Annotated in this window: 48 protein-coding genes and 2 tRNA genes (2 of these 50 only partly in view); 30 read left to right on the top strand and 20 right to left on the bottom strand. The window is 63.9% G+C overall.

The features are described 5' to 3' along the window. Positions 1–81, top strand: the final stretch of a protein-coding gene (locus FJ957_RS06930; protein WP_140829944.1) for a cytochrome P450. Its footprint begins 4,146 nt before the window's first position; only the last 81 of its 4,227 coding nucleotides appear in the window; the start codon falls outside the window, past its left edge; it ends in the stop codon at positions 79–81. A gap of 102 nt (positions 82–183) precedes the next feature. Here FJ957_RS06930 and FJ957_RS06925 read toward each other — a convergent pair whose 3' ends face one another. Further along, positions 184–867: a Crp/Fnr family transcriptional regulator gene (locus FJ957_RS06925; RefSeq protein ID WP_140829940.1), complete on the bottom strand. Its 684-nt coding sequence runs from the start codon at positions 865–867 to the stop codon at positions 184–186. 592 nt (positions 868–1,459) lie between these two features. Between FJ957_RS06925 and FJ957_RS06920 the strand changes: the two genes are divergently transcribed. From FJ957_RS06920 to FJ957_RS06910, 4 genes are all read left to right on the top strand, one after another. Continuing rightward, complete coding sequence (locus FJ957_RS06920) at positions 1,460–5,137, top strand: S8 family serine peptidase (protein ID WP_140829937.1); 3,678 nt, start codon at positions 1,460–1,462, stop codon at positions 5,135–5,137. Beyond that, a complete protein-coding gene (locus FJ957_RS06915) occupies positions 5,130–6,647 on the top strand; it encodes an MBL fold metallo-hydrolase (RefSeq protein WP_181180519.1) in 1,518 nt (505 codons plus the stop codon). Before FJ957_RS06920 ends, FJ957_RS06915 begins: the two co-directional genes overlap by 8 nt. Before the next feature lie 99 nt (positions 6,648–6,746). Continuing rightward, positions 6,747–6,917, top strand: a complete 171-nt coding sequence (locus tag FJ957_RS31755; RefSeq protein ID WP_167449170.1) for a hypothetical protein — start codon at positions 6,747–6,749, stop codon at positions 6,915–6,917. 112 nt (positions 6,918–7,029) lie between these two features. After that, positions 7,030–7,104: transfer RNA gene (locus FJ957_RS06910), tRNA-Val, on the top strand. 68 nt (positions 7,105–7,172) lie between these two features. Here FJ957_RS06910 and FJ957_RS06905 read toward each other — a convergent pair. Next, a complete protein-coding gene (locus tag FJ957_RS06905; protein ID WP_140829933.1) occupies positions 7,173–7,853 on the bottom strand; it encodes a phosphoglycolate phosphatase in 681 nt (226 codons plus the stop codon). 151 nt (positions 7,854–8,004) lie between these two features. Between FJ957_RS06905 and rpiA the strand changes: the two genes are divergently transcribed. From rpiA to FJ957_RS06885, 4 genes are all read left to right on the top strand, one after another. Next, positions 8,005–8,700, top strand: a complete 696-nt coding sequence (rpiA, locus tag FJ957_RS06900) for a ribose-5-phosphate isomerase RpiA (protein ID WP_140829931.1) — start codon at positions 8,005–8,007, stop codon at positions 8,698–8,700. A 21-nt stretch (positions 8,701–8,721) separates the two neighbouring features. After that, entirely contained in the window at positions 8,722–9,339 is a 618-nt protein-coding gene (locus tag FJ957_RS06895; protein ID WP_140829928.1) for a DUF2059 domain-containing protein, read from the top strand. A gap of 115 nt (positions 9,340–9,454) precedes the next feature. Next, positions 9,455–10,843, top strand: coding sequence for a glutathione-disulfide reductase (gene gor / locus FJ957_RS06890; protein WP_140829926.1), 1,389 nt, complete (start codon positions 9,455–9,457; stop codon positions 10,841–10,843). 26 nt (positions 10,844–10,869) lie between these two features. Further along, positions 10,870–11,229 carry a serine hydrolase gene (locus tag FJ957_RS06885; RefSeq protein ID WP_140829924.1) on the top strand — a complete coding sequence of 120 codons (360 nt, stop codon included), beginning with the start codon at positions 10,870–10,872 and terminating at the stop codon, positions 11,227–11,229. A 44-nt stretch (positions 11,230–11,273) separates the two neighbouring features. Here FJ957_RS06885 and mgtE read toward each other — a convergent pair whose 3' ends face one another. The 5 genes from mgtE to FJ957_RS06855 all read right to left on the bottom strand — a co-directional run bounded on the left by mgtE (position 11,274) and on the right by FJ957_RS06855 (position 18,643). Further along, on the bottom strand, positions 11,274–12,638 hold the full coding sequence (mgtE, locus tag FJ957_RS06880; RefSeq protein WP_140829922.1) for a magnesium transporter: 1,365 nt from the start codon (positions 12,636–12,638) through the stop codon (positions 11,274–11,276). A 279-nt stretch (positions 12,639–12,917) separates the two neighbouring features. Beyond that, positions 12,918–14,810: an ABC transporter ATP-binding protein/permease gene (locus FJ957_RS06875; RefSeq protein WP_181180518.1), complete on the bottom strand. Its 1,893-nt coding sequence runs from the start codon at positions 14,808–14,810 to the stop codon at positions 12,918–12,920. A 357-nt stretch (positions 14,811–15,167) separates the two neighbouring features. Continuing rightward, positions 15,168–15,665, bottom strand: a complete 498-nt coding sequence (locus FJ957_RS06870) for a DUF6252 family protein (protein ID WP_140829917.1) — start codon at positions 15,663–15,665, stop codon at positions 15,168–15,170. A 436-nt stretch (positions 15,666–16,101) separates the two neighbouring features. After that, positions 16,102–16,782, bottom strand: coding sequence for a DsbA family protein (locus FJ957_RS06860; protein ID WP_140829914.1), 681 nt, complete (start codon positions 16,780–16,782; stop codon positions 16,102–16,104). 40 nt (positions 16,783–16,822) lie between these two features. Further along, on the bottom strand, positions 16,823–18,643 hold the full coding sequence (locus FJ957_RS06855; protein ID WP_140829911.1) for an extracellular solute-binding protein: 1,821 nt from the start codon (positions 18,641–18,643) through the stop codon (positions 16,823–16,825). A 295-nt stretch (positions 18,644–18,938) separates the two neighbouring features. Here FJ957_RS06855 and FJ957_RS06850 point away from each other — a divergent pair, with 295 nt between their 5' ends. Then, entirely contained in the window at positions 18,939–19,559 is a 621-nt protein-coding gene (locus FJ957_RS06850) for an invasion associated locus B family protein (protein WP_095765425.1), read from the top strand. A 97-nt stretch (positions 19,560–19,656) separates the two neighbouring features. Here FJ957_RS06850 and hspQ read toward each other — a convergent pair whose 3' ends face one another. Beyond that, positions 19,657–19,980: a heat shock protein HspQ gene (gene hspQ, locus FJ957_RS06845; RefSeq protein ID WP_181177656.1), complete on the bottom strand. Its 324-nt coding sequence runs from the start codon at positions 19,978–19,980 to the stop codon at positions 19,657–19,659. Between the two features lie 211 nt (positions 19,981–20,191). Here hspQ and FJ957_RS06840 point away from each other — a divergent pair, with 211 nt between their 5' ends. Beyond that, positions 20,192–21,154, top strand: coding sequence for an AEC family transporter (locus FJ957_RS06840; RefSeq protein ID WP_140829907.1), 963 nt, complete (start codon positions 20,192–20,194; stop codon positions 21,152–21,154). Here FJ957_RS06840 and FJ957_RS06835 read toward each other — a convergent pair. After that, the gene (locus tag FJ957_RS06835) at positions 21,131–22,342 is read right to left on the bottom strand and encodes a UbiH/UbiF family hydroxylase (protein WP_140829905.1); all 1,212 of its coding nucleotides are present in this window, start codon (positions 22,340–22,342) and stop codon (positions 21,131–21,133) included. The genes FJ957_RS06840 and FJ957_RS06835 overlap by 24 nt on opposite strands. Before the next feature lie 101 nt (positions 22,343–22,443). Between FJ957_RS06835 and FJ957_RS06830 the strand changes: the two genes are divergently transcribed. The 8 genes from FJ957_RS06830 to FJ957_RS06795 all read left to right on the top strand — a co-directional run bounded on the left by FJ957_RS06830 (position 22,444) and on the right by FJ957_RS06795 (position 30,888). Next, a complete protein-coding gene (locus FJ957_RS06830; protein ID WP_140829903.1) occupies positions 22,444–23,334 on the top strand; it encodes a DUF2182 domain-containing protein in 891 nt (296 codons plus the stop codon). Positions 23,335–23,347: 13 nt separating this feature from the next. Then, positions 23,348–23,962: a DUF1326 domain-containing protein gene (locus FJ957_RS06825; protein WP_140829900.1), complete on the top strand. Its 615-nt coding sequence runs from the start codon at positions 23,348–23,350 to the stop codon at positions 23,960–23,962. Beyond that, positions 23,959–24,777 (top strand): phosphatidylcholine synthase, encoded by an 819-nt coding sequence (gene pcsA / locus FJ957_RS06820; protein WP_181177657.1) that lies wholly within the window; start codon positions 23,959–23,961, stop codon positions 24,775–24,777. Before FJ957_RS06825 ends, pcsA begins: the two co-directional genes overlap by 4 nt. 135 nt (positions 24,778–24,912) lie before the next feature. Continuing rightward, a complete protein-coding gene (locus tag FJ957_RS06815; protein WP_140829898.1) occupies positions 24,913–25,890 on the top strand; it encodes a quinone oxidoreductase in 978 nt (325 codons plus the stop codon). A gap of 254 nt (positions 25,891–26,144) precedes the next feature. Then, positions 26,145–27,722, top strand: a complete 1,578-nt coding sequence (locus tag FJ957_RS06810) for an ABC transporter ATP-binding protein (protein WP_181180517.1) — start codon at positions 26,145–26,147, stop codon at positions 27,720–27,722. Continuing rightward, entirely contained in the window at positions 27,719–28,849 is a 1,131-nt protein-coding gene (locus FJ957_RS06805; RefSeq protein ID WP_140829893.1) for an ABC transporter permease, read from the top strand. Before FJ957_RS06810 ends, FJ957_RS06805 begins: the two co-directional genes overlap by 4 nt. Continuing rightward, the gene (locus FJ957_RS06800; RefSeq protein ID WP_140829891.1) at positions 28,849–29,769 is read left to right on the top strand and encodes an ABC transporter permease; all 921 of its coding nucleotides are present in this window, start codon (positions 28,849–28,851) and stop codon (positions 29,767–29,769) included. Before FJ957_RS06805 ends, FJ957_RS06800 begins: the two co-directional genes overlap by 1 nt. A gap of 51 nt (positions 29,770–29,820) precedes the next feature. Continuing rightward, positions 29,821–30,888 (top strand): BMP family ABC transporter substrate-binding protein, encoded by a 1,068-nt coding sequence (locus tag FJ957_RS06795; protein ID WP_140829889.1) that lies wholly within the window; start codon positions 29,821–29,823, stop codon positions 30,886–30,888. 80 nt (positions 30,889–30,968) lie between these two features. Here FJ957_RS06795 and rimO read toward each other — a convergent pair whose 3' ends face one another. From rimO to FJ957_RS06780, 3 genes are all read right to left on the bottom strand, one after another. Continuing rightward, on the bottom strand, positions 30,969–32,282 hold the full coding sequence (gene rimO / locus FJ957_RS06790) for a 30S ribosomal protein S12 methylthiotransferase RimO (protein WP_140829886.1): 1,314 nt from the start codon (positions 32,280–32,282) through the stop codon (positions 30,969–30,971). A 179-nt stretch (positions 32,283–32,461) separates the two neighbouring features. After that, the gene (locus tag FJ957_RS06785; RefSeq protein ID WP_140829884.1) at positions 32,462–33,148 is read right to left on the bottom strand and encodes a TerC family protein; all 687 of its coding nucleotides are present in this window, start codon (positions 33,146–33,148) and stop codon (positions 32,462–32,464) included. 165 nt (positions 33,149–33,313) lie between these two features. Beyond that, positions 33,314–33,721, bottom strand: coding sequence for a DUF930 domain-containing protein (locus tag FJ957_RS06780; protein WP_181180516.1), 408 nt, complete (start codon positions 33,719–33,721; stop codon positions 33,314–33,316). Positions 33,722–34,238: 517 nt separating this feature from the next. Between FJ957_RS06780 and FJ957_RS06775 the strand changes: the two genes are divergently transcribed. Then, the gene (locus tag FJ957_RS06775) at positions 34,239–41,147 is read left to right on the top strand and encodes a hypothetical protein (protein ID WP_140829881.1); all 6,909 of its coding nucleotides are present in this window, start codon (positions 34,239–34,241) and stop codon (positions 41,145–41,147) included. Between the two features lie 93 nt (positions 41,148–41,240). Here FJ957_RS06775 and FJ957_RS06770 read toward each other — a convergent pair. Beyond that, a tRNA-Ser gene (locus tag FJ957_RS06770) sits at positions 41,241–41,330 on the bottom strand. A gap of 220 nt (positions 41,331–41,550) precedes the next feature. On the opposite strand from FJ957_RS06770, the gene FJ957_RS32060 reads away from it, so the two are divergent. From FJ957_RS32060 to FJ957_RS06735, 8 genes are all read left to right on the top strand, one after another. Continuing rightward, complete coding sequence (locus FJ957_RS32060; RefSeq protein WP_210243236.1) at positions 41,551–41,646, top strand: putative RiPP precursor; 96 nt, start codon at positions 41,551–41,553, stop codon at positions 41,644–41,646. Positions 41,647–41,908: 262 nt separating this feature from the next. Beyond that, complete coding sequence (locus FJ957_RS06765) at positions 41,909–43,171, top strand: septal ring lytic transglycosylase RlpA family protein (protein WP_140829879.1); 1,263 nt, start codon at positions 41,909–41,911, stop codon at positions 43,169–43,171. A 122-nt stretch (positions 43,172–43,293) separates the two neighbouring features. Further along, a complete protein-coding gene (locus tag FJ957_RS06760) occupies positions 43,294–44,472 on the top strand; it encodes a D-alanyl-D-alanine carboxypeptidase family protein (RefSeq protein ID WP_140829876.1) in 1,179 nt (392 codons plus the stop codon). 72 nt (positions 44,473–44,544) lie between these two features. Continuing rightward, the gene (tmk, locus tag FJ957_RS06755; protein ID WP_140829874.1) at positions 44,545–45,219 is read left to right on the top strand and encodes a dTMP kinase; all 675 of its coding nucleotides are present in this window, start codon (positions 44,545–44,547) and stop codon (positions 45,217–45,219) included. Beyond that, positions 45,216–46,271, top strand: a complete 1,056-nt coding sequence (locus tag FJ957_RS06750) for a DNA polymerase III subunit delta' (RefSeq protein WP_140829871.1) — start codon at positions 45,216–45,218, stop codon at positions 46,269–46,271. Before tmk ends, FJ957_RS06750 begins: the two co-directional genes overlap by 4 nt. A gap of 90 nt (positions 46,272–46,361) precedes the next feature. Further along, positions 46,362–47,909, top strand: a complete 1,548-nt coding sequence (gene metG, locus FJ957_RS06745) for a methionine--tRNA ligase (protein ID WP_140829867.1) — start codon at positions 46,362–46,364, stop codon at positions 47,907–47,909. Continuing rightward, positions 47,909–48,703, top strand: a complete 795-nt coding sequence (locus FJ957_RS06740) for a TatD family hydrolase (protein WP_140829864.1) — start codon at positions 47,909–47,911, stop codon at positions 48,701–48,703. The genes metG and FJ957_RS06740 overlap by 1 nt, the downstream gene beginning before the upstream one ends. A 3-nt stretch (positions 48,704–48,706) precedes the next feature. Continuing rightward, on the top strand, positions 48,707–49,528 hold the full coding sequence (locus FJ957_RS06735; protein WP_140829862.1) for an MBL fold metallo-hydrolase: 822 nt from the start codon (positions 48,707–48,709) through the stop codon (positions 49,526–49,528). Between the two features lie 836 nt (positions 49,529–50,364). Here FJ957_RS06735 and FJ957_RS06730 read toward each other — a convergent pair. The 4 genes from FJ957_RS06730 to FJ957_RS06715 form a co-directional block, all read right to left on the bottom strand. Then, on the bottom strand, positions 50,365–51,240 hold the full coding sequence (locus FJ957_RS06730) for an aldose 1-epimerase family protein (protein ID WP_140829860.1): 876 nt from the start codon (positions 51,238–51,240) through the stop codon (positions 50,365–50,367). A gap of 182 nt (positions 51,241–51,422) precedes the next feature. Next, entirely contained in the window at positions 51,423–52,139 is a 717-nt protein-coding gene (locus FJ957_RS06725; RefSeq protein ID WP_140672970.1) for a Bax inhibitor-1/YccA family protein, read from the bottom strand. A gap of 34 nt (positions 52,140–52,173) precedes the next feature. Then, complete coding sequence (locus FJ957_RS06720; RefSeq protein WP_140829858.1) at positions 52,174–52,947, bottom strand: anti-sigma factor; 774 nt, start codon at positions 52,945–52,947, stop codon at positions 52,174–52,176. Next, positions 52,944–53,465 carry a sigma-70 family RNA polymerase sigma factor gene (locus FJ957_RS06715; protein WP_246685780.1) on the bottom strand — a complete coding sequence of 174 codons (522 nt, stop codon included), beginning with the start codon at positions 53,463–53,465 and terminating at the stop codon, positions 52,944–52,946. The genes FJ957_RS06720 and FJ957_RS06715 overlap by 4 nt, the downstream gene beginning before the upstream one ends. A 146-nt stretch (positions 53,466–53,611) precedes the next feature. Between FJ957_RS06715 and FJ957_RS06710 the strand changes: the two genes are divergently transcribed. Together FJ957_RS06710 and mazG are read left to right on the top strand one after the other, a co-directional pair. Continuing rightward, complete coding sequence (locus FJ957_RS06710) at positions 53,612–54,796, top strand: amino acid aminotransferase (protein ID WP_140829854.1); 1,185 nt, start codon at positions 53,612–53,614, stop codon at positions 54,794–54,796. Between the two features lie 70 nt (positions 54,797–54,866). Beyond that, positions 54,867–55,703: a nucleoside triphosphate pyrophosphohydrolase gene (gene mazG / locus FJ957_RS06705; RefSeq protein ID WP_140829852.1), complete on the top strand. Its 837-nt coding sequence runs from the start codon at positions 54,867–54,869 to the stop codon at positions 55,701–55,703. Here mazG and hflX read toward each other — a convergent pair. The 3 genes from hflX to FJ957_RS06690 all read right to left on the bottom strand — a co-directional run. Further along, positions 55,700–57,085, bottom strand: a complete 1,386-nt coding sequence (gene hflX, locus FJ957_RS06700; protein ID WP_140829850.1) for a GTPase HflX — start codon at positions 57,083–57,085, stop codon at positions 55,700–55,702. The two genes, mazG and hflX, sit on opposite strands and share 4 nt — an antisense overlap. Beyond that, complete coding sequence (gene hfq, locus FJ957_RS06695) at positions 57,086–57,331, bottom strand: RNA chaperone Hfq (RefSeq protein WP_006202172.1); 246 nt, start codon at positions 57,329–57,331, stop codon at positions 57,086–57,088. A 143-nt stretch (positions 57,332–57,474) separates the two neighbouring features. Further along, on the bottom strand, positions 57,475–57,671 hold the 3' portion of the coding sequence (locus FJ957_RS06690; RefSeq protein ID WP_140829848.1) for a D-amino-acid transaminase. It continues 667 nt past the right edge of the window; the window shows 197 of its 864 coding nt (coding positions 668–864); the start codon falls outside the window, past its right edge; it ends in the stop codon at positions 57,475–57,477.

The following is a 57,671-nucleotide window of genomic DNA, read 5'->3' as shown; positions in this document are numbered from 1 at the left end:
CAGTTCGTCACGACAAAGGGCGGCGGCTATTTCTTCATGCCGAGCCGGTCGGCTCTGCGCTATCTGGTTTCGCGGCTCTGACCGGTGCGCTGAAAGCTGTTCGTCGTTCTCGGATGCGACGAACCGACGGAGCCATGGCGAAGTCGCCGAGCGGGCTACGGCGAAACCGCCGAGCCTGATTGCTCAGTCGTCGTCCTGCGAATCGGCGATGTGGTTCAGCGCGGCGGCGTTGGTGATGCGCAAGCCACCGCGCCTGATGGCGATCATCTGCCGGCTGCGCCAGTCGTTCAGCGTCTTGTTGACGGATTCGCGCGTCGCGCCGAGGAATTCGCCGAGCTCGGACTGCGAAATCGGAATCCAGCCGGCCGAGTCCGCCATGACGCCGCTCAAGAACACCAGCCGCTTTGCCAGCCTGGCCTCGATGCCGAAAAAGGCCTGGTCGCCCAGCTCGCCGCTGACCCAGCGCAGCCGCGTGCACAGCAATTCGATCATCGCGCGGGCCAGAGGCGGGTTTTTTTCAATGCGGTCAAAGAGTTGTGTCCGGTTAAGTGAAACCAGCTCACAGGCCGTGAGGCAGATGGCGGTCGCCGTGCGCGGGCGCCCGTCCAGCGCTCCGATCTCTCCGACGAGGCTGCGCGACAGTTCGATATTGGCCACCAGCTTCTGCCCGCCGGGCGAATAGATCGAAATCTCGACGGTACCGCTCATCACGCCATAGATGCGGTCGGACGCATCCTCCTGGACGAACAAATGCTGGCCGGCCGCATAGCGCTCCAGCTTGCAGCCGCCGAACAGCAGGTCGAACTGGCGCGGGTCGATGCGCGCCAGGCGCGGCAGGTTCCTGTCGTCCGCGCCGTTTGTAGCCATGATACGATTCCGCCTCTCGTTAGACGGAAATTGTAGGATAAGTGCGTGCTCGATCAAAGCGTCGTCTCCTTCTGTGGTAGCTTGCCGAATTCTCGGGGTGACGGACGGAAGATCAAAGTCACGCCTGATACGCCGAAATCGGATAAGCCGGCAAACTCTAAGGAGACCGGGCGCACTGGCGGTTGCGGGCCGATCCTTGGAAACGCCGTCCGCGCGCTTGGGTGGGAGGTGCCCATGCGCGCAGACAGCAAACCTGAAAATGGCTAGGTGATCGAAATTTCTCCTCGAGAACCGCATCCAGATCGCAGTCCGGCAGCAGCGGCGGACACCGCAGTCAGCTAGGGCCGTCGATGCCGCCGTTGCAACATCTGAGCGCAAGCCCTGTCCGACGTATGTGAAGGTGCTCACAGATATGCGCGCCGGGCGGACCGATGGTTATTCTGGAAATGCATGGTTCACGCCTCGATCAATCTTTGCCTTGCAGCCGGCATGATTGCCTAGTCGGCAAATAGATCAGTCGAAGCGTGGCTGGAACCTTGGCTTGACTGTAGCGGACGGTCGGCGCCATGGTCCATCTTGAGGGAGGGACGCCGTGGCAGCCGCGAAGGGACTCCTTGTAAAGGTTCGTGGCGACGGCGCGGGGCTCTCGGTGCGAGGCGGGCCGCCGCGGATTGGCGGGATCGAAGCCGAGCCGATCCTTACTCTCCCGCCTGGCGCTGCAAGCACCGGTACGGCCGCGGCCGCGGACCGCGGCGCCACCTGGCTCCGCTTGGCCACGGATGCCGCCGAAGCAGACAATCCCTGGGACCACGCTCACGATCTTGTCGCCCGGACTCCGGCGCTGGCCGCCGCAGGGAGCGAGGTGCTCGCGGTCGAGCCCGATATCATGCAGCAATGGGACTACAAGGACAGCGCCGGCGATCGCGGGATGGCGGCAAGCGCAGCTCCGACATGTACTTTCGACGACCAGGATCCGCAGGGCGGACAGGCGGTGGTCGCGGGCCGCGTCGCCTGGAATGCCGCGCCGGACTTCAGCCAGTTCAAGGCCGCGCGCGAAAGCGTCGGCGCCAAGCAGGCCAACATCACCATCGCCCATCTCGATACCGGTTTCGATCCTGGTCACGAAACCCTTCCAGCAGGACTTCTTACAGCGCAGCAGCGCAATTTCGTCGACGACGGGACCGGCCCGAACAACGCGACCGACCACGCTCCGGCCGGCACGCTGACCAGCAATCGCGGTCATGGAACAGGCACGCTCAGCCTGCTGGCCGGCAACAAGCTCGACGGCACGTCGCCGCATTGGCCGGGCTTCACCGATTTCGTCGGCGGCGCGCCACTGGCGAAAATCCTGCCGGTGCGCATCGCCGACTGGGTGGTGCGGCTGACCACCGGCACCATGGTGCAAGGCATCGACTATGCGCGCCAGCAGGGCGCGCAGGTATTGTCGATGAGCATGGGCGGCCTCGCCTCGCAGGCTCTGGTCGACGCCGTCAACCTTGCCTACGACCACGGCGTGGTCATGGTCACGGCGGCCGGCAACAATTTCACCATCACGCCGAGGAGCATCGTTTATCCCGCGCGCTACAACCGGGTGCTTGCGGCCTGCGGCGTGATGAGCGACGGGCGCGCCTATGCCGGGCTCGCCCTCGGCACTATGCAAGGCAATTACGGGCCGCCTTCGAAGATGGGCACGGCGCTGGGAGCCTACACGCCGAACGTGCCCTGGGCTGAAATCGATTGCCGCAAGGTGGTCGACATGGACGGCAACGGCACCTCGGCCGCCACCCCCCAGGTCGCTGCCGCGGCCGCTCTGTGGCTGGCCGAACATTGGGACGTGGTGAAGAATTATCCCCAGCCGTGGATGCGGATCGAGGCTGTCCGCAAGGCGTTGTTCGCGAAGGCCTTGAAATCGACGGCCAAGATGAATGCGTCGGAGACGAAGGAGAAGATCGGGCAAGGCGTTTTGCGGGCCTTCGATGCGCTGGGCTTCCCGCCGCCGGCGGCGAACAGCCTGACGAAGCTCGCTCGAGCCACCTACACATGGAGCTGGCTGGATCTTTTGACCGGCGGAAATTCGTTGGCAGCGCTCCCGCCTGCGACGCTTCGGCAGGGAACGATGTTTGCGCTTGAACTGACGCAGATGGCGCAAGTCACGGCGGCAGTCGAACAGGCGATCGCCGATCCGGATGGCGATCCGGGCAGTATTTCGGCCGCGGCGCGCAACCGCTATCTCGAAGCGGCGCTCGACCAGGGCAACCCGTCGAAGCCGCTGAAGGCGTTTCTGGAAGGTTTGCTCGGAAGGCCGGGCGCCAGCGCGGCGGTTCCGGCGCCGGTCATGGGCCCCGCGCCGGGTATCAAGCGCAAGCCACGGCCGATGCCGCCGCCGCAACGGCGCCTGCGCATTTACGCGCTAGATCCGTCGGTGGCGAAACGGCTGGATTCGGTTTCGGTCTACCAGTCGACGCTTTCGGTGCAGTGGGACGACGAGCCGGCGACCGACAGGCCGTTACTGCCGGGTCCGATCGGCGAATATCTTGAGGTGGTCGATGTCGACCCCGCGTCCGACCGCGTCCACGATCCGGTAGACCTCAACGACAAGGTGCTTCTGGCGCAGGATGGCCTGCCGCCTTCGGAGGGCAATCCGAAATTCCACCAGCAGATGGTCTACGCCGTCGCCATGACCACGATCGGCCATTTCGAGCGCGCGCTTGGCCGGCGGGCGTTGTGGGCGCCGCATTATGCCGAGGCGCCCGGCCGGACCGGCGACATGACGGTGAAGGCACACTACGTGCCGCGCCTGCGCATCTATCCGCATGCGTTGCGCGCCGAGAATGCCTATTACAGCCCGGAAAAGAAGGCGCTGCTGTTCGGCTATTTCCCGGCGACCAGCAATGAGGGCGACGTCACCACGCCCGGAACGACTGTGTTTTCGTGCCTGTCCAGCGATATCGTCGCGCATGAGATGTCGCACGCATTGCTCGACGGGCTGCACCGCCGCTTCCAGGAGGCATCCAACCCGGACGTGCCGGCCTTCCACGAGGCTTTCGCCGACATCGTCGCGCTGTTCCAGCATTTCACGCTGAAGGAGTTGGTCAGCTTCGAGATCGGCAAGGCGAGGGGCGAATTGTCGGTTGCCTCGCTGCTTTCCGGTATCGCCAAGCAGTTCGGCGAAGGCAGCGGCCGGGCCGGGCCGTTGCGCGAATATGGCGGTGCCGGCATGGCCGATCTCGACTACGACAAGACCTTCGAGGCGCATGACCGGGGCTCGATCCTGGTCTTCGCCGTCTACCAGGCCTTCCTGGCGATCACCGATCGGCGGACCGACGATCTGATCCAGCTTGCCACCGGCGGCTCCGGCATCCTGCCGGCGGGAACCTTGCATCCGAGCCTGGTCGAGCGCCTGACCGACGAGGTCGCCAAGACCGCCAGGCAGATGTTGACCATGTGCATCCGCGCGCTCGACTATTGCCCCTCCGTCGACATCACCTTCGGCGAATACCTGCGCGCGCTGATCACCGCCGACCGCGACGCCTATCCGGACGATCGGCTGCACTACCGCCTGGCCTTCCTGGAATCATTCCGCAAATGGAAGCTTTTGCCGCGCGACGTGCGCACCATCTCGGAAGAGACGCTCGCCTGGAGCGCGCCGGAAGATCCGTCGCCGGCCTGGCTGAAGGGTCTGCTCAGCAAGATCGACCTCGGCTGGAACCAGAAATTGAAGCGGGCCGAGATCTTCGCGCTCAATGACAAGAACCGCTACACGCTGTGGAAGGCGATGCACAAGACCTTCGCCTCCAACCCGGACCTCTACAAGCAGTTCGGCCTGCTGCCGGATCTGCCGCGCTACAACGAGGACGGGACGGTCATGCACGCGCCGAAGAAAGGCGAGACGACCTTCGACATCTACAGCGTACGCCCGACGCGCCGCGTCGAGCCGGACGGCTCGTTCCGCGTCGAGGTCGTGGCGGTCATCCAGCAGCGGATTCCAGTTGCGCTCGACGGCACGGCGATGCCGCAAGGCATGGCCAAGGGCGACGACTTCTTCTGGTTCCGGGGCGGCGCCACCATCATCATCGACCCGCGCGAGGGGTTCGAGGAGATCCGCTACTCGATCATCAAGAACACCGGCAGCGCGGATCGGCAGAAGCGTCAGGCCGGGACGATGGCGGTCAATTACCTGTCGCCGCTCAGAGCGCTCTATTTCGGCGGCGAGGTGTCGGAGCCCTTTGCCCTGCTGCATGCCAGCGATGGAGACGACGACCATGTCTAGAAAGCCGGCGACGAGGACAAGGCCGGCAAGAACGGCTACCGTACCGGCGTCGGGCGTCACCGTCCGGCATTACTGCCAGGGCATCGGCGATTGCCATCTGCTTACCTTCAAAAAGGCGGACAAAAAGCCGTTCCGCATGCTCATCGATTGCGGCATCCATGTTTCGATCGCGGGCGGTCCGGCGCTGGTCGGCGACATCGTCGCCGATATCAGGAAAGAGACCGGCGGCAAGATCGACGTTCTCGTCGTCACGCACGAACACTGGGACCATGTCTCCGGCTTCCTGACGGCGAAGGACCTTTTCAAGGATTTCGTCGTCGCCGATGTCTGGATGGCATGGACCGAAAATCCCGCCGACGCCGAGGCCACGGAACTCGACAAGTTCAAGGGCCAGGCGCTGGCGGCACTGCAAGGCGTGGGCCAGAAGCTCGACGGAATGCAGGGGCTGAGCGCCTACATGGCCGGCGTGCGCGACGGTCTGCAATCCGTGCTTGGCTTCCAGTTCGGCGCTGTCGGGGAGCGGGTGCGCTCGGCTCGCGACGCTGCGGCCAGGCTTTCGCAAAAACCGTCGCCGACCTATTTCGAGCCCGGCGGGCTGCCGGTATCGATCGACGGGTTGCCCAACCTTCGCGTCTATGTGTTGGGCCCGCCGCGCGACAAGGCGGCCCTGCGTCTGGAGGAGAAGGCGAGCGAGATGTTCCCGCTGACCAGCGGCGGCCCGTTTGCGCGGGCGCTGGCCAGCGGCCTCAAGATGAACGAGGCGGCCGACGCTAATTATCTCGACGAGCTCAGTCCGTTCGAACGCAATGTCGGCACGCCGCTTTCCGCGGCGCTCAACGGCGACAAGGGCAGCGACCCGACCGTCGATGTCGCCACCTTCGTCCGCAAGCATTATTCCGGGCCGGTTGCGGCCGCTGCATCCATGGAAGACCGCGACCAGTCCTGGCGGCGCATCGACGCCGACTGGATGGGGATCGCCGCCGACCTTGCCCTGCAGCTCGACCGCGGCGTCAACAACACCAGCCTGGTGCTGGCCTTCGAGTTCATCGACAGCGGCCGGGTTCTCCTGTTCCCCGGCGACGCCCAGATCGGCAACTGGCTGAGCTGGAAGGATCTGAAATGGCCAGTGGGGCAGGGCACAGTCACATCGGCCGATCTTCTGGCGCGCACCGTCTATCTCAAAGTCGCCCATCACGGCAGTCAGAACGCCACGCCGGAGAAACAGGGTTTTGACCTGCTGACGAGCAGCGACCTGTCGGCTTTCATCCCCACCAACAAGACCGATGCCTTGAACGTGCATTGGGGCGAGATGCCCTACGACGGCATCCTGACGGCGCTCGAGACAAAGACGAAGGGCCGCGTCATTCGTGCCGATGATCCATGGCTGGCGGACAAGAACGGGAAGCCGGCTTTTGCCGCGCCATCCGGTTCGATCCAGGCAGTACGCAGCGCGCCGCGCGATGCGGCACGCGGACCAGGCGGACTGTGGGTCGAAGTGGATCTGGCCTGAGAGTTCGCCACCGAGCCGGTTGCGAAAAATCGAAAACCGCTCTATGGAGCGCGCGGCTGAATGAGGGCGGCTACTCGACACATTGCACAAGGTCGCCCCATGCCCGATGCATTCTCACGCGTCATCGCCTTCCTTGCCGTGGTCACGGCCCTTTTGTTTGCCGGGTTGCATTTCCACCAAGGCCACATCATCGCCACGCTCTATTTCATGACCGGCGCCGTTCTGGTGACGGCGGTGACGCGGATGAATGTGCGCAGAGGGCTGATTTAGAGCCTTGACCGGTTCGGCTCGGCAGTCGTTCGAAGATCGTCGGCACATCGCCTTGACTTCGAGAGCTTGCCTACCTTATATCGCGGCTCGCTTCGGCCTTCGGGCAAAGAGCGGGCGATTAGCTCAGCGGGAGAGCACACCCTTCACACGGGTGGGGTCGCAGGTTCAATCCCTGCATCGCCCACCATCCAACAGCTTGATAATGTTGGATGAATGGCCCGACGAATTCTTCGACAATTGCACTGGGGAGCCGGCTCAGCGCGCCGCCGCGATCAGCCGCTCGGCCAGGTCCGGCGTCAGCGTGTCGAAATGCGAGATCACCAGGGTCGGCTCGAATTCGCGCACATGGCGGTCGGTGTAGCCGAAATCGACCGCGACCACCGGAATGCCGGCAGCCTTGGCGGTATCGATGTCGGTTTGCGAATCGCCGATCATCAAGGCGTTCTCCGCATCGCCGCCGGCCAGCCGGATCGTTTCGGTGAGATGGCGCGGGTCGGGCTTGCGGAAGGCGAATGTGTCCTGGCCGCAGATCGCGGCAAAATAGCTCGACATGCCAAGCGCGCCGATCAGCGTTGCGGAGTTCGCTTCGTATTTGTTGGTGCAGACCGCCATCAGGTAGCCGGCGGCCTGAAAACGATCGAGGGCGGCGACGACGCCGGGATAGGGGCGGGATTTGCCGGGAATGTTCAGCGTGTAATGGTCGAGGAACAGTTTCAGCAGCCGGTCGTGCTCTTCCGCCACCAGCGCCTTGTTCTGCGCGGCATGCGCGCGTTCGATCATGACGCGCCCGCCATGGCCGACGAAACGCCGGAAACCGGCTTCGTCGACAGCTGCGAGGTCGCTTGCCGCCAGGCTGTGGTTGAGGCTGTCGAGCAGGTCGGGCGCCGTATCGACCAGTGTTCCGTCGAGATCGAACACGATGATCGGGCGGGTCATGGGCGGGTCCTGCGGCAATTGCGTTGCTGGCAGCCGATACAGGTTGGGCCGGGTTCAAGCAAGAAGCCTCGATCGGTCCACAGCGCGGCCCTTTGACGGGACAGGCAAAAATGCTAGGAGGCGCGCGAAATCGGCGAAATCGGGGCTCCCCATGGATGCAAGGCAGTTGAAGGTCGAAGCCGCGCGGGCCGCGCTCGCCCATATCGGCGGCGGCATGCGGCTCGGCATTGGCACCGGCACCACGGCGGAAGAATTCGTGCGGCTGCTGGCCGAGAAGGTTGCGACCGGCCTCAAGGTCATCGGCGTGCCGACATCCGAGCGCACCGCTGCGCTCTGCCGCGAACTCGGCGTGCCGCTGTCTACACTGGAAGAAACGCCGGAGCTCGACCTCACCATCGACGGCGCCGACGAGGTCGATCCGGACCTGACCCTGATCAAGGGCGGCGGCGGCGCACTGCTGCGCGAGAAAATCGTCGCGGCGGCGTCCGACCGCATGATCGTCATCGCCGACAAGTCCAAGATGGTCGGGACGCTGGGCCGGTTCCCGCTGCCGATCGAAGTCAACAAATTCGGCCTGCGCGCCACCGAGATCGCGGTTCGAGCCGCCGCGGCAGAGCTCGGTCTTTCCGGCCCGGTTACATTGAGGATGACGGGGGGCCAGCCATTTGTTACAGACGGCGGCCACTTTATCCTCGATGCATCTTTTGGCCGCATTCCGGATACAAGAGCGCTGTCGAATGCTCTCTTCGCCATTCCAGGCGTTGTCGAGCACGGTCTATTCATCGGGCTGGCGTCAACGGCCATCATCGCCGGCGGCGACGGTATCGAAACCGTCCATGCAGCCTGAAACCAGGGAGTTCTATCGACCATGATGTTGCCTAAACGAGTTCGCCGTTTTTCGATGCTTCTGGCGGCCTCGGCCGCCCTTGCGCTGTCTTCGCCGGTGTTTGCGCAGGATGTCAGCGAATCGCATCTGAAGGCGGCGCGCGCGGCCGTCGCGGCGATCCATGCCACAGACACGTTCGACAACATCCTGCCACAGGCGGCCGGCGCGCTCGAGGCGCAGCTCATCCAGAAGAACCCCGACATGCAGGAGCTGATCGGCAAGACCGTGGCCGAGAAAGCGCTCAGCCTCGCCTCGCGGCGCGCCGATCTCGAAAAAGAAGCAGCACTTGCCTATGCCAAGGTGTTCTCCGAGCAGGAGCTCAACGACATCGCCGCCTTCTACAGCTCGGAAGCCGGCAAGAAGCTGCTGGACAGCGGTCCCGCGGTGACGCGCGACCTCGTGAAGGCTGCCGAGATATGGCAGAACGGCGTCGCCCGCGACCTCGCCCAGCAGGTCGGCGAGACGATCGCCGCCGCCGCCAAGGCCGCGGCGCCGGCAGCACCGGCTCCGGACGCCACCGCGCCCGCCGATGGTTCCGCTCCGGCGGACAATTCGGCTCCCGCCGACAATTCGGCCCCGGCGGACGATTCGCAGAACTGATCCAGTCAATCCGCCGACGGCGGCTGGACCACAAAGCCCGGGTTTGCCCGGGCTTTTCTTTTGCCGCTTTGCAGCCTACCTGTGACCCGTCTTTCTCATCCGCAGGAGCCATGCGATGGCTGGTTATGACTATGATCTGTTCGTCATCGGCGGCGGCTCCGGCGGGGTGAGGGCAGCCCGGGTGGCGGCGGCTCTCGGCAAGCGCGTCGCGGTCGCGGAGGAATACCGCTTCGGCGGCACCTGCGTCATCCGCGGCTGCGTGCCGAAGAAGCTCTATGTCTATGCTTCGCAATTTCCCGAGCATTTCGCCGACGCCGCCGGCTATGGCTGGACGGTGCCCGAGGCAAGCTTCGACTGGCAGACGCTGGTCGCCAACAAGGACAAGGAGATCGCGCGGCTCGAGGCGATCTACAAGAGGAATGTCGAGGGCTCCGGCGGCGAGACCTTTCATTCACGTGCAGTGGTCGTCGACCAGCACAGCATCTATCTGGTTGCCGAGGACCGCACGGTCAGCGCCGACCAGATCCTGATCGCGACTGGTGGGCGGCCTGCGCCGCATCCGGCGCTGTCAGGCCACGAATACTGCATCTTCTCCAACGAGGCCTTCGATCTCAAGGAGCTGCCAAAGGCGATCATGATCGAGGGCGGCGGCTACATCGCCGTCGAATTCGCCAATATCTTCCATGGCCTTGGCGTCGACACCACGCTGGTCTATCGCGGCCAGGAAATACTCAGCCGCTTCGACATGGATTTGCGCCGCTCGCTGCACGAGACCATGGAGAAGAAGGGCATCAAGATCCTCTGCCCCGCCATTTCGGAATGGGTGCGCAAGACCCCGGAGGGCCGGCTCGACGTGCTGCTGTCTTCCGGCCAAACCCTGACGGTCGACCAGGTCATGCTGGCGATCGGGCGTATCCCCAATACCGAGAATATGGGCCTGGAGGGCGTCGGTATCGAACTCAGCAAGACGGGCGCGATCGTGGTCGACCAATATTCGCGCACCAATGTCGACAACATCTGGGCGATCGGCGATGTAACCCATCGGGTGCAACTGACGCCGGTCGCGATCCACGAGGCGATGTGTTTCGTCGAGACGGCCTTCAAGGACAACCCGACCGCGCCGGATCACGACACCATACCGACGGCGGTGTTCTCGCAGCCGGAGATCGGCACCGTCGGCCTCTCGGAAGACGACGCGATCAAGCGCTATCCGGATGTCGAGATCTACCGCGCATCGTTCCGTCCGATGCGGCATACGCTGTCCGGCCGCGACGAGAAGATGCTGATGAAGCTGGTGGTCGACGGCGCGTCCAGGAAGGTGGTCGGCGCGCATATTCTCGGGCCCGACGCCGGCGAGATGGCGCAGCTTCTCGGCATTCCGCTGAAGGCGGGCCTGACCAAGGACGATTTCGACCGCACCATGGCCGTGCATCCGACCGCGGCCGAGGAACTGGTGACGATGTACAAGCCGACCTATCGCGTGAAGAACGGCGAACGCGTCTGACATTTCAGGATTTCAAGAAGCCTCCGATGTCCGCCACCGCCGCGCCGCTGGACCGCAATTTCGCCCGGCGCGACGATCAGGTCGCGGATGGCGCGATCGAGGAGCGCCGTATCGTCGGCGCGGTCGTTGTCGTCGCCCGGCGCGGCAAGATTCTTTATGGCCGCACAGCCGGGGTCGCCAACCGCGAGGCGAACGAACCGATGCGACAGGCGCGATCCTCCGCCTGGCCTCGGCGATATCCTGAAGCTGCTCGAAGCGCTGCGGCGCGGAGACGGGACGGTCATCCGCCCCGAGACGGCGGCGGCAATGACCAGGGATGTGATGGCATGATGGGCGCTTTTCCGGACGCGCTGCGCGACGCGATCTACGGCTGGCAAGCCGGATGACGGAGATAACCCGCCGCCGGCGATACCGGCGGCGGTAGAGTCTTCTACAGCAGCGTGCCGCGCAGGATCACCAGCGCCACCGAGAAGTAGATCACCAGCCCGGTGACGTCGACCAGCGTGGCGACGAACGGTGCCGAAGCGCTCGCCGGGTCGAAGCCGACGCGCTTCAGCGCGAAGGGCAGCATCGATCCCGACAGCGAGCCGAAGGTGACGATGCCGACCAGCGCCGCGCCCACCGTCGCCGCGATCAGCATCCAGTGCGGACCGTAGTCGTAGAAGCCGAAATACTGCCAGAGCGCGATGCGGCAGATGCCGACAATGCCGAGGATCGAGCCGAGCACCACCCCGGTCGGCAGCTCGCGCAGCGCCACCCGCCACCAGTCGCGCAGCCCGATCTCGCGCAGCGCCAGCGCGCGGATGACGAGCGACGTCGCCTGCGAGCCGGAGTTGCCGCCGGAGCTCATGATAAGCGGGATGAACAGCGTCAGCACGATCGCCTTTTCCAGCTCGCTCTCGTAGCTCTGCATGGCGTTGGCCGTCAGCATCTCGCTGAGGAACAGCGCGCAGAGCCAGCCGGCCCGCTTTTGTATCATGGCGAGGAAGCTCATCTTCATATAGGGCTCGTCCAGCGCCTCCATGCCGCCGAAACGATGCACGTCCTCGGTCGTCTCCTCGATCATCGTGTCGATGATGTCGTCGACGGTGACGATGCCGAGGATCCTGCCATGGTCGACCACCGGCAAGGCGAGCAGGTCGTATTTCGAGATCGTCTGCGCCAGGTTCTCGCGATCGGTGAGCGGCGTCACCGTCACCGGCACGCGATCGGGCGCTACCGACAGGATCGGATCCTCCGGGTTGCCGGTGATCAGCCGGCGCAGTCCGGTCGAACGCAGCAGGAGCTGCGTCTCCGGATCGACGATGTAGATGGCGTAGATGGTTTCGCGGGTGCGCTCGACCTTGCGGATGTAGTCGAGCGTGCGCCCAACGGTCCAGTCCGAAGGCACGCTGACGAATTCCGTCGTCATGATCGAGGCAGCACTGCCTTCCGGATAGCCAAGGATGGATAGCAGCGTCGCGCGCAGCGGCGTGGCCAAGGCGCCGAGCAGCTCCGAGCGGGCCGGCTCATCCAACTCGCGCAAAATGTCGGCCGCGCGGTCGACCGACATGGCGGTCAAAAGCTTGCTTGCCTTGGGACGGGGCAGGGCTTCGGCGAGCTCGGGCGCTGCTTCGAGCTCCGGCTGGTCGAAAATCTCGACCAGCCGCTCAAACGGCACGGCGCAAAGCAGCTCGATGGCCGTCTCGCGAGGTTCGTGGTTGAGGGCTTCGACGACGTCGGCGACGTGATCGTTGGCAAGAACACGGGCGACGGCGGTTGCTTCGTCGTCCAATACGGGGGCGAATTCGTTCATGGCTCACTCCTTGCCGTCCGGCAGGACGTGAGCCATCAGGTCACGTCAGGGCGGACGGCGGTTGCGTTCGACTGCGACTGTCGCCAGGCATGGCGGATTGACCTTTCTGCTCGCCGGGTTCGAGTTTGAATTTGGCGAGCGGGCGCAACATAGGAGCGCTTTTTGCCGAGTCAATTGTCAAAAGCTCGGAAATCGGGTGAGGGGAGGTCGGATCGCGAGACTGTGATCGGCAGCCGCAGCAGCCAAGCCATGGAAGCAGTTAAAAGCTTGGCCTGACTGCTATTTCTGCTTCAGCCGGCGGAACCGCAGCCATTTGTCCTCTGCCGGCCGCGGCGGCTGGGCGAGGATGGTGGTGAGCTCGCGCGGCAGGCTGGGCGCGAGCGGCTTCTTGGTGGCGACGCCGTCCGCGATCGCGACCACGCTGTGGTAGAAATCCTCGCCCGTAAGCGAGCGCGGTGGCACTGCCTCATGCATGACGCTGATGACGGTGACGTTCGCGCAATTGTCCTTGATCGCCTGGTGGAAGGCGATCTTGCCTTCGGGATCGAGCGCGCCGGTCGCTTCGTCGAGGAACAGAAGTCCGGGCTGCTGCAGGATGATGCGCGCGACCACGAGCTTCTGCTTCTGGCCGCCAGAAAGCACCTGGTCCCAGATCTTGCCCTCGCGGCTCTGGTCTGCCAGGTGCCCGATGAAGTCGCCGAGGCCGGCCTTGTGCAGGGCCGCCGCGACCTGCGTGTCGCTATGGTCGTTCTCGGAACCCGGCAGGCATACAAGCTGCTTCAGCGAGACCTGCTGCAGCTTCACCTCCTGCGCGGCGTAGAAACTCGTCACGCCCTCCGGGAAGACGATGGTGCCGCGGCCGTACGGCCACAGGCCGTTGATCGCCTTGATCAGCGAAGTCTTGCCGCAGCCGGACTCGCCCTTGAGGAAGGTCCATTCGCCACGGCGGAAGCGCAGATTGGCGGCACTGAGAAAGGGCGTCGCGTCCTCGCCCTGATGCGCCAGTTCGAGCTTCTGGATGGTCAGGCCGAACACCGGGTTCTGGGTGGCATAGCCGAAGTCGGAGCGGCCGGTCTGCTGATAGAATTCGCGCGGGTGCTGGACGTTCTCGATGGCGTTGGCGAGTTCGGTCACACGCTGGCTGTTGGCTCTGAGCGTCGCGATCGCCGGCATCACATGGATGAACCACGAGCACTGGCTGATCAACTGGGCGACCATTTCGGAGCCGGTGATGTAGCCCTTGTAGTCGAGGCGGTTGTGGATGAACGACACAAGGCCTGGCGAATAGGCAACAATACGGGCGCCGACGAAATTGTAGATCAGCTCGAACGACGTGTAGCTGGTGTTGACGACATTGAGCCGTCCCCATGTCTTGTCGATGTCTACATAGAGCCTGTCATGCATCGACTTTTGCACGCCCTCGCCATGCGAGGCGGCGACGTGGAAGCTGCGGCGCAGGAATGTCGTCAGTTCGCTGCGGTAGCTGCCCTCGGCCTGCTGCATGCGCACATTGAGCCGCTCGAGCAGCCGCCCGAGCTTGACCGCGATCCAGGTGTTCAGCGGCACGTAGATGGCGACGGCAAGGAAAGCCAGCACCGCGGTGCCGTAGCTGCCCAGGAGTTCCAGACCCTTGACCTCGACCGAGGACCCAATCAGGTTTTCACCAATGAAATAGAGCGAAGTCGCGACGCCCAGCACGCCCATGGCAAGCCCGATAGCGCCGCCGGTCATGTCCTTGATCGATTCCTGGATGCGCTGGTCGATGTTGTCCGGAGCGACGATGCCGCCCGCCACCGAACCGTGCTGAGCATGGAAATGGGTGTGGTTGCCGTCGAGCAGGGCCTGGTTGAACTGGTTGTTCAGCCAGCCCCGCCATTTGCGGTGCAAGGTCGTTGAAACGAGATTGCGCACGCCGGTGAAGCAGGCATCCTTCAGCACAACCAGCAGCACCAATATGCCGGCATTGGTCAGGATGGTCTGCAACGGGTGAGTGTTGGCGGCGTCGTGGAGGAAGGCGATCGAATTGCCCAATTCGCCCAACGCCACGGCAAACCAGACGCCGGCCTTGCTGGACAACGCCGTCAGCAGCGCGATGACGATGGTGAGGGTCCAGGCTTCCTTCCAACGGTCGGAGAACCAGTAGGCCCGCATCAGCCCCCAGAATGTACGCATCGACGATACCGGCGTCAGGGACGAGGTCTTTGCCTCGCTGGATGTTTGCTCCGGTACTGTACGTTGCGGTCTACCGACCCAAGTCACGATCCCGCCCAAACCTTTCTTAGTTTTGTTACACAGGGTAACACCAATTGATCATTTTCCATTAATTTTCTGCCGAGGAATGTGAGCAGGGTTACCCGCCGTGGCGCGATGGCAACAGAGAGGCCGTACCGGGCGGTCGCCAGTCACGCCGATTTCGTCTTTTATTCCAGCGCGTTAAAGACGATTGCGCCAGCCGGCGGCAACCTTCCCTTGGGGAAGCGGAAAACACGGGTTTGTGAATGGAAAAGAGGTATCCGCGGGCCGGGATGGCTACTGGGCGGTGACCGGAATGCCCGAAAACTTACCGTCAATGAGATCTTCGGGCTTGCCCGATTCGTCTTTTCCCGACGCGCTGAAACGACCGGAAACGGTCTTCGCGGCGGGATCGTATTTGTCGACGACGATCTCGCCGCTGGCGAAGCGGACATGGCCGACCATGGCGCCGGAATCGAGAACGTTGAAGCTGGCGCTGTTCGCGGATGACCCGGTCTTGAGCGGATAGGTGCCGGCAAAGTCGTTCGGATCTTTCAAAACCAGCATCGAATTGAAGGTCATGGTCGGCGAGCCCTGTTCTGTTCCCGACAGGTTCAAAACCGGCTTGCCGCCCATCTGCATCGTCTGGGCCAAGGTAAAGGACGCCGTCCAGGGTTTGCCTTCGAAGGTCGCCGACATAACGGCTTCCTCGGCCGATACGCGCTGCAACGACAATGGGAGCCCCAGGGCAAAAGGCAAGGAGAGCAGCAACAATGCGCCACGCCTGACTGCCATTTATGTCGTCCTCAAATCAGCCAAACCCCTCTCAGTCCTAACCCAGCGCCGTGTCCGAGGCGATTCACCAGATCGTGTTCGGCCAGGACGGGCATGATTTGACAACACGGCTCCTCGGGTCGAACCTTGTCGGTGTGGGCTTGCTGGGGGGTATGACATGCCTGCACGGGTATTTGCTGTCGGCAGCGCATGCCGGCAACCAGAGCATTCCGGCAAGCGCCGAGGGCCAGATCGAGTTCAACACGCCGTCCGGCAATATCGGCTGCATTTTATACGCCGAAGGGCGGCACCAGCACCTACCAGCCGCGGGATGGCGGGCCGGAGCTTTCCTGCTCGCGCGTCGAGCCGAGCTACGTGAGCGTAATCCTGGGCCGAAGGGGCCGGCGACACTGATCAAGAATCCCAGCCTTCCGTCCCGATTGTGCGGAAGGAGCCTTCAGTTCGCGGTTTCCAGCTCGCCTCGCGCCTTGGCCTGGGCCACCTGGCGGATCGCGTCGGCAAGCGTGTCGGCATCCTGCGCGCCCATCACCGCGTATTTGCCTTCGAGCAGGAAGCAGGGCACGCCGGTGATACCCATGCGCGAAGCGGTGGCGATCTCGTTGCGGACTGCCTCGACATCGGCGTCGGTCGGCAGCAGCGTTTCGACCACCGACGCATCCATGCCGGCCTCGCCGGCGGCGTTTGCCAGCACGGCGTGGTCGCCGATGTTCACGCCTTCCTCGAAATTCAGCTGGAAGAGGCGGCGCACCAGTCGGTTCTGCACATCTTCACCCGCGGCTCCCGCCCAGCGGATGACGCGATGAGCGTCAAGCGTATTGGCCGCGACCTTGATGGCGCCAAATGCAAAATGGATGCCCTCGGCCTCGCCGAGCGGCTCGATGCGCGCGTGGATCTGTTGGACGCGTTCCTCGCTGCCGAACTTGCCGAGCATATATTGACGGCGATCCATGCCCGCCGGCGGGATGGTCGGATCGAGCTGGAACGGCCGCCAGCTGACATGCACGTCGACGTCGCTTGCAGCAGCAATGGCCTTGTCCAGCCGCTTCTGGCCGATGAAGCACCAGGGGCAGACAACATCGGACACGACATCGACAGTGATGGAGTTCTCGGCACTCATGCTCGTCTCCTTTTCGGTTCCGATCGTCGCTGGGCTTGCGTCAGTTGGACTTTCGCCACCAGGTCGGCAGCTGATAGCCGAATATGGGGGTCTTTTGCGGATGTTCCAGATAACTCCAGTAAGCGAGCCATTGCTGCGTGTTGTATTGCATCGGCACCAGGTAATTGCCCGAGATCAGCAGCCGGTCGAGCACACGCACCGCGGCGACATAGTCTTCCTTGGTGCGGGCGTTCAGCATGGCGTCGATCGCGGCGTCGATCGCCGGGTCGGCGACGCCGGCGAGATTGAACGATCCTTCTGTCTTCGCGGCGATCGATCCCCAACGGCCGAGCTGCTCGCTGCCGGGCGACAGCGAATTGCTGAAGCCGCTCGTCCCGATCAGAACCTCGAAGTCGAAACGCTGCTTGCGCGACTGGATCTGGTCGCCATCGAGGCTGCGGATGCCGACGTCGATACCGATCTTCTCCAACGTGCGCTGGTAGATAGCGGCCAGCCGCTCTTCGTCCTGCGATGAGGTCAGGATCTCGAAGCCGAACGGGTTTCCCAGCGGGTCGAGCATCTTGCCGCCCTGCACGCGGAAGCCGGCGCTCTTCAACAATTCGAAGGCCGCTTTGAGCACCTTGCGATCCTGGCCCGAACCATCCGTCACGGGCGGGCGCCAGGTGCCGTCCATCACATCGGGCGGCACGCGGCCGGGGAAGGGGGCAAGCAGCGCCTTTTCGCGATCGTCGGCCGGGTGGCCAAGCGCGGACAGGTCCGAATTCTGCCAATAGCTCATGGTGCGGTTGAACTTGCCGCCGAACAGATTCTTGTTCGCCCACTCGAAGTCATAGAGCGTGCCCAGCGCGCGGCGCACGACCGGGTTGGCGAACTTCGGCAGCCTGGTGTTGAACAGGAAGCCGGTCACCACTGGGGGAATGCCGGTGGTGAAATACTCTTCCTTCACATCGCCTCGCCGGAAGGCTGGAAAGTCGATGTCGCGCTCGCGCTTGACCGGATCGGCCTCGTCATCGAGGGCGCAAATGCCTTTCTTGAATGCTTCCGTCTTGGCGTTGGCGTTGAGAAAATACTCGATGGTGATCTGGTCGAAATTGTCGAAGCCGCGTTTCGACGGAATGTCCTTGCCCCAATAGTCCGGGTTGCGCTTGAAGACGATCCGCTGCCCCGGCAGCACCTTGTCGACGGTGTAGGGTCCGCTGCCGATCAATGGCTTCAGCGTGGTTCTGTCGAACGTGTCCTTGTCGAAGGCGTGCTTAGGGACGATCGGCGTCAGCGCGACGATCAGCGGGAATTCGCGGTTGGCCTTGTCGTTGAAGGTGAATTTCACACTGTGGTCGCCGGTCTTTTCCAGCTTGGCGATCATGCTCATGCGGTCGCTGTAAGGCGGGCGGCCCTTGTCGGTGAAGACGTCATAAGTGAACAGCACGTCCTCCGGAGTCACCGGCTGCCCGTCCGACCATTTTGCGTCGGGGTTGAGATGGAACTCGATGCTCTTTCGTTCAGGATCCATGTCGGCGCTGTCGGCAAGCAGCCCGTAGAGACTGAAGGGCTCGTCGTAGCTGCGCTGCATCAGCGGCTCGAAGACGAGATTGCCGTAAACGATATCGATCATGCCGCGCGCGGTGGTGCGCAGGCTTTTCAGGATGAAGGGGTTGAGGTTGTCGAAGGAGCCGACGACGCAGTAGGTGACGCTTCCGCCTTTCGGCGCGTCTGGATCGACGTAGTCGAAATGCTGGTAGTCGGGCGGCAGCGCCGGCTCGCCCTGCATGGCAATGCCGTGCTTCGGCTCCGACTGTGCCGGAAGGAGCGCGAGAGCCAGAAACGAGGTCGCGGCGATCAGCCGAACGAGAACGCGGTCCATGACCGTCTCCTTGCCGGGCGGCTTTGTGATTCGCTATGCACCCTAGAGCATTTCCTTACCCGATTGAATCGGCGCCCGATTGGGAATCGGGTTCAGCCGCTCCGGCACCGATCGATGCTCGCCCCCGAGAGAGGAAACCGCGAAGAAATCGCGGAAACCGGGCTGGATTCGATGCCGCCGGCAGTGTAACACGCGCTCCGAAGTCATCCTGTTGCCTCATTTGGGCAACAGGTAGCTGGACCACACGGCACGAAGAAGCCGGTCCCCGGGATCATTTGAGAGGAAAGTGCACCATATGACGATCAACGCGTACCGCCTTTCGGTGCTGGCCGCAGGCGTGGTCGGCGTTCTGGGCGCCGGGCTTTTCACCGCCTCGGCCCAACAGCAGCCGCAGATCCCGCAGGGCTGGTTCAAGGCCTGCACCAAGCAGGAAGACGTCGACATCTGCAATGTGCAGAACATCGTCACCGCCGGCAACGGCCAGCTCGTCACCGGCGTCAGCCTGATCGAGCTCAAGGGCAAGGTGAACCGCAAGGTCTTCCAGGTCACGGTTCCGACCGGCCGCCTCGTTCCTCCGGGCATTGCGCTCCAGATCGATGCCGGCAAGGCGCAGAAGCTCGACTATGTGATCTGCTTCCCGGATCGCTGCGTGGCGGAAGTGCCGCTGAGCGACCAGCTCGTCGCTTCCTTCAAGAAGGGGCAGGGGATCACGCTCACGTCGATCAACTTCCAGAACCAGCCGAACCCGATCAAGATCGCGCTCACCGGCTTCAGCGGCGCCTATGACGGCCCGCCGCTGCAGCAGTCGGACATCGAGGACCGGCAGAAGAAGCTGCAGGACTTCGTCGCCAAGAACAATCAGGATTTCGCCAAGAAGCTCAAGGACGAGCAGGACAAGGCCAAGACCGCGAACTGATCCCGGAAGCGTATTTCTCGGAAAACAAAAAAGCGGGGCAAATGCCTCGCTTTTTTGTTGTCGCCGCGCCGCGCGCGATGGGCAACATTCGTTGGCCTCAGTGCCTCGACTGGCGCTTTGGCTCGTAGCGGCCATCCGGCAGTTTGTCGAACATTTCGCCGATCTGCGGATGCCGAACCGGCTCGCCCGACCGGTCCTCGAGCAGGTTCTGCTCGGACACATAGGCGATGTATTCGGTCTCCGAATTTTCCGCCAGAAGATGGTAGAAAGGCTGGTCCTTGCGCGGACGCACATCGGCGGGAATGGCCTCGTACCATTCCTCGGTGTTGGCGAATTCGGGATCGACGTCGAAGATCACGCCGCGGAACGGAAACAGCCTATGGCGAACCACTTGTCCGATCGAGAATTTGGCCGTTTTCATCACGTTCACCACTTAGGTTCCGAGGCGCCTGTCGTGGCTGCGCGCAAGGCGCCTAAGACCTTGAATTTACACGTCACCCGGCCAAAAATCGACCCCGACTTTCGGCTTGGTGCTATTTGGCGCAGACGCTGCGGCAATTCAATAGCCGAACTCCTTGACCTTAGCCGAAGCGACGGGTTAGCCCGCATGGGAGTTTCCCGCCCGAGCGAAAATGTCTGACGTTATCGGTCTCGTTCTTCCATTCTTCGGCATGATCTTTGTCGGCTTCCTGGTGGCGCGCATCACCAGGCAGCCGCTGGAGGCGCTCGGCTGGATGAACATTTTCATCGTCTATGTCGCGCTGCCGGCCTTGTTCTTCCAGCTGCTCGCCAAGACGCCGTTCGAGCAGTTGACGGAGTGGAGCTTCATCCTCGGTTCGCTGATCGCCACCTACGCGATCTTCACGCTGATGTTCGCCTGGTCGGTCTTCGTTTCCCGCGGCGGTATCGCGCCGGCGACGATCACCGCCCTTGCAGCTGCTTACGGCAACATCGGCTATATGGGACCGGGCCTTGCTTTGCTGGCGTTCGGCGAGCAGGCGGCGGTGCCGGTGGCGCTGATCTTCTGCTTCGAGAACATCGTGCATTTCACCGTCGCGCCGATGATGATGGCGTTGTCGGGCAAGGAGAAAGCGCCGCCGCTCCAACTGGCGTTTGGCGTCGTGAAGAAGATCGCGCTGCATCCCTTCATCATCGCGACGGCCCTTGGCGTCGCCGCCGCCTATGTGGAATTCCGGCCGCCGCTGCCTGTCGATCGCTTCCTCGACTATCTTGCCCGCGCGGCCGCGCCTTGCGCCTTGTTTGCGATGGGGGTGACGCTGGCGCTCAGGCCGCTCAACCGCGTGCCGCACGAACTGGCATTGATCGCCGGGCTGAAGCTGGTCGTCCACCCGCTGCTTTGCTATGTCGTGCTGAGCTGGATCGGCAATTTTTCGCCCACCTGGGTCTTTTCCGCCATGCTGCTGGCGGCGCTGCCGACGGCGACCAACGTCTTCGTGATCGCGCAGCAATACGATGTGTGGGTGCAGCGGGCTTCCGCCAGCGTGCTGATCACGACATGTTTTTCGGTGGTGACGGTGACCGCGTTGCTCTATGCGATCCGGCACGGAATCCTACCGGCCGGCCTCTTTCCTTAAGCCGCCGGCAATCGCCCGAAAACCACTGCCGGGCCGCAGTCCCTCGCGCATGAAGAACGCGCGCAGCGGCGCGGAGCCGCCCAGCGCGTTAAGGCCGGCGCTGCGCGCCAGCTGCGCCGGCAGCATGTCGGACAGAAGCGACATGTTGAGCAGGTTCACCGCACCGCTGCGCGCCCATATGTCGGGTCGACGTCTTGTGTCATAGGCGGCGAGGGGCCCGCGTGCACCGGGATCTCCGCTGTTTTCACACGCGATTCCAATCAGATCGTCGATATCCCTGATGCCGAGGTTGAGGCCCTGGGCGCCGATCGGCGGAAACACATGCGCCGCCTCGCCGACCAGCGCCACGCGGTTTTGCGCGAAGCGGCCGGGCGAGGCCGCCGACAAGGGATAGACTTGGCGACCCGGCTCGACCGAGACGCGGCCGAGCATCGATTGCATCTGCTCCTCGACACGCTCCGACAGGCTTGCATCGTCGAGCGCGGCAAGCTCCTGCGCCGTTTCCGGCTTCACCACCCAGACAAGGCTGGAGCGCCTGCCGGGCAGCGGCACCTGCGTGAATGGCCCCGTTTCGGTGTGGAATTCCGTCGAGACGAAGCCATGCTCGCTGCGGTGGCCGAAATTGAGCACGAGCGCCGATTGCGGATAGGGCCGCGCGAAGGCGCGAATGCCGGCGGCTTCCCGTGCCGGGGACAGGCGACCGTCGGCGGCGACCGCCAGGGACGCGGAGACTTCGCTGCCGTCGGCCAGCCGGGCGCGGGCCTGATCGGCGCCGAGGCGCCATGACTCGACAATGGATTTCAGCCATTCGATGCCGCGATGGGCTGACACTGCCTTGGCGAGGATCGGGGTCAGAACCATGTTCGGCAAATTGAGCCCGAACTGTTCCTCGCCGATCTCGCTGGCGCGAAAGGTCACGGTCGGGCTTCGGATCAACCGGCGGGTTGCGTCGACGATGCGCATCACCTTGAGCGGCGCGGCCTGCGGCCTCAGTTCGGTAAGGATGCCCAGCCGGTCGAGAACCTTCAGCGCTGGATTCATCAGGGCGGTGGTGCGGCCGTCGGTGGTGTTGGCCTCGGGGCCGACCAGCATCACGTCAAAACCGGCGTCGGCAAAGCCGAGCGCCGCGATCAAGCCGGCCGGACCGCTGCCGGCAACCAGGATGCGGGCTTTGTCGTTGTGCTCCACGCCAAGCTTCCACAATGCGAGGCGACCCGTCGGGCCTTTATGCGGATATAGGGCAGATCAGCCGGCTTGATCAACGCGGCGATTCAGCCCATTCGAATGCCATGAGTGGTGAGCAGCACGATTTCAGCCATCTCGACCGGGCGGGCCGCGCGACGGCGGGCGTGGCGCGCAGCCCGCGCCGCGTTGTCATGCTGACGATCGGTATGGGCGTCGCTCTTGCCTGGCTCCTGCTCGGCGCGATGGCGATACGCGGCGCTGAAAGCAGCCCCGCCGGCGTCCCCGGCGACATGCTGCTGAAGAATCTGCCGAGCCTGCCGTTGCCGGGTGTTCTGGACCGGTTCTTCGCTCTTTGCCTCGCGCCCGCGCCGCTTGCCGGCCCGTCCGGTCTGCAGGCGCCGGCGCTGGTGCTGATGTGGTTTCTGATGGCCGTGGCAACGATGCTGCCTTCGGCGGCGCCGCTGATCCGCACCTATTGCGAAATCGCCGACACGGCGAGGATCAAGGGCGAACCCGCCGTTCATCCGCTGTTGCTTGTCGCCGGATACCTTACCACGTGGCTTGGCGCATCCGTGGGCTTCACGCTGTTGACGCTTGCGATCTACACCTTTGCCGGTTCCGGCCGGATGCTCGATCCCGCCATCGGCATTGCCGGCGCCGCCGCGCTGCTCGTCGTCGGCCTCTATCAGTTCAGCGGCTTGAAACAGGCATGCCTGGAAAAGTGCCGTAACCCGTTCTCAATCCTGTTCGCCAACTGGAGCGCGAAACCAGCCCGCATCTTCCGTTTGGGGCTGAAGCAGGGCGTCTGGTGCCTCGGTTGCTGCTGGGCGCTGATGCTGGTGATGTTCGCCGTCGGCGCGATCAACGTCTTCTGGATGGCGTTGATCGGCCTGTTCACCCTGATCGAAAAACAGACTACCGGCAGGGTGGTCAGCCGGGTTGCCGGTGCGATACTGCTTGTGTGGGCGGCTGCCCTGCTATTAGTTTCGGCGTGACGGGGAGATTTCGATGAGCGATCAAAGCTGGGCAATGAAAGGGGAGTTGGTACTCTCCTGCAATTGCACGGTTTTCTGCCCCTGCGTGCTGTCGCTCGGCAGCCATCCGCCGACCGAGGGCTATTGCCAGACCTGGGCCGGCTTCCGCATCGACGCGGGCCATTTCGGCGACGTCGACCTGTCGAGCCTCAATCTCGGGCTGGTGATGGAAATCCCGGGCTATATGAGCCGCGGCAATTGGAGCGCCGGGCTGTTCATCGACAAGCGCGCCTCGGTCTATGCGGTGAAGGCATTGACGAAGATATTCACCGGCAAGGCCGGCGGCACGACATCGCTGCTTTCGATCCTCGTCGGGAGATTCCTCGGCGTCGAGCAGGTACCGATCACCTACGAGACGCGCGACAAGACGCGCGTCTTCCAGATACCGAAGATCATAGACGGTGCGGTGACGCCAATTCCCGGCAAGGATCGCGAGAAGGATACGGTGATCACCAATTCGGAATATTGGATCGCGCCGGAAATCATCGTGGCGAAGTCCGACAAGAGCAAGATGCGGGCCTTCGGCCGCAACTGGAATTTCGCCGGCCGCTCGGCCGAAATCTGCAAGCTGGACTGGCGGGGACCGTGAGCAAGAACACAGCGGCCAGGAAGGCAGCCAAGAAGATCGCGGAGCGGCTTCCGCTGCCGAAGAAGAAGGTGACGTGGCCGCAGGCGCGCGCGTTCTCCGTTCATCTGCTCACGGCGTCAGGATCGTTCCTTGCCTTCCTGTCGCTGGTGGCGGCGAGCGAGGAACGCTGGACGGCGATGTTCTGGTGGCTGGGGCTGGCGCTTTTCGTCGACGGTATCGACGGCCCGATCGCCAGGAAGCTCGAGGTCAAGGAGATCCTGCCGACTTGGTCGGGCGAACTTCTCGACAACATCATCGACTATGTCACTTACGTGCTCATACCGGCCTTCGCGCTCTATCAGCGCGGCTTCATGGGCGAGAACCTGTCCTTCCTGTCCGCGGCCATCATCGTGGTCTCCAGCGCGATCTACTATGCGGACACCGGCATGAAGACGAAGGAGAACTTCTTCAAAGGGTTCCCCGTCGTCTGGAACATGGTGGTGTTCACGCTCTTCGTCATAGAGCCCGGGCAATGGGTGTCTTTCGCCGTGGTGGTGGTCGCCGGCATCCTGACCTTCCTGCCGATCAGCTTCATCCATCCGGTGCGCGTCGTGCGGCTGAGGCCGGTCAATCTCGGCATGACGCTTCTATGGTGCGCCTTCGGCGCGCTGGCGCTGGCGCAGGCAGCACTTGCCGCCTTCTATGACAAGATCGGCGTGCTGGGAGAGCAGGTCAGCAGCTTCACCAAGATCGGCATCACGATCACCGGCCTCTATCTCGCCTGCATCGGAGGCGTCATGCAGATGTTTCCCAATCTGGGCACCAAGAAGTCCTGATCCTGGATCAGGATAATTTTTGGTCGAATGATCATCCTGGCGCAGCTGTCTATCGGCGCATGACGCTTCGAAAACCGGTTCTCCCTTTCGGGATCATGTTTCAGATTGTGTACGTATCCTTCAGAGAGTTGAGCGATGTCCAAGGCAATCCGCATCCACGCCAATGGCGGCCCCGAAGTCCTGGCCTATGAAGACGCCGATCCGGGCCAGCCGGGAGAAGGCCAGATCCTGATCCGGCACACGGCGATCGGCCTCAACTTCATCGACGTCTACCACCGCTCCGGACTTTACCCGCCACCCGGCGGCTTTCCACTGATCCCGGGCGGCGAAGCGGCAGGGGTCGTGCTGGCGCTCGGCACCGGCGTCGACTGGCTGAAGCCCGGCGACCGCATCGCCTATGCCGTCAATGTCGGCGCCTATTGCGAGAAGCGGGTGATCGCCGCCGACCGTGTGGTCAAGGTGCCGGACGGCATCAGCGACGAGCAGGCTGCGGCCATGATGCTGAAGGGCATGACGGCCGAATACCTCTTGCGCCGCACCTTTCCGGTCAAGGCCGGCGACACGATCCTCTATCACGCGGCCGCCGGCGGCGTCGGCCTCATCCTCGGGCAGTGGGCAAAGCACCTCGGCGCGACCGTGATCGGCACCGCGAGTTCCGCCGACAAGATCGAACTTGCGCGGGCGCATGGCTTCGACCACGTGATCAACTACAAGGAGCAGGATTTCGTCGCCGGCGTCGCGGCGCTTACGGGCGGGAAGAAATGCGACGTCGTCTACGATTCCGTCGGCGCCGACACCTTTCCGGCATCGCTCGATTGCCTGCGGCCGCTCGGCATGTTCGTAAGTTTCGGTCAGTCGTCCGGGCCGATCCCGCCTTTCTCGATGTCGCTCCTGGCGCAGAAGGGCTCGATCTACGCAACCCGGCCGACCCTGTTCGTCTACAACGCCGGGCGCGAGGAACTGGTGAAATCGGCCGAAGCGCTTTTCGACGTGGTCAAGAGCGGCGCCGTCGAGATCAAGATCAACCAGCGCTATGCGCTGAAGGATGCGGCAAAGGCGCAAGCGGATCTCGAGGCCCGCAAGACGACGGGAACGACCGTCCTCATTCCCTAGAGGGTTTCACCGCTTCACACTTTTCGGCGCCATGTTGTAGCCGGCTGCCTTGTTTTTCGGCGACTTGCCGCCCCCGAAGGCAGGGCCTTGCCCGAAAAGCGTTGTTGATTTGCTGTCGTTCTCTGCGGGTCTATCTTAGCCCTTGAGTTTCCGCTGAAATTCTTGAAGCTCTTTCAAGTTGGGTGCTGCTTTCCGATGGGAGCCGGCCGCGCATACCATGCTTTCGGGAACACAGAACATATCCGGGAAACTGGATGGGAGGCACTGTGAGTGCAAATCATGACAGGGCGAACCTGCTTGAGGTTCGTGGTCTAACCAAGATTTTCGGCACGCTGACGGCGTGCGATCACATCGATCTCAATATCGCAAAAGGCGAGATCCACGCGTTGCTCGGCGAGAACGGCGCCGGCAAGTCGACGCTGGTCAAGATGCTGTTCGGATCGCTCGAGCCGAACTCGGGCGAGATCTTCTGGGACGGAAAGCCGGTCAAGATCACCAGCCCGGGCGTGGCCAAGAAGCTCGGCATCGGCATGGTGTTCCAGCATTTCTCGCTGTTCGAAGCGCTCACTGCGGCCGAGAACATCGCGCTTTCGCTCAATGACGGTTCGCCGATCGGCAGCATCGCGGCGAAGGCAAGGGCGCTGTCCTACAGCTACGGCCTGCCGCTCGATCCGGATTCGCTGGTCGGAGACCTCTCGGTCGGCGAACGCCAGCGCATCGAGATCATCCGCTGCCTCTTGCAAACACCGCAGCTCATCATCCTCGACGAGCCGACCTCGGTGCTGACGCCGCAGGAAGCCGACAAGTTGTTCGAGACGCTGGAGCGGCTGCGCTCGGAGGGCAAATCGATCCTCTACATTTCGCACCGGCTGGAAGAGGTCAAACGCATCTGCGACCGCGCCACGGTGCTGCGCCACGGCAAGGTTGTCGGCCATTGCAACCCGCGCCAGGAGACCGCCGCGTCGCTCGCTCGCATGATGGTCGGCAGCGAAGTGAAGGCGGTGGTGCGCGCGCCGGCGGAAGGCATCGAAACGGCGCCGGCGCTGCTGGAAATCCGCGGCCTCAGCCGCAAGCCGGCGACGCCCTTCGCGATCCCGCTCAAGAACATCAACCTCACCGTGCGCGCCGGCGAAGTAATCGGCATCGCCGGCGTCGCTGGCAACGGCCAGGGCGAGTTCTTCGAATCCGTCTCCGGTGAAGTGTTGCAGCAAGACGCCGGCTCAGTGCGCATTCGCGGCAAGGACGCCGGCGGCCTGTCGATCACCGGCCGCCGCCTGATGGGGGCCGCCTTCGTGCCCGAAGAGCGCCTCGGCCATGGCGCGGCGCCGCGTATGAAGCTTTCGGAGAACCTGCTGCTCTCGCGTCACGCCACCGACGGCAAGGCTTTCGTCGGCTCAGGCGGCATGGTCAAGAACGGCGCGGTGTACAGCGCCGCGCAGCGCATCATCACGGCCATGGACGTGCGCAAGAGCGCGCCCGATCCAGAGGCGGCTGCGCTGTCGGGCGGCAATCTGCAGAAATTCATCGTCGGCCGCGAGCTCGACCGCAAGCCGAGCGTGATGATCGTCAACCAGCCGACATGGGGCGTCGATGCAGGTGCAGCCGCCCACATCCGCCAGGCACTGATCGAGCTTGCCCGCAGCGGCTCGGCGGTCCTCGTCATCAGCCAGGACCTCGACGAATTGTTCGAACTGTCGGATGCGATTGCCGTCATGCACAACGGAGAACTGTCGGTGCCGCTGCCGATCGCCGAGGCGACGTTCGAGAAGATCGGCCTGTTGATGGGCGGCGCCGAGCCCGGCCACGCCGAACACAGCCTGGAGGTGGCATGATGCGCATCGAACTCGTCAAACGCCCGCAGCGCTCGGCGCTGTTCTCCATGCTGTCGCCCTTCATCGCCTTCGCGCTGACAATCATCGCCGGTGCCATCATGTTCGCCTTGCTCGGCGTCAATCCGCTCAATGCCTTCGAGATCTATTTCGTCGAGCCGATCAGCCAGGTCTGGCAGCTGCACGAGCTGGCGATCAAGGCAGCACCCCTCATCCTGATCGCGGTCGGCTTGTCGGTCTGCTACAAGGCCAACATCTGGAACATCGGCGCCGAAGGCCAGTTCATTTTCGGCGCGATCTTCGGCTCGATCATCCCGGTGCTGTTCCCGCAATTCGAAGACCCGCTGGTGATTCCGCTGATGCTTCTGCTCGGCATGGTCGGCGGCGCGTTCTACGCTTCCATCCCGGCGTTGTTGAAGACCCGTTTCAGCACCAACGAGATCCTGACCAGCCTGATGCTGGTCTATGTCGCGCAGCTCTTCCTCGACTGGCTGGTGCGCGGTCCGTGGCGCGATCCGCAAGGTCATGGTTTCCCGCAGACGATCCAGTTCGGCGATTCCGCCGTGCTGCCCGAACTGATGCCGGATGCCGGCCGCGCCAATTGGGGCTTCGTCTTCGCCTTGGTGGCCGCCGTGCTGGTCTGGCTGATGATGAGCCGCATGCTCAAGGGTTTCGAGGTGCGCGTGCTGGGCTCCAGCCCAAGGGCAGGGCGCTTTGCCGGCTTCGGCTTCAACCGGATGGTGTTCTTCACCTTCCTTCTGTCCGGCGCGCTGGCCGGCCTTGCAGGCATCTCGGAAGTCTCCGGCGCCATCGGCCAGTTGCAGCCGGTGATATCGCCCGGCTACGGCTTCACCGCCATCATCGTCGCCTTCCTCGGCCGGCTCAATCCGCTGGGTATCGTGGCCGCGGGCCTGGTGCTGGCGCTGACCTATCTGGGCGGCGAGGCGGTTCAAAGTGCCCTCGGCATTTCCGACAAGGTGGCGCGCGTGTTCCAGGGCATGCTTTTGTTCTTTGTGCTCGGCTGCGACACGCTCATCCATTACCGCATTCGCCTGATAGGGATGGCGCTGACGAAGCCGAACGGCGCGGCGCAGCTCGAAGCGGCGCCCAAGCTCGAGGAGGCCCGCTGATGGACATCGCCGTCAATATCCTTTTGACCATTGCGACCGCGGCGACGCCGCTTTTGATCGCGGCGATCGGCGAGCTGGTGGTCGAGCGCTCCGGTGTGCTCAATCTCGGCGTCGAAGGCATGATGATCATGGGCGCCGTCGGCGGCTTTGGCGCCGGCTACCTCACCGGGTCGCCGTGGCTCGGCCTGCTTGCCGCTATCATCGTCGGCGCGCTGTTCTCGCTGCTGTTCGCCGTCATGACGCTGTCGCTCGCGACAAACCAGGTGGCGACCGGCCTGTCGCTGACGCTGCTCGGTCTCGGCCTTTCGGGCATGATCGGCACCAGCTTTGTCGGTCAGCCGGGCGTGAGATTGCCAAATCTCGACATCCCGGGAATCAGCTCGATCCCGGTCGTCGGCAGGCTGATCTTCGGTCAGGATCCGGTCTTCTACATCTCGATCGCGCTCACTGCGGCCGTCATGTGGTTCCTGTTCAAGACGCGCACAGGGCTTACGCTGCGCTCGATCGGCGACAGCCATACGTCGGCGCACGCGCTCGGCATCAAGGTCATCCGCTATCGCTACCTGTCGGTGATCTTCGGCGGCGCCTGCGCCGGCCTTGCCGGCGGCCACCTGTCGCTGGTCTACACGCCGCAGTGGGTGGAGAACATGAGCGCGGGCCGTGGCTGGATCGCGCTGGCGCTGGTGGTGTTCGCTTCCTGGCGCCCATGGCGGGTGCTGGCGGGCGCCTATATCTTCGGCGCGGTGTGGATCGGCCAGCTTCATGCACAGGCTTTTGGCATTCCGGTGCCTTCGCAGTTTCTTTCTTCGCTGCCCTATCTGGCAACCGTCGTGGTTCTCGTTCTAATCTCGCGCAACAAGCGGCTGACGATGATGAACACGCCGGCTTCGTTGGGGCAGCCATTTGTTCCGGATCGTTGACAACAACAAAAAGACGGGAAGCTCCAAGGCTTAACTCAGAGAGGTAACACAATGAAAAAACTGCTTATTGCGTTGATGACCACGGCCGCGGCCCTGTCGCTGGCGGCAACCGCCCAGGCCGCCGACAAGCTCAAGGCCTGCTGGGTCTACACGGGTCCGATCGGCGACTTCGGCTACTCCTACCAGCATGACCAGGGCCGGCTCGAAGTCGAGAAGGCGCTCGGCGACAAGGTCGAGACCGCGTATCTCGAAAACGTCTCGGAGGGCCCGGACGCCGACCGCGCTTTCGAGCGCCTGGCGCGCGAGAATTGCAAGATCATCTTCGGCACTTCCTTCGGCTTCATGGATGCCGAGGTGAAGGTCGCCAAGAAGTTTCCCAAGGTGATGTTCGAGCATGCCACCGGCTTCAAGACCGGCGACAATCTCGGCATCTACAATGCGCGCTTCTATGAAGGCCGCTATGTGCTCGGCCAGATCGCGGCAAAAGAATCGAAAAAGGGCCTCGCCGGCTACATCGTTTCCTTCCCGATCCCGGAAGTGGTGATGGGCATCAACTCCTTCATCCTCGGCGCCCAATCGATCAATCCCGACTTCAAGGTGAAGATCGTGTGGGTGAACTCCTGGTTCGATCCGGGCAAGGAAGCCGATGCCGCCAAGGCGCTGTTCGACCAGGGCGCCGACATCATCGTCCAGCACACAGATTCGACCGCCGCGCTGCAGGTCGCCGAGGAGCGCAAGCTGCATGGTTTCGGCCAGTCGTCCGACATGATCAAGTTCGCGCCGAACGCGCAGCTGACCTCGCTGACCGACGAATGGGGTCCATACTATATCAGCCGCGTCCAGGCGGCGCTCGACAGCAGCTGGAAGCCGGACAATGTCTGGCTCGGCATCAAGGACGGCGCGGTCAAGCTCGCGCCCTACACCAACATGCCGGACGACGTGAAGGCGATGGCCGAGGCGACCGAGAAGAAGATCGCCGGCGGCTGGAACCCCTTCACCGGACCTGTCTCCAAGCAGGACGGATCGCCCTGGCTGAAGGACGGCGAGGTCGCCGACGACGGCACGCTGCTCGGCATGAATTTCTACGTCAAGGGCATTGACGACAAGCTGCCGCAGTAAGCGGCAAGCCGCGGAACCGAAACGAAAAGGGCGCCCCGGGCGCCCTTTTTCTGTGAAACTGCGAAGGTTCGCGTGGGCTGTCAGACCGCCGAGCCATAAAGGTCATACGCGTCGGCGCGGTCGATCTTGACCGTGACGATCTCGCCGGCGCGCAGCGGCCGCCGCGACTGGATGTGCACCGAGCCGTCGATCTCCGGCGCGTCGTATTTGGTGCGGCCTTTGCCCGATGCGCCATGCGCCTCGTCGATCAACACCGGCAGGCGCTTGCCGACCTTCCTGGCGAGCTGCGCTGCCGAGATTTTCTGCTGGCGCTGCATGAAACGGTGCCAGCGCGCTTCCTTGATCTCCTGCGGCACCTGCTCCAGCCCGAGGTCGTTGGAGCGCGCACCCTTTACCGGCTCATATTTGAAACAGCCGGCGCGGTCGATCCTGGCTTCGTCCAGCCAGTCGAGCAGCATCTCGAAATCGTCTTCGGTCTCGCCGGGAAAACCGACGATGAAAGTCGAGCGGATGGCGAGGTCAGGGCAGACCTCGCGCCAGCCGCGGATGCGGTCCAGCGTCTTTTCGCCATGCGCGGGACGGCGCATGTTCTTCAGCACCTGCGGCGAGGCATGCTGGAAGGGGATGTCGAGATAGGGAAGGATCTTTCCCTCCGCCATCAGCGGAATGACGTCGGCGACATGCGGGTACGGGTACACGTAATGCATGCGTATCCAGATGCCGAGCTTGCCGAGCTCCTCGGAGAGGTCGAGGAATTTCGCCCGCACCTCGCGATCGCCGAACATCGACGTCTGGTATTTGATGTCGATGCCGTAGGCGCTGGTGTCTTGCGAGATGACGAGGATCTCCTTGACGCCGGCCTTGGCGAGCTTTTCGGCTTCGCGCAGCACATCCGCGGCCGGGCGCGAGACGAGGTCGCCGCGCAATGCCGGGATGATGCAGAAGGTGCAGCGGTTGTTGCAGCCCTCGGAAATCTTCAGATAGGCGTAGTGGCGCGGCGTCAGCTTCACGCCCTGCGGCGGCAACAGGTCGACATAGGGATCGTGGCTGGGCGGGGCCGCCTCGTGGACCGCGGCCATCACGCTCTCATAGGCCTGCGGGCCGGTAATCGCCAACACATTGGGGTGCTTTTCGCGGATGACTTCCGGCTCGGCGCCGAGGCATCCTGTGACGATGACGCGACCGTTCTCCGACAGCGCCGAGCCGATGGCGTTGAGCGACTCGTCGCGCGCGGAATCGAGGAAGCCGCAGGTGTTGACCACGACGAGGTCGGCGCCGTCATGCTTGCGCGCGATCTCATAGCCCTCGGCACGCAGCCGCGTGATGATGCGCTCGGAATCGACGAGCGCCTTCGGGCATCCAAGACTGACGAAACTGACGCGTGGGGCGGACATGAATTTTGTTTTCCAAGAGATGAGAGCGAGATCGAGGATTGAGCCTCAGGCTCCGGAGATCGACCTAGGCGCGCGGCTTTGAGCCATTTCGCGCGGCGCAATAGCACGCTTCGGCAGAGAAGCAAACCTGTCAGCCGGCCAGGAAAAGGCGATGCGGCAAACGCTCGCCTGAAAGGGCGTCAGTGGCCGTCCGTTCCGAACCACGGCGCCAGGAAGGCAAAATGGTCGGGAAACTGCTGTACGGCGCCTCCGAGAAGCATGTTCACCGCGACGTAGAGAATGATCAGCAGGCCGATATAGGCGATCCAGCGATACCTGTGCAGCAGGCGCGCGACGAAGGATGCGGCAAAGCCCATCAGCGCGATCGAAAGCACCAGGCCGATGATCAGAACGGTGGGATGCTTCATGGCCGCGCCGGCGACGGCGAGCACGTTGTCGAGCGACATCGAGACGTCGGCGATGACGATCTGCCAGGCGGCTTGCGAGAAGGTCTTGCGCGGTGCTTTGCCAGCGATCCTGCCATCCTTGTTGTAGTCGCCGTTCGACAGCGCTTCTGTCGCGTCGCGCTCATCCTCGTGGCTGACGCGCAGCTCGCGCCACATCTTCCAGCAGACCCACAGAAGCAGGAGCCCGCCAGCGATGAGCAGCATCGGGCCGATGCTCAGCAGCCATTGCGTGATCAGGGCAAAGATTATGCGCAGGACGGTGGCTGCCGCGATGCCGACCAGGATGGCGCGCTTGCGCTGATCCGCGGGAAGGCCGGCTGCCGCGAGGCCGATCACGATCGCGTTGTCGCCCGCGAGCGCGAGATCGATTGCGACGACCTGGAGGAGAGCCGAAAGGCCTGCGGCAGTGAATATTTCCATCGACTAGAAATCCTTGCCTGAAATGAGCGTAGCCCTTACCGAGACGGCCCTAAAGGCATGGCTCATCGGCGTCAAGGCGCAGGTTGGACATCGCCGGAAAACAACGCCGGCAGCGCAAGCCGCAAGGATTTCAGGTGGTCGCCGGCAGGCGGATAGCGCCGAAAACTAGTCGTAGAGATTATATTTCGCCCAGTCGGACTCCGGGATTTCGTCGCCGATCTTGTAGCGGAACTGCAGCACTTCCATATGGTCCGGCGCGGTCTGGCATTTGAACTTCAGCCGGTACCATTGACCCTTGCTGCGGAAGGCGGCGCCCGAGCTCTTGATGGCATCGGCGCTCATTTGCGGCGAGGCGAAGGCGTAGGCCACGACGCGGTCGGCCTTGTAGTTGCGGTCGTCGCGACTGATGCGGTCGAGCACTTCGGCGTCACAGCGCTGCTCGAGGCGAGTCTGCGGGTCGAGTTTCATCAGGCCGGCGCGCAACGCATTGTCCATCGCCTTGGCCGGCAAGACCGGCGTCAGCGACGCCAGAACCATCAGGCAGAGCTTTTTCATGGGCGCGACAAGCAGCATATTTTGTCTGAGAAATCAAATAAACGCTGCTTCACCAACCGTTGATCGTTCCACCAATGCGCGCCGGAAGCCGCTTCGGTCCATCAACCGCTGCACCCGGCGCACAACCCTCGGCGGCTGCGACTTGCAGAATCGCTAATGCTCGCGAAACACTCGGGTCTGCGCGGGGCGCCACGTCCGTGCGCCTCTCTTTCAATCGGGTCGCGATATGCCCAGAAAAAGTCAGCCCCGACAGGGGCATATCCGGCCGCGTGCGCGGGCGCCATGCGCGTCGCATGGCAGGACCGGCAGGGACATCGATCGGCTGAATTTACCCGCGGGAAAGATCAGGAAATCCAAATGGTTCAATACTTTTCATCACACCCAGTCGTAAGCCGGATTACTTGGCGCCGATAACAAATCCGTGAAATCACTCGGGTATTGATGGTTGGAGCGAAGTTGACAACACGCTTCCCTTGGGTCACGCCATGGCCGGACGGGGACGGGCTGGTTGGACGGCCCGGGGGGAACTGCGGCAATGACGAAGATCGAGACGGCCAAAGGGTCGAAGTTCGGCCTGGGACGTGTATTGCGTGCCCGTCATAACGATCCAGTTGCAATCGCCGCCGTCGCGGCCTCGCTCCTGTTGTTCAGCGCGGAGGCGGCGGTGGCCGTTCCTATCGTGGTGGGCCAGCAGATCACCAACCCGGATACCGGCGCGCTGGAGACGGTGGACAGAGATCTCGGCTCCGGCTGGGCACTCACCAAGGTTACCGTCGGATCGGTCGTCGAATACAACGCGATCCTGGTAAATGCGCCGGCCGCGCTGAACGACACGTATGTCTCAGGTGGAATCACCTATAAGGTCACTAGCGAAACGCGTGACCCCGTCACCAATTTGATTCTCGATTTCACGGTCGAAAACGAGACTGACAGTAATCATCCGACGACGGTTATCGACGCCTATAAGCCGAACATCTTCGACAACAGCGGCGCAGCGGGCTCCGCAGGTAACGGCGGCAGCAGCAGCAACACCAATGGCGAAGTCTATGTAAACCGTCAGGTTGGTACGCAGGGCGCGGGCGGAAGCAATGGCTATGGCGTCCATATCGACCTTGGCCTGCTGGGCAGCATCACCATCGGTTACGACGGGTCCAACGGCAGCCCCGGCGGCAACGGCCCGACCGTCGACATCACGCTGGTCGGCGGCGTCGATGGTCCCTATGGGAACAATGCCGACAACACGCCTGCCGTCACAGTCGCCAGCATCGGCGGCAATGGCGGCAACGGTGGGGACGCCTATGGAGCGCTCGGCCCCTATGATGGCGGCGCGGCCGGCGCCGGTGGCTCCGTCACGCTGCACAATTCGGTCGACCTGACCACCGGCGGCACCAATTCGCCCGGCATCTTTGCGCTCAGCAAGGGCGGCAAGGGCGGCAATGGCGGCGGCGGCTACATCCTCAGCCCCAGCGGTTCGGGCGGCCCGGCGACCACGGGCGGCGCGGTAACAGTGATCAATAGCGGCCACATCGTCACGACCGGCCAGAAGTCACCCGGCATCCTTGCCCAGTCCATCGGCGGCGCTGGGGGCGGCAGCGGCGACAGCTTCGGCATCGTCGGCTTACCGGGCTCCGCTACCTCAGGCGGCAATGGCGGCACGGTCACCGTCACCAATAGCGGCGTCATCGAGACATCGCAGAAGGAATCGCATGGCATCTGGGCGCAGTCGCTCGGCGGCAGCGGCGGCAACGCCGGCGATGCGGGCGGCATCGTCGCGCTCGGTGGCAAGCTCGGCGGCGGCGGTGGCACCGGTTCCACCGTCACAGTCAACAACGATCTGGGCGGCGACATCACCACCCATGGCATCGGCGCGTATGGCATCTTCGCCCAGTCGATCGGCGGCGGCGGCGGCGCGGCGGGCGATGTCGGCGGCCTCGTCGCTATCGGCGGCACCGGCGCGGCCGGTGGGGACGGCGGCACCGTCATCGTCAACAATGCGACAGGGACCATCATCAGAACGTTTGGCGGCACCAATCCCGACGCCCATGACGTGGGCGCTGACGCGATCGTGGCCCAGTCAATCGGCGGCGGCGGCGGCTCGGGCTCGAACGGCGGTGGCCTCGTCGCCATCGGCGGCGACGGATCCGCGGGCGGCATCGGCGGCTCGGTCACTGTCAACAATGACGGTACGCTTTTCACAACCGGACCGAAGGCGCGCGGCATCTATGCTCAGTCTGTCGGCGGCGGCGGCGGCAATGGCGGCGACAGCGGCGGCGCGGTCGCAATTGGCGGCAAGGGCAGCGCCACGAGCAACGGCGGCACGGTTACCGTCAACAATACCGGCGTCATCATGACGGCAGGCACCGCCATCCAGGCGGAGTCGATCGGCGGCGGCGGCGGCGATGGTGGTTCCAGCGGTGGCCTTTTCTCCATCGGCGGTTCTGGGGGCGGGGGCGGCGACGGCCAGAACGTCACCGTTAACTCCTCAAACAGCTTGACGACAACCGGCGACAATTCGGTCGGCATTCTTGCCCAGTCACTGGGCGGCGGCGGCGGCAATGGCGGCGGCTCGTATACTGTCGGTGAAGCCGTGGCGATCGCCATTGGCGGCTCCGGCGCCAAGGGCGGCAATGGCGGATCGGTCGAGGTCAACCATGTGGCCACGCCGGGCAATCTCAGCGGCCTCCTCGCCTCCGACATCGCCACCGGCACGCGCACCACCAACAATCTGGGCCAAACCGTCGTGACAGGCGCCAAGGCCTACGGCGTCTTCGCGCAGTCGGTCGGCGGTGGCGGCGGCAGGGGAGGCCTTGCGGTCGCGGTATCGAGCGGCACCTCCGGCGCCGGCGCCAGCTTCGCGCTCGGCGGCAAAGGCGGCCCTGGTGGCGACGGCAAGGACGTGACCGTCAACTACAAGGGCGACATCACCACTCAGGGCGACGGCGCCTATGGCATCTTCGCGCAGTCGGTCGGCGGCGGCGGCGGCGATGGCGGCGGCGCCGTCGCGGTGAGCGGCGGCGGCGCATTCAACTTCGGCCTCGCCATGGGCGGCGCTGCCGGCGTCGGAGGCAGCGGCGACATCGTCACCGTCAACACCGCGGGCGGCACGATCGAGACCTACGGCCTCCAGGCCTACGGCATCTTCGCGCAGTCGGTCGGCGGTGGCGGCGGCAATGGCGGCTTTGCCGGCGGCGGCACGATCGGCGCTGTCGCGCTGACCGTCACCCTCGGCGGCAAGGGAGCCGCGGGTGGCATCGCCAAGACCGTTACAGTCAACAACGCCTCCTCGATCATCACCCATGCGGACGGTTCGATCGGTATCAACGCGCAGAGCATTGGCGGCGGCGGCGGTAATGGCGGCTTCTCCATCGCAGGCGCGCTTGCGGTCGGCGCGATATCGGCCGCCATCGGCGGCAATGCCGGCGACGGAAGCAGCGGCGGCACCGTCACAGTCGACAACCAAGGCGATATCAGCACCACGGGCATCAAGGCTTATGGCATCTTCGCGCAGTCGGTCGGCGGGGGCGGAGGCAATGGCGGTGGGGCGATCGCCTTCTCGCTCGCGGTTTCGCCTGATCCGGAAGAGATCCCGGCGGTCGCCGTTTCGGTCGCGGTCGGCGGCAGCGGCGGCGATGGCAGCATAGGCGACACGGTGCATGTCACCAATGGCGGCGACATCACCACCCGTGGCACGGGGGCTCACGGCATTTGGGCGCAATCGGTCGGCGGCGGCGGTGGCACCGGCGGCTATGCCGGAGCGGGCTCCGGCTCAATGGGGCCGGGCGCCAATATATCAGTCGCCGTCGGCGGGACAGGCGGGACAGGCGGGAACGGCGGCGCCGTCATCGTCGATGCGGGCAAGGACGCGCTCGGCGCGATCGTTCCCGGCTCCACCATCACCACTTTCGGTCTCGGCGCCGACGGCGTCCGGGCACAGTCGATCGGCGGCGGTGGCGGCGATGGCGGCTTTGCGATCGGTGTCAATCTCGGCATCAACAACAGCAACCTGCCGCTCGCGTCGATCGGCGTTACAGTCGGCGGCCAGGGCGCGCTCGGCGGCGACGGTTCGACCGTCACAGTCAACAACTGGGCGGTCATCCGGACCTATGGCAGCAATTCGGCCGGTGTCTTCGCGCAGAGCGCAGGCGGCGGCGGCGGCGATGGCGGCAATGCCATCACGGCGGTCGGAAGCTGGGCCAACGCGACCAGTTCGAGTGCGCAGAACACCAATATCTCGGTGGCCATTGGCGGCAATGGCGCGCTCGCCGGCGACGGCAAGGACGTCACGGTCAACAACCACGGCAACATCGAGACCGGCCTCATCACCACCAACATTGACATCGCCGGCGATACGGTGACCACCGGCAACAGTGCGTATGGCATCTTTGCGCAGTCGATCGGCGGCGGCGGCGGCATCGGCGGCCGCGCCAATTCGATCAACGTGCTGGTCGGCAAGGGCGAGGCACCCCCGGACGCGCTGATCAACGTCGCCATGTCGGTCGCGGTCGGCGGGCAGGGCGGCGCGGCCGGCGACGGCGGGCACGTGACGGTCACCAATGACGGCAGCATCACGACAAACGGTTCGCTTGCCGACGGCATCTATGCGCAGAGCGTCGGCGGCGGCGGCGGCGCAGGCGGCAACGGCATCCTCGGCACCGACGAGCTGATCCCGGTCCCGGCGGCGCTGATCGCCAACGTGCTCTTCGGCAAGACCAAAATCTACAGCGCGCTCGGCGCGGCCGTTGGCGGCAACGGCGGCGGGTCAGGTACTGGCGGCGATGTCGAGGTCACCAACACCGGCAACATCACCACGAAGGGCAGCAATTCCAACGGCATCTTCGCCCAGTCGGTGGGCGGCGGCGGCGGTGTCGGCGGCAAGGCCAATATCGGCGCCACCGGCACGGTCGGCGTCGGCGGCAAGGGCTCCAGCGGCGGCGATGGCGGCATCGTCAACGTCATCAACAACGGCAACGGCAAGATCGAGACCTTCGGCGCGGCCTCCAACGGCATCTTCGCGCAGTCGGTTGGCGGCGGCGGTGGCGTTGCCGGCAACGTCGATCGTGTGCTGGCGAACGGCCTGGGTCCAGTACCGGCGCTCAACCTCGGCATCGGCTTGGCCTTCGGCCAGGGCGGCGGCAATGGCGGTTCGGGCAAGGACGTCACGGTCGAGGGCAATGGCGCGATCATCACCCACGGCTCATCCTCGGTGGGCATCTTCGCGCAGTCGGTCGGCGGCGGCGGCGGCATCCTCGGTACGCTCGGCAACGAGTTGATACCGGGCGTCCACACGGTCACAAACTGGGCCGTCGGCAGCAATGGCGACGCCGGCGATTCCGGCATCGTCCATGTCGACTATGCCGGCACGATCGATACCTATGGCGATGGCTCCATCGGCATCTTCGCCCAGAGCAATGGCGGCAAGAAGGACACGACGCAGACCTATCTCGGCACGGCCGGCAACGTCACCGTGGATTTGACCGGTTCGGTCGTCACCCATGCGGCAGGCACCGACGCCATCGTCGCGCAGAGCAAGGCCGTGGACGGCAATGGCGACATTGCCATCAACCTGACAAGCGCAGCCGGCAAGGTCGTGGGCGGCGCCACCGACGCGGGCCATATCGGTGTCGGCGTCTGGATCATCGACGGCAATAACAACACGATCAGCAACAAGGGCACGATCGCGACCGCGAGCGGCACGGCTGGCGGCTGGGCGATCCTGTCCGGCGACGGCAAGGAGGCGGTCGCCAATTACGGCACGGTCACCGGCTCCTTCGATCTCGGCGCAGGCGCCAACAGCTTCACCAATGCGGCCAACGCCACTTTCAATGCCGGCGCCGATGCCAAACTCGGCAGTGGCAACCTGTTCGCCGACAGCGGCTATTTCTCGCCGGGCGGCGACAACAATGTGATGACGACCAACCTCGTCGGCAACTGGAACCAGGCTTCGACCGGCGCCTATAAGCTCGACGTCGACCTCGACCCGCAAGCCGACCTCATCAACGTCGCCGGCGCCGCGGATCTCGGCGGCGCGATCGACCTCAACATCATGGATGCGGCCGCGGCGAAGCCAGGCAGCCAGACGTTCCATATCCTGCATGCCGACGGTGGTGTCGCGCATACCGGACTCGAGCTGAGTTCGATCCAAAGCGCGGTCGCGCAATATCAGTTGCAGTATCCTGACGTTAACAATGTCTATCTCGGTGTCGACATAACCTTCGCCCCCACCGGCCTGACCGGGAACCAGATCCCGGTCGCGAACGCGGTCAATGCCATCCAGAGTGGCCCGACCTCGCCGGATTTCCAGAAGATCGCCGAGGCGCTGTTCTACATTCCGACGGTCGAGCAGCTTGGCGCCGTCTATGATTCGATCTCGGGCGAGGGCGTTTCCGGTGTCGAGCAACCGCAGTTCGGCGCGTATGCAAGTTTCTTCGCCTCGATGGGTCGCCAGGCCGATTTCTGGCGCACTGGCCTGGGTATCGACCCGACGGATGTCACCGCGGCACCGCAGGCCTATGACGAGCCGGCGAAACCCAAACAGAATCCATTCAAGGCCCTGCAGCCCGACCAGCGGCGCTGGAGCTATTGGGCAAGCGCCGGCGGCAATGGCGGCGAGATCAGCGGCGACGCGGCAGCGGGCAGCGCCGGCACCACCTACAGGGGCGGCAATCTCGCCGCGGGCATGGAGACCACCGGCGATCGCGACATGCTGGTGGGCTTCGCGCTGGGCGGCTCGGCGGGTTCATTTGCCGTCGACGACCGGCAGACTTCCGGCAACATCGTCGGCGCCCAGGCCGGCGCCTATGTCACGCGCAAATGGGACCAGTTCTATATCGACGGCGCGCTTGCCTTCGGCCTCTACAACAACAACATCCACCGGGCCACGGCCGTGCCCGGTTCGGACTCGCCGATCGACCCGGTGGCCGGCATCACGCCGGAGAACTGGCGCAGCAACTTCCTGAGCGCCGGCTTCGGCACCAACGTCGAGGCCGGCTGGCGGCAGCAGGTAGGCGAAGGGGCGATCACGCCTTTCGCCGGGCTGCAGTTCGCATTCCTGTCGATGGACTCTTTCGACGAGACGTCGCCTGACGGCGGCGCGCTGGGGCTGAGCTTCGATCATCGCGTCGTCACCTCGCTGCCGGTCTCGCTGGGCCTGCAGCTCGACACCACGATCGGCGTCGGCGACGGCCAGTCGCTGCAGGCCTGGGGCCGCGCGGCCTGGGTGCATGAGTTCGAGCCGGACCGCTCGGTGAAGCCAAGCTTCCAGGCCGCTCCGGGCACCTCCTTCGTCATCCAAGGCGCCTCGGCCGCCGAGGACGCGGTTGCGGTCAATGCAGGACTGAAGATGAATTGGAGCTCAAACACCTCGATGTTCGCCGCCTTCGACGGCAAGTTCGGTGACGGCTTGCAGAGCTATGGCGGCGATGTCGGTCTCAAGGTGAACTGGTAGAGGGGACTGGCGACCAAACTCGACCGAGGATCGCGCCGATCCTGCGAAGCTCGAACCGCGAATGCCTTCCCGCGAGATGGGTGACGCTTGACGTGGCGGAGGGAGTGGGATTCGAACCCACGGTGAACTTGCGCCCACGCCGGTTTTCAAGACCGGTGCCTTAAACCGCTCGGCCATCCCTCCATCGTGATTTTCACGAGGCGCTTCGTCCTGTTGGTGCCAAAGGCCGTGCCGACAGGATCGGGAGCGCCCATGCTCTAGTGCGACGCGCAAAGACCTGTCAATCGCAGGAACGGCTCAATCCATCGTTTTGCGGAGCCGGGGACAGCCGGTTCGTTGCATTGACAGTACCGTCAAGAGCCTGTCAATCTCAATCTGCTAATATTTCAAACAGGGGGCAATCATGAAGAAAACCTACGAGAAACCCGTGCTGACGAAGCGTGGCATGCTGTCTCGTGCGACGGCCCAGCAGGTGTCGTCAGATGCGCGGGCAGACTAGCGGACAACCTTTGGTCTTATTCGGATTTGATGCCGTCGATCTTGTGGGCCGACGTTGTTGGCAGCAGGGCATTCTCGAAGAGCGCGGATTTTCCGAGCGTGGTGGTACCGCCTCTCGCCATAATCTCGCCCTGTTGCGGCCATAATCGATTAACATCGTGATAAGCAATTCCTGTGCAAAAGGGATTGGGGATCAAGGTGTTGGCCTGGCGGGCGACTTCTGGCCCCGTCGGGTGACAACACGGTAGGGGACAATCGAAAACATGCAGATTTCGGCGCGCCCGCGTCTTCGTCGCGCTTCTGTTTTCGCCCTGTGCGCCCTTTCGGGCGTGCTGCTGGCTGCCTGCGCCTCGCAGCCCGAACCCAAAGGGATGGTCCACAAGAAGGCCCGCTCCAAGGAATATTTCGCCGAATCCGAATATGGCGTGAAAGCGAGCCCGCGTGTCCAGTTCATGCGGCGCGGCGGCGGCCGCGACCAGCTCGGCAAGCCCTACCAGGTGCGCGGCAAGTGGTACTATCCCAAGGAAGACAAGGGCTACGCCAAGGTCGGGCTTGCTTCCTGGTATGGCGATGCGTTCCACGGCCGTCTGACCGCCAATGGCGAAATCTATGACATGACGCATCTGACGGCGGCGCATCCGACGATGCCGCTGCCGAGCTATGCCCGCGTCACCAATCTGGAGACCGGCAGCTCGGTGATCGTGCGCGTCAACGATCGCGGCCCCTATCACGAAGGCCGCATCATCGACGTCTCCGAACGCGCGGCGCAGATGCTCGACTATGCCAAGGTTGGCACGGCCAGGGTCAAAGTCGAATATGTCGGCCGCGCGCCGCTCGACGGCGATGACGACCGGTATCTGGTAGCCTCGTACCATCCCGGCAACAACCGGCCAGATCCTTCGGACGGCCTGCCGACCGGCGTGATGGTGGCCATGAACGGCCCGTCGCCGAGCCTGCCGGCGGGCGCGCCGCCGGCCCCCGTGCCGTTCCCTGGCCAATTGACCAATTCCGGAGAGGCCTTTGCCGCGCAGCCGGGCCTGTCGGAGCAGCCGACCGTGCAGCCGGTGGCATTCTCGGTGCAGGGCGCTAGCGATGTCGTGCTGCCCGATTTCGGGCCGATCGTACCGGAGCGGCCGGATCTTACGCTCCCGTCGAACTCGCCCTTCGCCATGGCTTCGCTGTCTTACGCGGACGAACGGGCAAAGCGCGCCGATGTCTTTGCGGCGCTCGATGCCGGCGGCATGTCGCCGGCCGATGTCCTGCAGTCGTGGCGGAAATCAAACCGTCAGGAACAGGCGCCCGCATCCGACTACGTCGCCGCCGGCTCCTTCGACGAGGCCGCGGAGGCAAAGCGCGTGGCCGCGGCGCTCGAGCCGTTCGGCCGGGCCGAGATCCAGCGCACCGAGCTCGACGGCAATGACTGGTATGCGGTCAACGTCTATCCGGACGGCCATGGCAGCATCGACGACCTGCTTCAGGCAGCCTGGTCGCATGGCGCGCCGGATGCACTGGCTGTGCGTAACTGATCAAATTCGCGCGGCCCGTTGATCCGGTCGAAAAAACCCTGATAGCTTGGCCGCGGGGTAGTTTTGCGCAATTCCGGGTGGCTCCACGCTTTCCGGCATTGCCCAGATTGGGTCGACATTTCATGCAATTGCGCCTTTTTCCACCTTTCGCCAGCCTTCTGGGATTGGTGCTGGCGCTGCTTTGCTCCGCGCCTGCGTGCGCGCAGCTTTTTGAGACCAAGGCGACACAGGCGTTCATGATCGATGCCGACACCGGCACCGTGCTCTTCGCCAAGGACCCCGACAAGCCGATCCCGCCGGCCTCGATGGCCAAGCTGATGACGATGGAAATGGTCTTCAACGCCATCAAGTCGAAGCGGATCACGCTCGACGACACTTTCGTCGTCAGCGAAAACGCCTGGCGCACCGGCGGCGCGCCGTCCGGGACCTCGACCATGTTCGCCAAGCTCAAATCCGAGGTCCGCGTCGAGGATTTGATCCAGGGCGTCACCGTGCAGGCCGCCAATGACGGCTGTATCGTGCTCGCCGAGGGCATGGCGGGCTCGGAAGCGAATTTCGCCGCCCAGATGACCGATCGCGCCCGCCAGCTCGGCCTCTCGAAATCCACCTTCGCCAATTCGACCGGCCTGCCGGCGGACGGCCAGCAGACGACGGTGCGGGAGCTGACGATGCTGGCGCTGCATCTGTGGCGCGACTATCCGGAGTTCTTCCACTATTACGGCCAGCCGGACTTCACCTGGAACAAGATCTCGCAGAGAAACCGCAATCCGCTGATCGCCATGGGCATCGAAGCCGACGGCTTCGTGGCCGGCGCCAGCGAGCAGGCGGGCTTCGGCCTGGTCGGCACCGTCAGCCACAATGGCACGCGCGTGATCGCCGCTCTCAGCGGACTGGCAAATGACCGCGAACGCTCCGAAGAGGCGCGCAAGCTGCTCGACTGGGGCTCGCGGTCATTCCAGAAGACCGAGATATTCGCCAAGGACGAGGTGGTCGGCGAAGCGCAGGTTTTCGGCGGTGCCAAGTCGGGCCTGGCCTTGAAAGCGAAAGGTCCGGTAGACATCTTTCTGCCGATCGCCAACCGCGACAAGCTGACCGCCAGGATCATCTACCAGGGTCCGGTATCGGCGCCGGTCGAGGAAGGGCAACCGGTCGGGGAACTGCGCGTTTGGATAGGCGACACGCTGAGCCAGCAGACGCCGCTCTATGCCGCCGAGTCGGTGAAAGTGGGCACGCTGCCGGAGCGCGCGCTGGACGCGGCCAAGGAACTCGCTGTCGGCTGGCTGCGTCAGAAACATTTGTGATCGGGCAAGTTCGTGGACCTTTTGTCGGACGGGAGCTATGACAGCGGCCAGCACGGGCAAAGGCAGTCTCGATTGGCGAGCGGATTTTTCATCACCTTCGAGGGCGGCGAAGGAGCAGGCAAGTCGACACAGATCGAGCGGCTGGCGCGGCGCATGCGCGCCAAGAAATACGAGGTGCTGGTCAGCCGCGAACCGGGTGGATCGCCCGGCGCCGAGGCCGTAAGGCATGTGCTCCTGTCCGGGGCGGCCGAGCCGTTCGGCCCAAAGATGGAGGCGATCCTGTTCGCCGCCGCGCGCTCTGACCATGTCGAGCAGGTCATCCGGCCCGCGGTGGAGCGCGGCTCGATCGTGCTGTGCGACCGTTTCATCGATTCCTCGCGCGTCTACCAAGGGGTCACGGGCGGCCTCGATGCCGATTTCATGAAGGCGCTGGAGGCGGTGGCCATCAACGGCATGATGCCGGACATGACGCTGATCTTCGACATCGATCCCGCTGAGGGCCTGAAGCGGGCGGCCGCGCGGCGTGGCGCCGGTGACGCCGCCGACCGCTTCGAAAAGGAGACCTTGGCCATCCACCGGCGGCGGCGCGAGGCTTTCCTCGCCATCGCCGAGGCGGAGCCGGCGCGCTGCATCGTCATCGACGCTTCCGCCGATCCCGATACGGTGGAAAATGTCGTCACCGCCGCCGTCTTCGCGGCGCTGGAAGAACGGATGCCGGCGCAAAGGATTGAGACGGCGCCGGCATGATCTTCGAACGCATCGCCCCCGAGCAGCACGACACGCTGGACGGCGTGCCTGAGCCGGCTGAAACGCCGCGGCTGATCGGCCACGCGACGGCGGCAGGGATGCTTGCCGGCGCCTACCGCGCCGGCAAGCTGCCGCATGCGCTGATTTTCGCCGGGCCGCAAGGCATCGGCAAGGCGACGCTGGCGTTTCACATGGCGCACCATCTCCTGAGATATCCGGATTTCAAGACGTCGCCCGACACGCTTGCCGTCCCCGATCCGGCCTCCTCGCTGTTTCGCCAGATTGCCACCGGCGCGCATCCTTCGGTGCTGCATCTCACCCGTCCGGCCAACGAGAAGACCAAGAGCTTCAAGACGGTGCTGACCGTCGACGAGATCCGCAAGGTCAGCCGCTTCCTGTCGATGACCTCGCATGACGGCAGCTACCGGGTCGTCATCGTCGATCCGGCCGACGACATGAACACCAACGCCGCCAATGCCTTGCTCAAGAATCTCGAGGAGCCGCCGGCGCGCACCCTGTTCATTCTGGTGGTGCATGCACCGGGCAGCCTGTTGCCGACGATCCGCTCGCGCTGCCAGATGGTGCGGCTGGCGCCCTTGGCCGCCGACGAGCTGATGGCGGTGCTGGAAAATGTCGAGCCGCCGCCGCCGGACGATCCGGCCGCGCGCGCAGCACTTGCCGAGCGGGCAGGGGGCAGCGCCCGCAACGCGATCCTGCTCACCCAATATGGCGGGCTGGAGATCGCCGGCGCGCTCGACACGCTGGTGGCGGCCAGGAAGCCCGACATTGCCGGCGCCCACCGCCTTGCCGAGGCGGTGGCGGGACGCGATCAGGCTATCCAGTTCGACATCTTCAATCGCCGCGCGCTCGACCTGCTTTCGGCCGCCGCCAGCGAAGCGGCGTTGGCCGGCGACCTCGCCAGGGCCAAATCGCTGTCCGAGGCTTGGCACGAAGCGTTGAACACGATATCTGAGGCCGAGACCTATAACCTCGACAAGAAGCAGCACGCCCTGACCATGATCGACCGCCTGAATTCTGCGATGCGAATGTGAATGCGCCCTTGTCCTCGGGATGGCAATCGCCGTCTCGATGAGATATCCACCGCCACACTTCCCATTCAGACATTCATGGCGATTTCATCCATGGCACGCGAAAAATTCTATCTGACCACCCCGATCTTTTATCCGAATGGCAAGCCGCATATCGGCCATGCCTATACGGTCATTGCCAGCGACGCACTGGCCCGCTTCCAGCGGCTGGACGGCAAGGACGTGTTCTTTCTCACGGGCACCGACGAGCATGGTCTCAAGATGCAGCAGACGGCCGAGAAGGAAGGCATCACGCCCTTAGAGCTTGCCGACCGCAATTCAGCAATCTTCCGCTCGATGACCGAGACCCTCGGCGCCTCAAATGACGAATTCATCCGCACGACCGAACCACGCCATTACGCATCCTGCCAGGCGATCTGGAAGGCGATGGCCGCGAATGGCGACATCTATCTGGACCGCTACAGCGGCTGGTATTCGGTGCGGCAGGAGGCCTATTTCGACGAGAGCGAAACCACGCTCGGCGAGGATGGTGTGCGCCGCGAACCGCTTGGGTCGCCTGTCGAATGGAACGAGGAGGAAAGCTATTTCTTCCGGCTGTCCGCCTATCAGGACAAGTTGCTGGCGCTGTATGAAAGCCAGCCGGATTTCGTCGGTCCGGCGGAGCGCCGCAACGAGGTGATGAGCTTCGTCAAGTCCGGCCTGAAGGATCTGTCGATCTCACGAACCACCTTCAAGTGGGGCGTTCCGGTGCCCGGCGACGACAAGCATGTGATGTATGTGTGGGTCGATGCATTGACCAACTACATCACCGCCGCCGGCTATCCCGATACCAAGTCCCAGAAATGGAGCTTTTGGCCGGCCACGCATATCATCGGCAAGGATATCGTGCGCTTCCATGCCGTTTACTGGCCGGCTTTCCTGATGTCGGCCGGGATCGAGCTGCCGAAACGGGTCTTTGCCCACGGCTTCCTGTTCAACCGCGGCGAGAAGATGTCGAAGTCGGTCGGCAATGTCGTCGACCCGTTCGCCATGGTCGAACATTACGGTCTCGACCGCGTGCGCTACTTCTTCCTGCGCGAGGTGCCGTTCGGCCAGGACGGCAGTTACAGCCATGAAGCGATCGTCAACCGCACCAATGCCGATCTCGCCAACGGCCTCGGCAATCTGGCGCAGCGGTCGCTGTCGATGATTGCCAAGAACTGTGGCGGCAAGGTGCCGGCGCGCGGCGACCTTGCCGAGGCCGACGCGGCGATCCTCGACCAGGCGATCGAAGCGTTGGCCGTTTCGCGCCGGGCGATGGCGGAGCAGGGCATCCACCTGGCGCTGGCGGCGATCTTCGGCGTTGTTGCCGAAGCCGACCGCTATTTCGCTTCGCAGGAGCCCTGGGCGCTCAAGAAGACCGACCCGGAGCGCATGGAAACAGTCTTGTGGACAACGGCCGAACTGGTGCGGCGTGTGGCACTGCTTTGCCAGCCCTTCGTTCCCGGGTCGGCTGCCAAGCTGCTCGACCTGTTGGCGGTGCCGGCGGACAAGCGCGCCTTCGAGCATGTCCACGCCGACCACGCGCTGGTGCCCGGCGCGGCATTGCGGGCGCCGGAGGGCGTGTTTCCGCGCTATGTCGAGCAGGACGGCAACAGCTGATGCTGGTCGACAGCCATTGCCATCTCGACTTTCCGGACTTCGCCGAGGAGCGGGCGGCTATCGTCGCCCGCGCCCTCGCCGCCGGCATCGGTCGCATGGTGACGATCTCGACGCGCGTGAGGCGCTTTCAGCAAATCCTTGAAATCGCTGAAATTTTCAATGAAGTCTATTGCTCGGTCGGCACCCATCCGCACAATGCCGCGGAAGAGCTGGACGTCACCGCCGACGAGCTGGTGCGGCTTTCCGACCATCCCAAGGTGGTGGCGATCGGCGAAGCCGGACTCGATCACTATTATGACAAGGCGCCGCGCGATGCGCAGGCGCAAGGCTTTCGCACCCATATAGCGGCCGCGCGCCGGACCGGCCTGCCGCTGGTCATCCATTCGCGCGATGCCGACGACGACATGGCGGCGATCCTCGAGGACGAAACAGGGAAGGGCGCCTTCCCCTTCATTCTGCACTGTTTTTCGTCCGGACGCAGGCTGGCCGAAGTCGGCGTGGCGCTGGGCGGCTATGTCTCTTTTTCCGGCATCCTGACCTTCAAGAATTCCACCGAATTGCGCGCCATCGCCGCCGATGTCCCGCGCGACCGGCTGCTCGTCGAAACCGACGCACCCTACCTTGCGCCGGTCCCGTATCGCGGAAAACGCAACGAACCGGCCTATGTGGCGAACACGGCAAAGGTGCTGGCCGAGACCATCGGCCTCAGCGAGGCCGAGATCGCCGATATCACCACCGGAAACTTCTTCCGGTTGTTCACCAAGATGCCGCGTCCCGACAGGGCGGCAGGCTGAAGCATGGGCGACCGGCTGCGCTTTACCGTTCTTGGTTGCGGCTCATCGCCCGGCACGCCGCGCATCACCGGCGATTGGGGCAATTGCGACCCCAAGAATCCGAAGAACCGACGCATGCGCACGGCCGCGCTAGTCGAGCGTATTGCCGCCGACGGCGCGCGTACCACGGTCGTCATCGACACCGGGCCGGATTTCCGCGAGCAGATGCTGCTGGCCTCCGTCAAGCGCATCGACGCGGTCGTCTACACGCATCCGCATGCCGACCATATCCACGGCATTGATGATCTGCGCGGCTACGTGCTCGAGCAACGCCATCGCATCGATGTCCATGCCGACGAGCCGACCATGCTTCGGCTGCGCCAGGCGTTCGGCTATTGCTTCGAGACGCCACCCGGCAGCTCTTATCCGCCGATCGTTGAGGCTCACATCATCGACCACGCGAAGCCGGTGGTGATCGAAGGCGAGGGGGGCGCCCTCGCCCTTGAGCCGCTGCCGCAGATTCATGGCGACATCATCTCGCTGGGCTTCCGCGTCGGCGGGTTCGCTTATTGCCCTGACATCAGCGACTTTCCGACCGCCACGGCAGAGCGTTTGCGCGGCCTCGACACGCTGGTCATCGATGCGCTGCAGTACAACACGCATCCTAGCCATTTGTCGCTCGGCCAGGCGCTGGAATGGATCGAAAAGCTGGCACCGAGGAATGCCGTGCTGACGCATATGCACGTGCCGCTCGACTACGCCGCGGTGATGGCCGAAACGCCGGATCACGTGGTGCCGGCCTATGATGGCATGGTGCTCGAAATCCCTTACGAGTCAGAACGATAGCGTCGGCTGCTCAATTTGTGCTGCAGTTCGTCTGTCGAACGTTCGGTCGAGATCTCGAAGTCGCGAAGCGTTGCAAGGAGTAATCCGCGGAGTTCGTCGCAGCAGCGAAAGCCGTAGCAATTCCTGGGTATGCGCCCCGACCCGATAGTTCCATAATCTATCTTATGCGACAAACCTGCCAGATCGACTCGTTTGGTCTCTAAGCGAAAGGCTGGAGTTTTCGAACGTCCTTCAAACGAAAGGAGTCGCCGGCTGGTCAATGGCATGATCGCCATTCTTCTGGTCGCCGCTGACCTGATCGCCGGTCATGCAACCCGTGATCAAAAGCAGGCGGCCGCCGCTCACTAGGTGGCGGCGGTTCATCGAAGCGGTTTGTTCCGTGGTGTTATAAGGTGGATAGCAAGTAGTTTGATGCAAGGTGGCCGATTATTACGAGAAAGAAGATGATGAATATTATCATCCAGCCTACTATGGTCGAACGTTTCAACGCGCTTTGTCCTTGGTGCTAGTTGAAGACCGTGTTTAGCAATGCCGCGAGGCCGGGTGCTATCAGCATGATCCAAATGATCAGCTTTCGAAGGTGGCGGTGTACGTGCATCGATCACCTCGACTTATGCAATCGCCCGGACATCGTATTCCGTGGCGATCCGACTTCCAAGTCCGGCGACTGTTTCAGCATTTCCATAAGCTGCAACAGCGCCGGATCTGGTGGTGCTCATGTACCCAGCCTGCCGTTCGCGTATGGCGCTCGATCAGCATACGAAACCGCCGCAACGCCGATGCCGTTCCCGACCCCGAAATGGACTGGAATGCCCGCCTTGATCGCGAACCATGCCCTACAGTTCCCGGCTGAGGCCTATCCGGTAGCTCAGCACGCGCCGGGCGCCCGGCTCGATCAGCATGACACCCGGCTTGTCAGCGAACTCGCCGTCGAAATCGATGGGGCTGGCGATGCCATGCCACGGCTCGATGCACAGGAACGGCGCGCCGCCGGGCTTGGACCAGATGCCCAGCTCGTTGAAACCCTGCCAGGACACCTCGATCGCCGGCCCGCGCCCGGCGGCATAGCGCACGCTGGTGCTGGCCGGCCTGTCGAGGATGACGGCGTCATCGTCGAACAGTTTTTCGGAAAGCGGCAATTTCTTTCCCTCGATTGGTGTCGGTTGCGGGTCCGGCAGCAGCAGGCCGTCCTTCAGCCGGCGGACCGGCGCCGGCTCATCGTCGGCGAAGGTCAGCCGGTAGGCCTCCCTGGGCAGTTCCGGCAGCAGCGGCCAGTTGAACGCCGGATGCGCGCCGATCGAGGCGGGCAGCGGCTCGTCGCCCGTGTTGGCGATCTCGAAGGTCACGCCGAGCTGCCGGGGTTTCAGCTCGTAGCCGATGGCCAGGCGAAAGGCGAAAGGGTAGTGCGTCCGGGTCTCGGCGTCATCGGTAAGCACCAATGTGCAGGAGGTCGGCCCCTGCTCCCTCCAGGCAAAACCCCTGTCGCGGGCAAAGCCATGCTGCGTCATCGGATAGGTTTGGCCGCGATGCCGCAGTTGGTCGCCCTTGAGCCGGCCGACGATCGGGAACAGGACCGGCGAATGACGGCGCCAGACGGGGCCTGCCTGCCACAGAAGCTCGGTGCCGTCGGCATCGCGCAGCGAGACCAGCTCGGCCCCCTGCCCGACGACGGTCGCCGAAATGCCGTCAGCGTGAAGCGTCAGTTGTTCCATTGCGTCCTCGCGGCTGGCTGGTCTGGCCGGCAGGCTAGCAAAAGGCCGCGCGTGAACTCAAGCGCGGCGGACATGCCGCACCTCACCTTGGCCGTGGATGCCTCGATGCAGAGTCGAAAAAATGGCCGGAGGTTTCCCTCCGGCCATGCCGAGGTCAGCAGCGTTGCCTGCTACGGCCCGGCCTATTCGCGCTCGCCGGTGAAATTCAAGAGCAGCTGGAAGATGTTGATGAAGTTCAGATAGAGCGAGAAGGCGCCGAAGACGGCGAGCTTCTGCTGCGATTCCGCGTCGAAATTCTCCGCATACTGCTCCTTGATCGTCTGCGTGTCCCAGGCGGTCAGGCCGACGAAGACGGCAATACCGATCACCGAGATGGCGAACTGCAGCGCGGTCGAGCCGAGGAACAGGTTGACCAGGCTGGCGATGACCACGCCGATCAGGCCCATGATCAGGAAGGACGAGAACTGCGTCAGGTCGCGCCTGGTCGTGTAGCCGTAGAGGCTGGTGGCGCCGAACATCGTGGCGGCGATGAAGAAGGTGCGCGCGATGCTGGTCGAGGTGAAGACCAGGAACACCGAGGCGAGCGAAAGGCCCATGACGGCGCAGAAGGCCCAGAACATCGCCTGCGCGCCTGAGGCCGACATGGTCTGCATCCTGAACGAGAAGAGCATGACGAAGGCGAGCGGCGCCAGCATCACCACCCATTTCAGCGGGCTGGAGAAGATCGGCACATAGAGCGCGGGCGTCGAGGCCACGAAGAAGGCGACGAGGCCGGTGACGACAAGGCCGAGGCCCATATAGTTGTAGACGCGCAGCATGTGCTTGCGCAGGCCCTCGTCATAGACGGCTCCGGCCTGGACGCCGGCGCCCGTTCGGTATCCCAGATTGGGGCTGTTCATTTGGTTCTCCTTGGTTCTCAGTAGAGGGTCTGTTTCAGTAGAGCGTCCTGGCGAGTTTCTCGGCGGCATGGTCGAGATTGACGGCGTCGCTGCGTCCGACCACGGCATAGGCGACCTCGCCGATCTGGAAATAGGCGGTTGAAATGTCATCGGAGGGCGCGACCGTCGGCTTCACGACGTCGAAAGTGCCGGGCCTGATGGCGAACAGCGAGACGAGGCCGAGGTCCTTGGTCTCGACAGCCACCTCGACGCTCGGCCCGAATTGCGAGGGGTAGACCTGGACGTCGCGAACCTTCCAGTCGTCGGGCAGCGACGGCATGACGATCGCGGTGGCGGCGCGGATCTCGTCGGCATCGTAGCCCGGCGCCTCCTGCTGCGACGGCATCGTCTCGCGCACCAAAGTCGTGCGGTGCGCCCTGACCGCATCCTCGACATAGGCCGGCGGCTGCGTCGAGGCGACCACCTTGGTCACCGCGATCGGCCCGAAAATGCCGTTGGCCAGCCAGCCCGCCGCGACCAGCACGGCCGCGGCCGCGGCCCGCTGCAGCACGGCAAGGATACGTCCCCTGGCAAGTGCCCTTTCCAGCCGCCGCGCCGCTTCTGTCGTGGCCGGACGCGCCATGCCGATGGGGCCTGCAAGCGCGACTCGCAGTTCATCGCGCGTCCTCAAATCGGACATCACGCGCGCCGCCGCTTCCGGGCGCGCGGCGAGGAACGCTTCGACCTCGATGCGGCGGGCGACATCCAATTGGTCGTCGACATAGGCGTCGAGGTCGGCATCGGTTACGGGGTCGACAATGGCGGTCATTGATCGTCTCCCACGATCCTGAGATGAGGCTTGGCTTTCGGCGCCGCGCCCTCTTCCACCTCGCGCAGCGCGGCACGCGCGCGGCCGATGCGCGACATCAAGGTTCCGAGCGGGATACCGATGACTTCGGCTGCCTGCTGATAGGATAGCCCTTCGATGGCGACGAGGTGCAGGGCGGAGCGCTGCTCCTCCGGGAGCGAGAGAAACGCTTCCCGGACCTGGGACAGGCGCACCGCATGGTCCTGCGACGCCGGCATGCTTTGGTCGGCAACAAGGCCGGCCTGTTCGATGCGCGCCGCCTCGGAGCGGCGCGAGCGCATGCGGTCGATGAAGATGTTGTGCACGATCGCCAGAAGCCAGGCACGCAAATTGCCGCCCGAGCGAAAGGTCGCGCGTCGCTCATAGGCGCGCACCAGCGCGTCATGGACGAGATCCTCGGCGTCGGCGCTGTCGCGCGTCAGCGAGCGCGCATAGCGCCGCAGCGACCCCAACTGCCCGACGATGTCGAAGCGTGGCATCGACCGTTTCATGCCCTGTTTACGGAGCATGTAGGGATTTTAATCCCCTGCCCGGCATTTCTTTTCGTGCCGCCCGTATTTGAGGAAACCGCTGGCGCGGCGGAGTCGATTTGCGTATCAATCCGCCGCCATTGGAGTCCTTTTCGATGTTCGAGACCCTGCAGCCCGCGCCCGCCGACAAGATCCTTGCCCTGATCGGCCTCTATCGCAACGACCCGCGGCCCGGCAAAGTCGACCTCGGTGTCGGCGTCTACAAGGACATAGACGGCAGGACGCCGGTGATGCGCGCCGTGCGCGAGGCCGAGAAGCGGCTGCTGGCGAGCCAGGACACCAAGACCTATCTCGGCCTTGCCGGCGACACCGGCTTCAACGCCGCCATGATCAAGCTCGCCTTCGGCGAGACTACCGACCATTCGCGCATCCGCGCGGCACAGGCGCCGGGCGGGTCCGGCGCGCTCAGGCTGGTGGCGGAGCTTCTGCAGCGCACGCGTCCCGGTGCGACGGTCTGGCTGTCCGATCCGACCTGGCCGAACCATCCACCGGTGATGCGCGCCGCCGGCCTCGAGGTTCGCAACTATCCATATTTCGATGCCGCTTCGGGCGCTGTCCGCTTCGACGAGATGCTGGCGACGCTCAGGACGGCCAACAGCGGCGATGTCGTGCTGCTGCACGGCTGCTGCCACAACCCGACCGGCGCCAATCTCAATGCCGCGCAGTGGGCCAAGGTCGCCGACGTGCTGCTGGAGCGCGGTCTGCTGCCTTTCGTCGACATTGCCTATCAGGGCTTTGGCGAGGGCCTCGACGCCGACGCCGCCGGTCTGCGGCTCTTGGCCGGCAAGGTGCCGGAAATGGTCGTCGCCTCGAGCTGCTCGAAGAATTTCGCCGTCTATCGCGACCGCGTCGGCGCCGCGATGATCATGGCCAAGGACGGCGCCCAGGCGGACGTGGCGATGAGCCAGATGCTGGCGGCGGCGCGCGCGCTCTATTCGATGCCGCCGGACCATGGCGCGGCGGCCGTGCGTACGGTGCTGGAGGACGCCAGCCTGAGAAAGGATTGGGAGACGGAGCTCGAGGAGATGCGGCTGCGCATGCTCAGGCTGCGCGTCGCCTTCGCCGAAGCCCTCAGGCGTCAGTCCAACTCCGATCGCTTCGATTTCGTCGCCAGCCATCGCGGCATGTTTTCGCGGCTCGGCTTGACCGAGGCGCAAGTCGAACGCCTGCGCGCCGAGCACGCCGTCTATATGGTCGGCGACAGCCGCATCAACGTGGCCGGCCTGCCGGAGGACGGCATGGACGACCTCGCCAAGGCGATCGTTTCGGTGCTTGACTGAGGCTGTGGACAACTCTTTTCAGTGTCCGGCCAGGATTGGTCGGACGCTGACCGCGAGATAGGCTCAACTCATGAAGCCCTCCAAGGACATTTCCCGGCTGATCGAGATCATGGCAGCGCTGCGAGCGCCGAAGACCGGCTGCCCCTGGGATATCGAGCAGAATTTTACGACCATCGCGCCCTACACGATCGAGGAGGCCTATGAAGTGGCCGACGCGATCGCGCGCGGCGATTTCGACGATCTGCGCGAGGAGCTGGGCGATCTGCTGCTGCAGGTCGTCTACCATGCGCAGATGGCCGAGGAGATCGGCGAGTTCGCTTTCGGCGATGTCGTCGAGGCCATCACTACCAAGATTATCCGCCGCCATCCGCACGTCTTCGGCGACGAGAAGGCGCGCAGCGCCGGCATGGCCAAGGGCATGTGGGAGAAGATCAAGGCGGTTGAAAAAGCCGAGAAGCGCGACGCCCGGCTCGCGCGCGGGCTCGATCCGGAAGATCACGGCAAAGGCTATCTCGACAGCGTGCCGGTCGCGCTCCCTGCCCTGACGCGCGCCCTGAAGCTGCAGGAGAAGGCAGCGCGCGTCGGCTTCGACTGGAGCGAGGCAGCCCCGATTCTCGACAAAATAGAGGAAGAGATCGGCGAATTGCGCGAGGCGCTCGCCACCGGTGACGCGGCTCCGATCAAGGACGAGTTCGGCGACATGCTGTTTGCCGTCGTCAATCTCGGCCGCCACCTCAAGCTCGATTCGGAAGCGGCGCTCAGCGGCACCAACGACAAGTTCCGCTCGCGCTTTCACTATGTCGAGCAAGCCTTGGAAGCTTCGGGCGGTTCACTGGAGAAGGCAACGCTCGACGAAATGGAAGCGCTCTGGCAGCAGGCCAAAAGCGGCAAGGAATCAGCCGATTAGCTGCCCTTGCGATGTAGGCGGCTCTCGATTTCCCGCCTGGCGCTATGCGTGGCCGTGAGCGAGAGGGTGACGCTGCCGTCCTCATTGTCGGTACGCGAAACGACGTCGCCGTTGCGGTAGAGCCAGTCGACCTGGCCGAGCTGAGCCGGGCTCAACGTCACGGTCATCGTTTCCAGTTCGCCCGACACCCGCGTTTCGATGAGCGCTTTCAGCGTGTCCAGTCCTTCGCCGGTCACCGCTGAAATGGCTATCGGCGGAGACTTGCCGCTTGCCCCTTCGTCAAGCAGCCGCTCGCGATTGCCTTCGTCGAGCAGATCGATCTTGTTCCAGACCTCGATCACGCGGTTCGCGTCGGCGGCGTCGACGCCAAGATCGCCGAGGATGCGTTCGACGTCTTCGGCCTGGGCCGCCGTATCGGGATCGGAGATGTCGCGCAGATGAAGCACCAGATCCGCCTCGACGACTTCTTCCAACGTCGCCCGGAAGGCCGCCACCAGATGCGTCGGAAGGTCGGAAATGAAACCCACCGTGTCGGACAGGATCACCGGCGTGCCGTGCGGCAGCCGCACGCGCCGCAACGTCGGATCAAGCGTCGCGAAAAGCATGTCCTCGGCCAGCACCCCTGCCCCGGTCAACCGGTTGAACAGCGTCGACTTGCCGGCATTGGTGTAGCCGACGATCGCCACCACCGGGAAAGGCACCTTCTTGCGCTTGGCGCGATGCAGGTCGCGTGTGCGCCGCACCGTTTCCAGCTCATGCTTCAGCTTGGTGATCTTGTCCTGCAGGATGCGACGGTCGGATTCGATCTGGGTTTCGCCGGGACCGCCGAGGAAGCCGGCGCCGCCGCGCTGCCGCTCGAGGTGAGTCCAGCTCCGCACTAGGCGGCCCTTCTGGTAGTTGAGATGGGCGAGCTCGACCTGCAGCGCGCCTTCCTTGGTGCGCGCCCGCTCGCCGAAGATCTCGAGGATGAGCCCGGTGCGATCGAGCACCTTGGCGTTCAGTTCCTTTTCGAGATTGCGCTGCTGCACCGGGGTCAGCGGATGGTCGACAATGACCAGTTCCGCCTTGCGTTCCTTCACGATATCCGCGAACTCGGCCACCTTGCCGCTGCCGAGCAGCGTGGCCGGCCGCGGATCGGCAACCGTCACCACCGCGGTGTGAACCGGGTTGAGATCGATGGCGCTGGCAAGGCCGACCGCTTCGTCGTGGCGTGCATCCGCCGAACGGCTCAGACGCGGGCGACTCGACTCATCGTCGCCGCGCGGCTGGCGGGTAAGCACCGGCACAATGACGACGGCCCGGGTCGGATCCTTGGAATCCGGCCCGAGTTGATGTCCTTGTTTTCCGCGAACGCTGCGGTCCGCGTCCTTATCACGTGCCAATCAGGCGCCCTGGCTTTCCTCGCCATCGAACATCTGAACCGGCTGGCTCGGCATGATCGTGGAAATGGCATGCTTGTAGACGAGCTGGGAGTGCCCGTCACGCCGCAACAACACACAAAAATTGTCGAACGAAGTGACGACGCCGGTCAGCTTCACGCCGTTGATGAGGAAGATGGTAAGTGGATTTTTGCTCTTGCGAACTGAATTCAGGAACAGGTCCTGAAGATTTTGCGATCGTTCCGCCATTTTTCTTGTCTTTCGCCGATCCCCTTCGGTTTGCGGGCCAATGCGCCAAATTACGCGGCACCTGTCAAGCGCGCAAACCCCCTCTTGCCGACACAATGGCAAGCAGAATGAGATAGTTGAGGTTAATTCCAGCTGTGCGGTTATCAGGCTGGACTTTTTTCCGCAACGTCAAAAAAGGCCTGCCGCAACGAAAGTGTCATGGAACCAGGATGGCCATTTGCGATCGGCGCGCCGTCAATTTCGACAACCGGCATGGCGATTGTCGTCGCCGAACTGATGAACGCTTCCCTGGCCGCCTTGGCCTCGGTGACCGAAAAACCACGTTCTTCGATCTTGAGGC

The organism is Mesorhizobium sp. B2-4-6, from assembly GCF_006442775.1.
Classification (GTDB): Bacteria; Pseudomonadota; Alphaproteobacteria; order Rhizobiales; family Rhizobiaceae; genus Mesorhizobium.
This window is presented reverse-complemented; position numbering and strand designations above follow the sequence as displayed.

Bases quoted from the DNA above. Each gene is read 5' to 3' on its own strand.
- FJ957_RS06875 (WP_181180518.1), bottom strand. From the start codon at position 14,810: ATGCGTACATTCTGGGGGCTGATGCGGGCCTACTGGTTCTCCGACCGT.
- FJ957_RS06715 (WP_246685780.1), bottom strand. From the start codon at position 53,465: ATGCCACGCTTCGACATCGTCGGGCAGTTGGGGTCGCTGCGGCGCTAT.
- FJ957_RS06785 (WP_140829884.1), bottom strand. From the start codon at position 33,148: ATGGAAATATTCACTGCCGCAGGCCTTTCGGCTCTCCTCCAGGTCGTC.
- hspQ (WP_181177656.1), bottom strand. From the start codon at position 19,980: ATGAAAACGGCCAAATTCTCGATCGGACAAGTGGTTCGCCATAGGCTG.
- FJ957_RS06710 (WP_140829854.1), top strand. From the start codon at position 53,612: ATGTTCGAGACCCTGCAGCCCGCGCCCGCCGACAAGATCCTTGCCCTG.
- FJ957_RS06825 (WP_140829900.1), top strand. From the start codon at position 23,348: ATGAGCGATCAAAGCTGGGCAATGAAAGGGGAGTTGGTACTCTCCTGC.
- FJ957_RS06735 (WP_140829862.1), top strand. From the start codon at position 48,707: ATGGGCGACCGGCTGCGCTTTACCGTTCTTGGTTGCGGCTCATCGCCC.
- FJ957_RS06850 (WP_095765425.1), top strand. From the start codon at position 18,939: ATGACGATCAACGCGTACCGCCTTTCGGTGCTGGCCGCAGGCGTGGTC.
- FJ957_RS06905 (WP_140829933.1), bottom strand. From the start codon at position 7,853: ATGACCCGCCCGATCATCGTGTTCGATCTCGACGGAACACTGGTCGAT.
- FJ957_RS06800 (WP_140829891.1), top strand. From the start codon at position 28,849: ATGGACATCGCCGTCAATATCCTTTTGACCATTGCGACCGCGGCGACG.
- FJ957_RS06895 (WP_140829928.1), top strand. From the start codon at position 8,722: ATGATGTTGCCTAAACGAGTTCGCCGTTTTTCGATGCTTCTGGCGGCC.
- FJ957_RS06765 (WP_140829879.1), top strand. From the start codon at position 41,909: ATGCAGATTTCGGCGCGCCCGCGTCTTCGTCGCGCTTCTGTTTTCGCC.
- FJ957_RS31755 (WP_167449170.1), top strand. From the start codon at position 6,747: ATGCCCGATGCATTCTCACGCGTCATCGCCTTCCTTGCCGTGGTCACG.
- FJ957_RS06915 (WP_181180519.1), top strand. From the start codon at position 5,130: ATGTCTAGAAAGCCGGCGACGAGGACAAGGCCGGCAAGAACGGCTACC.
- gor (WP_140829926.1), top strand. From the start codon at position 9,455: ATGGCTGGTTATGACTATGATCTGTTCGTCATCGGCGGCGGCTCCGGC.
- FJ957_RS06810 (WP_181180517.1), top strand. From the start codon at position 26,145: ATGGGAGGCACTGTGAGTGCAAATCATGACAGGGCGAACCTGCTTGAG.
- FJ957_RS06855 (WP_140829911.1), bottom strand. From the start codon at position 18,643: ATGGACCGCGTTCTCGTTCGGCTGATCGCCGCGACCTCGTTTCTGGCT.
- FJ957_RS06870 (WP_140829917.1), bottom strand. From the start codon at position 15,665: ATGGCAGTCAGGCGTGGCGCATTGTTGCTGCTCTCCTTGCCTTTTGCC.
- FJ957_RS06885 (WP_140829924.1), top strand. From the start codon at position 10,870: ATGTCCGCCACCGCCGCGCCGCTGGACCGCAATTTCGCCCGGCGCGAC.
- FJ957_RS06840 (WP_140829907.1), top strand. From the start codon at position 20,192: ATGTCTGACGTTATCGGTCTCGTTCTTCCATTCTTCGGCATGATCTTT.
- FJ957_RS06815 (WP_140829898.1), top strand. From the start codon at position 24,913: ATGTCCAAGGCAATCCGCATCCACGCCAATGGCGGCCCCGAAGTCCTG.
- hfq (WP_006202172.1), bottom strand. From the start codon at position 57,331: ATGGCGGAACGATCGCAAAATCTTCAGGACCTGTTCCTGAATTCAGTT.
- FJ957_RS06795 (WP_140829889.1), top strand. From the start codon at position 29,821: ATGAAAAAACTGCTTATTGCGTTGATGACCACGGCCGCGGCCCTGTCG.
- FJ957_RS06725 (WP_140672970.1), bottom strand. From the start codon at position 52,139: ATGAACAGCCCCAATCTGGGATACCGAACGGGCGCCGGCGTCCAGGCC.
- FJ957_RS32060 (WP_210243236.1), top strand. From the start codon at position 41,551: ATGAAGAAAACCTACGAGAAACCCGTGCTGACGAAGCGTGGCATGCTG.
- FJ957_RS06925 (WP_140829940.1), bottom strand. From the start codon at position 867: ATGGCTACAAACGGCGCGGACGACAGGAACCTGCCGCGCCTGGCGCGC.
- mazG (WP_140829852.1), top strand. From the start codon at position 54,867: ATGAAGCCCTCCAAGGACATTTCCCGGCTGATCGAGATCATGGCAGCG.
- FJ957_RS06750 (WP_140829871.1), top strand. From the start codon at position 45,216: ATGATCTTCGAACGCATCGCCCCCGAGCAGCACGACACGCTGGACGGC.
- FJ957_RS06830 (WP_140829903.1), top strand. From the start codon at position 22,444: ATGAGTGGTGAGCAGCACGATTTCAGCCATCTCGACCGGGCGGGCCGC.
- rpiA (WP_140829931.1), top strand. From the start codon at position 8,005: ATGGATGCAAGGCAGTTGAAGGTCGAAGCCGCGCGGGCCGCGCTCGCC.
- FJ957_RS06805 (WP_140829893.1), top strand. From the start codon at position 27,719: ATGATGCGCATCGAACTCGTCAAACGCCCGCAGCGCTCGGCGCTGTTC.
- rimO (WP_140829886.1), bottom strand. From the start codon at position 32,282: ATGTCCGCCCCACGCGTCAGTTTCGTCAGTCTTGGATGCCCGAAGGCG.
- FJ957_RS06730 (WP_140829860.1), bottom strand. From the start codon at position 51,240: ATGGAACAACTGACGCTTCACGCTGACGGCATTTCGGCGACCGTCGTC.
- metG (WP_140829867.1), top strand. From the start codon at position 46,362: ATGGCACGCGAAAAATTCTATCTGACCACCCCGATCTTTTATCCGAAT.
- FJ957_RS06740 (WP_140829864.1), top strand. From the start codon at position 47,909: ATGCTGGTCGACAGCCATTGCCATCTCGACTTTCCGGACTTCGCCGAG.
- FJ957_RS06780 (WP_181180516.1), bottom strand. From the start codon at position 33,721: ATGCTGCTTGTCGCGCCCATGAAAAAGCTCTGCCTGATGGTTCTGGCG.
- mgtE (WP_140829922.1), bottom strand. From the start codon at position 12,638: ATGAACGAATTCGCCCCCGTATTGGACGACGAAGCAACCGCCGTCGCC.
- FJ957_RS06720 (WP_140829858.1), bottom strand. From the start codon at position 52,947: ATGACCGCCATTGTCGACCCCGTAACCGATGCCGACCTCGACGCCTAT.
- FJ957_RS06760 (WP_140829876.1), top strand. From the start codon at position 43,294: ATGCAATTGCGCCTTTTTCCACCTTTCGCCAGCCTTCTGGGATTGGTG.
- FJ957_RS06775 (WP_140829881.1), top strand. From the start codon at position 34,239: ATGACGAAGATCGAGACGGCCAAAGGGTCGAAGTTCGGCCTGGGACGT.
- FJ957_RS06860 (WP_140829914.1), bottom strand. From the start codon at position 16,782: ATGAGTGCCGAGAACTCCATCACTGTCGATGTCGTGTCCGATGTTGTC.